Below are 40,780 nucleotides of genomic sequence, written 5' to 3'. Positions count from 1 at the left end.
GACCGGGGTGGCGGAGCTGCCCGGGGGCACGGAGATGGTGATGCCGGGGGACAACGTGAACCTGGAAGTGGAGCTGATCACGCCGGTGGCGATGGAGAAGGGGCTGCGGTTCGCTATCCGCGAGGGCGGCCGCACCGTGGGCGCCGGCACCCTCACCGAGATCGTGAAATAGGGGAGTTATGCGAGAGATCGTGACCCTGCAGTGCACGGTGTGCAAAGACCGGAATTATTCGACGACCAAGAACCGGAAGACGACCACGGACCGGCTGGAGTTCAGCAAGTTCTGTCGCAAGTGCCGTAAGCACACGCCGCACAAGGAAGCGAAATGAAGAGATTGAATCATTGAATCATTTGGTCATTGAATCCTTGGGAAAGCGAATCCTTGACCCAGCTCCCAATGACTCAATGATTCAATCATTCCATGGCTCAATGAACTCAGGGGCGTAAGCTCAACGGTTAAACTGCCGGTCTCCAAAACCGGACTTGGGGGTTCGAATCCCTCCGCCCCTGCCAGGATTTTGGGCGGGCGGAACCCGGCGGGTAGGGAAGCCGGACGCAGGTTTCAGTAGCAGGAAGCAGGACAAAGGGAAGATGGCGAAGTCAGAAGCGGTGCGGCTGATGGAAGAGAACGGGGCCGTCGGGAAGGTGAAGGCATGGCCGGCGCGGATCAAGGGCTTCTACGGCGATGTGCGCACGGAGATGAAGAAGGTCTCGACGCCGTCGCGCAAGGAAGTCCAGGCGACCACCATGGTGGTGATCATCACGGTGTTCCTGTTCGGCGTCTACTTCTTCGTGATCGACAGCGTTTTGGGGCGGGCGATCGACCAATTGTTCCGCTACTTCCATTAGACAAGGGCAAGCGAGGCAGGCCCGGAGCAGCATGAACGAAGAGAACAAGACCGAGCAGGCGGAGAACGCGGCGCCCGCGTCCGCCCCCAACGGGGTGGAAGAGGCGGAAGCGCCACAGGTCCTACCCGAGCGCCCGGTGAACCCGAACATGAAGTGGTACATCGTGCACACCTATAGCGGGTTCGAGCGCAAGGTGAAGGAATCGCTGGAGTCGCGGGTGAAGGCGTTCCAGCTGGAGGAGAAGATCGGGCGAGTGCTGATTCCCACCGAACCGGTGACCGAGGTGCGCGGGGGAAAGAAGTACACGACCGAGCGCATGTTCTATCCCGGCTACGTGCTGGTGGAGATGGACCTGACCGGGTTTCGCAGCGGGGGGGATGGCGACCAGGTCTGGCACATGGTGAAGTCCACGCCCCGGGTTACCGGTTTTCTGGGCACGGCCAGCGAGCCGACGCCGCTCTCCGAGGAGGAAGTGAACCAGATCGTCTACCGGGTGGAGACCGGGCGGGAAAAGCCCAAGCTCAAGGTACGGTTCGAGAAGAACGAGACCGTCAAGATCATCGAAGGACCGTTCGCCAGCTTCACCGGAGTGGTGGACGAGGTGAACGAGGACCGGGAAACGCTGAAGGTGATGGTGACGATCTTCGGGCGGTCCACGCCGGTGGAGTTGGAATTCGGGCAAGTAGAGAAAAGCAGCTAGCAGGCGGTAGCCGGCGGCGGGCAGGCACTTTTTAGGAGCAAGGCAAGGACATGGCGGCGAAAAAAGTCTCAGGAAGCGTGAAGCTGCAGATACCGGCGGGGAAGGCGACGCCGGCGCCTCCAGTGGGGCCGGCGCTGGGCCAGGCGCAGGTCAACATCATGGAGTTCTGTAAGCAGTTCAACGCGCGCACCAGCGCCAAGGAACTGGACGGGCTGATCATCCCGGTGGTGATCACGGTCTACACCGACCGCTCGTTCACCTTCATCACCAAGACGCCTCCCGCGGCGGTGCTGCTGAAGCGGGCGGCGGGCATCGCCAAGGGTTCGGGAACGCCGAACAAGGAGAAGGTGGGCAAGGTAACCGAGAAGCAGGTGGAAGAGATCGCGCGGCAGAAGATGCCGGACCTGAACGCGGCGTCGGTGGAGAGCGCCATCAAGAGCATCAAGGGCACGGCGCGGAGTATGGGAATCGAAGTGGTGGCGTGACTGCCGAAGTGCGGAACTGCGGAATTGCGAAATTGAAGTCGCAAACACTACGGCCCGCCGAAGACGAGGCGGAGCGGTAGGAGACGGGGAACGAGATGAAGAAAGCGGGAAAGAACATCACCAAGGCGCGAGCGGCGGTGGAGAAGCGCGCCTACGTGCTGGAAGACGCGGTGCCGCTGCTGCAAAAGGTGCGCTACGCCAAGTTCGATGAGACGGTGGAAGTGAACATCCGGCTGGGTGTCGATCCCAAGCACGCCGACCAGATGGTGCGGGGCACGGTGGTGCTGCCGCACGGGCTGGGCAAGTCGAAGAAGGTGCTGGTCATCGCCAGCGGCGAGAAGGTGAAGGAGGCCGAGCAGGCAGGGGCCGACTTCGTGGGCGGCGAGGAGATGGTGGAGAAGATCCAGAAGGAGAACTGGATCGACTACGACTCGGTGATCGCCACCCCGGACATGATGAAAGCGGTGGGGCGGCTGGGCAAGATCCTGGGCCCGCGCGGCCTGATGCCCAATCCCAAGACGGGCACGGTGAGCTTCGACGTGGCCAAGGCGGTAGCGGAGATCAAGGCCGGCAAGGTTGAGTTCCGCACCGACAAGACCGCGCTGGTGCACGTGCCGGTGGGCAAGATCAGTTTTGCAGCGGAGAAGCTGGTGGAAAACGCAGCCACCGTGATCTCCAGCGTCATCAAGGCCAAGCCGACGACGGCCAAGGGCAGGTACATCAAGGGTGTCACGCTGTCCTCGACCATGGGACCGGGGATTGCGATTGATACCGCCGCGGCCGAAGCCGCGGCCAAAACATAGCTTCCAGTTTCGAGTTTTCCAGCAAGGACAAGAGAGATGGCGGTTACGAAGGCACGAAAAGTCGAGCAGGTCGAGAAGCTGAGCGCGGAACTGGCCAAGGCCAGCCACATGATCGTGGGCACTTTCTCCAAGCTCAAAGTGTCGCAGGACTTCGAACTGCGCAAGAGCGTGCGCGCAGCCGGGGCCCGTTACCGGGTGGTGAAGAACACGCTGGCCGAGCGGGCGGCACAGGGAACCGCGGTGGAAGCGGTGATGAAAGACCTGGCCGGGGTGACGTCGATCGCCTACACCGAAGGCGATCCGGTGGTGCTGGCCAAGGCGCTGGCCCGCTACGCCAAAGACAACCCGGAATACAGCTTCAAGGCGGCGGTGGTGGAAGGCCGCGCCATCACGGTGGCGGAGATCGAGGCCCTGGCGACCCTGCCCTCGCGGGAGGAGGTCCTCTCCAAGCTCCTGTTCCTCATCAACGCGCCGGCGCAGAGGCTGGTGACGGCGATGAATGCCGTGGGCAGGGATTTGGCGGTGGTGGTGAGCCAGGGAGTGGAAAAGAAGAAGTTTGCTGAGTGAATCACGGAGTCACTGAAAAACCTTTAACCAAGGCGGAGAGAGAAATGGCTGATTTGCAGCAGTTGGAAGAACAGATCGTAGGGCTGTCGCTGCTGGACGCGGCGCAGCTGGTGAAGCGCCTGGAAGAGCGTTTGGGCGTTTCGGCAGCGGCGGCGGCGCCGGTGGTGGTGGCCGGCGGAGGAGCCGCAGCGGCGGGCGCACCGGCAGCCGAGGAGAAGACGGAGTTCACCGTCGTTCTCAAGGATGTGGGCGCGAACAAGATCAACGTCATCAAGGCGGTGCGCGAAGTCACCAGCCTGGGCCTGAAGGAAGCCAAGGACCTGGTGGATGGCGCCCCCAAGGCGGTGAAGGAAGGCGTCTCCAAAGAAGAGGCAGAGAACATCAAGAAGAAGTTTACCGAGGCCGGCGCCACCGTGGAAGTGAAGTAGACGGGCGCGGTCCAGCAGCGGGGCAGACCCGCAGGCTCCCGTCTCTTCGGAGGCGGGATCAGGTAACGAGCTTCGAACTGGCGCGGCAAGTCACAATTCAGGCCATCGCAAGTGCCGCCAACGGCGCTCACGGGGAAGTTTCTCTCCGGGAGCGCTGCCGCGCTTTTCCGATCACCGAGGACCGGGCGTAGCGGCTCCGGGTCCTTGTTAAGCCGCCCCCGGCGCAGCGGGGCAGGCAGGAGCAAAGATGTCGACCAAGAACAAGGTGTTCCGCGGCCGCCTGGATTTCGCCAAGATTCCGGCCGCCCTTCAGATTCCCAACCTGATCGAAGTGCAGAAGCGGAGCTACGACCGCTTCCTGCAGATGGACAGGCTGCCGGCCGAGCGCGATGACACCGGGCTGCAGGCGGTGTTCCAGTCGGTGTTCCCCATCACCGACTTCCGCAACGTGTCGCAGTTGGACTTCGTGGACTACGCCATCGGGAACTGGGAGTGCAAGTGCGGCCACCTGAAGGGCCTGCACCACCTGCGCACGACGTGCAAGAACTGCGGCTCGACGGTGATCACCGACCCGTTCCATCCGGGGGACGTGTTGTGCGGGAAGTGCGGCACCTATAACGCCAATACGCCCGATTTCTGCGGCAAGTGCGGCGACCCGGTGGGGATGCAACTCAAGTACGACGTGGTGGAGTGCGAAGAGCGCGGCATGACCTACAGCGCGCCGCTGAAGGTGACCATTCGCCTGACCATCTTCGAGAAGGATCCGGAGACGGGCGAGCGCTCCATCCGCGACATCAAGGAGCAGGAAGTGTTCTTCGGCGACGTGCCGCTGATGACCGCGAACGGCACCTTCGTGATCAACGGGACCGAGCGAGTGATCGTGAGCCAGTTGCATCGCTCGCCGGGAGTGTTCTTCGAGACCGCCAACAACCGCACCTACTTCCTGGGGAAGATCATCCCCTACCGCGGTTCCTGGGTGGAGTTCGAGTACGACCTGAAGAACATTCTGTACGTGCGCATCGACCGCAAGCGCAAGTTCCTGGGGACCATCTTTTTGCGAGCGCTGGGGCTGCGGACGGACGAAGACATCCTGCGCACCTTCTACACCGTGGACCGCATCGCGTTGCGCGACAAGAAGCTGTTCTGGACGGTGGAGCCGACGGGGGAGAAGCCCACGCACCTGGTGGGCGCGCGGCCGGCGCACCGGGTGACCTCGAAGGGCGGGGATGAGATCGCGCACTCGGGCCGCAAGATCAACGCGGCCGTGCTGAAGGAGCTGCAGAAGGCGAAGATCGGCGAAGTGGAGATCGAGGCCACGGAACTGGACGGCGCCTGGACGGTGGCCGACATCGTGGACACCTCGAGCGGCGAGGTGCTGCTGGAGGCCAACTCCGAAATCACCAGCGACAAGCTGCTGAAGCTGATGGATGCCGGCGTGACCGAGCTGCCGGTGTTCTTCCCGGAGCGCGACGAAGTGGGGGTGATGGTGAGCCACACCCTGCGCAAGGACTCGGTGAAGACGCCGCAGGAAGCGCTGATCGAGATCTACCGCAAGCTGCGCCCGGGCGATCCGCCCACGCTGGACACGGCGACCTCGCTGTTCCACGGCATGTTCTTCGACCCTCGCAAATACGACTTTTCGCGGGTGGGCCGGCTGAAGTTCAACATCAAGCTGTTCGAGAACGCCGAAGCCACGAACCTGGATAACCGGACGCTGGAGCCGGACGACTTCTACGCCACCATCCGCTATCTCTTGAAGCTGCGGCGGAGCCTGGGTGCGGTGGACGACATCGACCACCTGGGCAACCGGCGGGTGCGCGCGGTGGGCGAGCTGCTGGAAAACCAGTTCCGCATCGGCCTGGTGCGGATGGAGCGGGCCATCAAGGAAAAGATGAGCGTGTACCAGGAGATGTCCACGGCCATGCCGCACGACCTGGTGAACGCCAAGCCGGTGATGGCGGCGATTCGCGAGTTCTTCGGGTCGAGCCAGCTTTCGCAGTTCATGGACCAGACCAATCCGCTCTCGGAGATCACGCACAAGCGGCGCCTCTCCGCGCTGGGGCCGGGTGGGCTGTCGCGCGAGCGCGCCGGGTTCGAAGTGCGCGACGTGCACCCGACGCACTACGGACGCATCTGCCCCATCGAGACGCCGGAAGGCCCGAACATCGGGCTGATCTCGTCGCTGAGCTGCTATGCGCGCATCAACGATTACGGGTTCATCGAGTCGCCCTACCGCCGGGTGAGAAGCGGCAAGGTGGTGGACTACGTCGGCATCATCAACGCCGGCGACAGCGACTACAAGGTGGGCGAGCACGTGGAGAAGCGGGAAGCCGACCGCACCAACGCCGAGCTGAAAGAGAAGCGGCGGCGGCAAGCGGAGTTCGAGCCGCATTCCTTCTACCTTTCGGCGTGGGAGGAAGACCGGCACGTGATCGCGCAGGCCAACGTGGAACTGGATGAGCACGGGCGCCTGGTGCAGGAGCTGGTGAACGCGCGCAAGGCGGGCAACTTCGTCCTGGTGCAGCGCGAGGAAGTGGACTACGTCGACGTCAGCCCCAAGCAGCTGGTGTCGGTGGCGGCGTCGCTGGTGCCGTTCCTGGAGCACGACGACGCCAACCGCGCGCTGATGGGCGCCAACATGCAACGGCAGTCGGTGCCGCTGCTGCGCGCGGAAGCGCCGCTGGTGGGCACGGGCATGGAGGGCGTGACGGCACGGGACTCGGGCGCGGTGGTGCTGGCGCGGCGCAGCGGCATCGTGGACTCGGTGGATTCGGAGCGCATCATCGTGCGCGTGGAGGGCGAGCACCATCCGGGACAGCTCTCGCGCGAAGTGGGCTCGGATATCTATCAGCTCACCAAATTCAAGCGCTCCAACCAGAACACCTGCATCAACCAGAAACCGGTGGTGAAGAAGGGCGAGCGGGTAGAGAAGGGCACGGTCATCGCCGACGGCCCGTGCACCGACCGGGGCGAGCTGGCGCTGGGACGGAACGTCCTGGTGGCCTTCATGCCCTGGCGCGGGTACAACTTCGAGGACGCCATCCTGGTGAGCGAAAAACTGGTTCGCGACGACTACTACACTTCGGTGCACATCGAAGAGTTCGAGATCGAGGCGCGCGACACCAAGCTGGGACCGGAAGAGATCACCCGCGACATCCCCAACGTCAGCGAATCGGCGCTGCGCGACCTGGATGAGAGCGGCGTGATCCGCATCGGCGCGACGGTGAAACCGGGCGACATCCTGGTGGGCAAGGTGACGCCCAAGGGCGAGACCCAACTGACGCCGGAAGAGAAGCTGCTGCGCGCCATCTTCGGGGAAAAGGCCGGAGACGTGCGCGACGCGTCGCTCACCTGCCCTCCGGGCATCGAGGGCACGGTGGTGGACGTGAAGATCTTCTCCCGCAAAGGACAGGAGAAAGACGAGCGCGCCAAAGCCATCGAAGGGACGCAGATCGAGAAGCTGGAGAAGAACCTGGCCGACGAGATCCGCATTCTGACCGACGAACGGCTGAAGCGGCTGGAGGCAATCCTGGGCGGCAAGGAGGTGCAGGCCGACCTGCACGACGAGCGCACCAACAAGCGCCTGCTGACCAAGGAAACCATCCTCGACCGCGACACCATCGAGCGCATCGCGACCCGCAACCTGAAGCGCATCAAGTTCGCCGACAAGGACCCGCGGGTGAACGAGCAGATCGATGAGATCGAGGAGATGACTTCGCGGCAGATCGACGTGCTGCGCAAGATCATGCGGGAGCGCGAAGACAAGCTGAAGAAAGGCGATGAGCTGCCGCCGGGCGTCATCAAGCTGGTGAAGGTGTACATCGCCATGAAACGCAAGCTGAGCGTGGGCGACAAGATGGCCGGCCGCCACGGAAACAAGGGCGTGATCGCACGCATCCTGCCGGAAGAGGACATGCCGTACCTGGCCGACGGGACGCCGGTGGAGATCGTGCTGAACCCGCTGGGCGTGCCCAGCCGCATGAACGTGGGCCAGATCCTGGAAACCCACCTGGGCTGGGCGGCACACGAACTGGGGCAGCGCATCCGCAAGCTGATGGAAGAGAACTCGCGAGCGGAAGTGATGCGGCGCGAACTGAAGCAGATCTTTAGGGCCAGCACGTTCGTGGGAGTCATCGCGGAGATGGAAGACGACGAACTGGAATCGCTGGCCGGGACCATGACCCGGGGCGCGTATTTCTCGTCGCCGGTGTTCGACGGCGCGCGCGAAACGGAGATCAAGTCGCTGCTGAAAGAGGCGGGACTACCGGAGTCGGGCAAGGTGGATCTCTACGACGGCATGACCGGCGACAAGTTCGAACAGCCGGTCACGGTGGGCTACATCTACATGCTCAAGCTGTCGCACCTGGTCGACGACAAGATCCACGCGCGCTCCATCGGACCGTACTCGTTGATCACGCAGCAGCCGCTGGGCGGCAAGGCGCAGTTCGGCGGACAGCGCTTCGGCGAAATGGAAGTGTGGGCGCTGGAAGCGTACGGCGCCGCCTACATCCTGCAGGAACTGCTGACCGCGAAGTCCGACGACGTCTACGGCCGCACGAAGATCTACGAGGCCATCGTCAAGGGCGAAGCGGCCATCGAGCCGGGCGTGCCGGAGTCGTTCAACGTGCTGATTCGTGAGTTGCAGTCGCTGTGCCTGGACGTGGAACTGCTGAAGATGCACAACGGCAGGAAGGCACCCACACCCGCCGCAGCGGACTAGGAGTTTCGCCGCGTTACCCGGAGAGCTCCCTCCGGGCGCGCGGAAACCAGGAACCGGGAGCCGCGTCGCGGCGGGCGTGACCGCCGCAGGAAGCAGAGGACCACTTGTTCCGTTCGAACCCGTACGACATCGGACACATGACCGCAGACTTCGACGCCATCCGCATCAGCCTAGCCTCGCCGGAGAAGATCCGCAGCTGGTCGCACGGCGAGGTTACCAAGCCGGAGACGATCAACTACCGCACCTTCAAGCCGGAGCGGGACGGGCTGTTCTGCGCCCGCATCTTCGGCCCGGTGACCGACTGGGAGTGCCTGTGCGGCAAGTACAAGCGCATGAAGCACCGCGGAGTGATCTGCGACAAGTGCGGCGTCGAGGTGACGCTTTCCAAGGTGCGTCGCGAGCGCCTGGGCCACATCGAGCTGGCCTCGCCCTGCTCCCATGTGTGGTTCTTCAAGGGCTTGCCCAGCCGCATCGGGCACCTGCTGGACATCTCCCTGCGCGACCTGGAGTCGGTGCTGTACTTCGAAGCTTACGTCGTGGTGGAAACGGGCGACGCGCCGGTGAAGGAAAAGGAAGTCCTGCGCGAAGAGCAGCGCTACCGCGAACTGGATCAGCAGTACCGCGCCACCGGCTTCAAGGCCATGATGGGCGCCGAAGCCATCAAGGAGCTGTTGAAGCGGGTGGAGGTGGAAGAGCTTTCCACCGAGCTGCGCGACAAGATGAAGCACGAGTCTTCGCTGCAGAAGCGTCTGAAGCACGCCAAGCGGCTGAAGGTGGTGGAGGCCTTCCGCAAGAGCGGCAACCGGCCGCAGTGGATGATCCTGGACGTGCTTCCGGTCATCCCTCCGGAGCTGCGTCCCCTGGTGCCGCTGGACGGCGGGCGGTTCGCGACCAGCGATTTGAACGATCTGTACCGGCGGGTCATCAACCGCAACAACCGGCTGAAGAAGCTGATGGACCTGCATGCTCCCGAAGTCATCGTGCGCAACGAGAAGCGCATGTTGCAGGAGGCGGTGGACGCGCTGTTCGACAACGGCCGCCGCGGCCGCGTGCTGCGTGGCGCCAACAACCGTCCTCTGAAGTCGCTCTCGGACACGCTCAAGGGCAAGCAGGGACGCTTCCGCCAGAACCTGCTGGGCAAGCGCGTGGATTACAGCGGCCGCTCGGTGATCGTGGTGGGACCGGAACTGAAGCTGCACCAGTGCGGCCTGCCCAAGAAGATGGCGCTGGAGCTGTTCAAGCCCTTCATCTATCACCGGCTGGAACAGACCGGCCACTGCACCACCATCAAGCAAGCCAAGGAACTGGTGGAGATGCAGGAGTCGGTGGTCTGGGACATCCTGGAGGAGGTCATCAAGGATCACCCGGTGCTGCTGAACCGAGCCCCGACCCTGCATCGGTTGGGCATCCAGGCGTTCGAGCCGGTGCTGGTGGAGGGCAAAGCGATCAAGATCCACCCGCTGGTGTGCACGGCATTCAACGCGGATTTCGACGGCGACCAGATGGCGGTGCATATCCCGCTGTCGCCGGAGGCGCAGGTGGAGGCGAGCGTGCTGATGCTCTCCTCGCACAACATCCTGTCGCCGGCATCGGGCCAGCCCATCACCGTGCCCACACAGGACATGGTGCTCGGCCTTTACTACCTCACCAAGGCCAAGCCGGGAGCCAAGGGCGAAGGCCGCGCCTTTGCCAACATCGACGAAGTGCTGCTGGCGCTGGAGGCGGGCGAGGTGGAGACGCTCACGCCCATCCGTCTGCGCTACACCGGGCAGGTGCTCGATCTGACCACCGCCTACGACGACCAGGACGTACTGCACACCGAGCCGGTGCAGTACGAGCGGCAGTACATCAAGACCACGGTGGGCCGCGCCATCTTCAACGACCACCTGTCCGAGGGTATGCCCTACATCAACGGGCTGCTGAAGAAGAAGGGGGTCGGGCAGCTGGTGAACTTCTGCTACCTGCGCTTCGGCCTGGAAGCCACGGTGAAGATGCTGGATGAGATCAAGGAACTGGGGTTCCTGTACGCCACCCGGGCGGGACTCTCCATCGGCATCGACGACATGGTGATCCCGGAGCACAAAGCGAAGCTGGTGAGCGAGGCGCAGAAGCAGGTGATCGGCGTGCAGCAGCAGTATCTGGACGGCGCCATCACCAACGGCGAGCGCTACAACAAGGTGATCGAGATCTGGTCGTCGATCACGGAGAAGGTGGCCGACGAAATGTTCTCGGTCATGCAGGACCAGGACCGTTCGGGCCAGATCAACCCGATTTACATCATGGCGGACTCGGGCGCCCGCGGCTCGAAGCAGCAGATCCGGCAGCTCTCCGGCATGCGCGGGCTGATGGCCAAGCCCTCGGGCGAGATCATCGAGACGCCGATCACCGCGAACTTCCGCGAAGGGTTGACGGTGCTGCAGTACTTCATTTCGACCCACGGCGCGCGCAAGGGCCTGGCGGACACGGCGCTCAAGACGGCCGATTCCGGCTACCTGACACGGCGCCTGGTAGACGTGGCCCAAGACGTGATCGTCAGCGAGGTCGACTGCGGCACGCTGGACGGCATCTACGTAGGTTCCATCGTGGAGTCGGGCGAGATCATCGAGCCGCTGCGTGACCGCATCGTGGGCCGCGTGTCGCTGGAGAAGATCAAGGACTACGAAGGCAACGTCATCGTGGACGTCAACCAGGACATCACTGAAGACCTGGCCGGCAGCATCCAGGCGGCGGGCATCGAGAAGGTGAAGATCCGCTCGGTGCTGACCTGCGAGTCCAAGCGCGGGGTGTGCGTCATGTGCTACGGGCGCAACCTGGCGGGCGGCAAGCTGGTAGAGCTGGGCGAGGCCGTGGGCGTGATCGCGGCCCAGTCCATCGGGGAACCGGGCACGCAGCTCACCATGCGTACCTTCCACATCGGGGGCACGGCGTCGCGGGTGTCGGAGCAGTCGCGCCTGGAGGCCAAGAACAACGGCATCTTGCGCTTCCAGAACCTGCAGGCAGTGCGCTCCAAGGACGGCACGCTGGTGGTGATGAACCGCACCGGTTCTATCACCATCGTGGACGAGAAAGGCCGCGAGAAGGAGCGCTACTCGGTGGTGTACGGCGCCAAGGTCAAGGTGGAGGACAGTCAGGAGGTCACACTCGGCCAGGTGCTGGTGGAGTGGGATCCCTACACCTTCTCCATCCTGACTGAAATCGGCGGCGCGGCCCAGTACAAGGACCTGGAGGAGGGCCTGACGCTGCATGAGGAAGTGGACGAAGTCACAGGCCTCTCGCGCCACGTGGTGACCGACACCCAGGATGAGAAGCGCCAGCCGGCCGTGATCATCAAGGGCAAGAGCACCAAGCGCTACCTGATGCCCTCGCGCGCCCACCTGATGGTGGCCGAAGGCGACACCGTGTATCCGGGCGACGTGCTGGCCAAGATCCCGCGCGAAACCACGAAGACCAAGGACATCACCGGCGGACTGCCGCGGGTGGTGGAACTGTTCGAGGCCCGCAAGCCGCGCGAGACCGCGGTGATCAGCGAGATCGACGGCGTGGTGAAGTTCGGCGAGATCAGCAAGGGCACGCGCAAGGTGTACGTGGTCAATGAAAACGGCACCCAGAAGGAATACTCGCTGCCGCGCGGCGTGCACGTGAACGTGCAGGAAGGCGAGCGAGTGCGTGCCGGCGAACCGCTGATGGACGGCCCGCTGAACCCGCATGACATCCTGGCGGTGCTGGGCGAGAAGGAGCTGCAGGCATACCTGGTGAACGAGATCCAGGAGGTGTACCGGTTGCAGGGCGTCACCATCAGCGACAAGCACATCGAGGTGATCGTGCGCCAGATGATGCGCTGGGTGAAGGTGGAGGACGTGGGCGACACGCAGTTCCTGTTGGATCAGCAGGTGGACAAGTTCCGCTTCCGCGAGGAGAACGAGCGGGTGATCGCTTCCGGCGGCCGCCCCTCGACCGGACGTCCGCTGCTGCTGGGCATCACCAAGGCGTCGCTCTCGACCGAATCCTTCATCTCCGCAGCCTCCTTCCAGGAGACGACGCGGGTGCTCACCGAGGCCTCCATCCAGGGCGCGGTGGACCACCTGCGCGGGCTGAAAGAGAACGTGATCGTAGGCCGCCTGATTCCCGCGGGCACCGGCATGGAGTATTATCGCGACGTCCGTCTCTCGCCGGAACTGGAGGAGGCGGCGGCCAAGGTGCAGGAGGAAGTCTCGGCCGCGTACGAAGAGGCGGAGCGTGCCCTCGAGTTGTTGCGCCAGGAGGGCGATGGCGAGGGAGAAGAGCTAGCGGCAGAGTAGTTGCAGTCGCCTTACAGCAGGCGGCATGCGGGGACCTGGGGCCAAACTACGAGCGATACGGCGGCGGCTCGGCCTCACGATGCGTGAGGTCGAGGCGGCCAGCCGCCTGGTGGCGCGGCGGCGGGGGTCGTCCCGTTACATGGTGCTGGCCAGCCGTCTCTCCGACATCGAGAACCGAGGCTCCCAGCCGACGGTCTACCGCTTGTATTCGCTGGCCGTGATTTACGGCCAAAGCCTGCTGCGATTGCTCTCCTGGTATGGAGTGACACCCGCAACGGTGGTCGCCGACCGCCGATGGATGCGTGGCCGGCGGACGTAGGCTCGCCTGGGCTCACGGTTGGAAACTGAGGCCCTCGCTGCGCTCGGGATATCGTCAGCGGGCTCTCGCTCGGCTCGCGTGACTCGCCTCGGTTCACGCCCGCTAAGCGGCTCAACATTGCGCCGGCCCGGCCCGGGCATTAAGCTAACGGCCACTGCCGGCGGGCCCGGGACGCCGGACCCGCCGACTCACATATGCTGAAATTCGTGAACGAGCTGCGGCGGGCCTTCTGGCGCGCCTTCGAGGACAACTGCTTCGCCATCGCCAAGGCTTCGGCCTACTCCTCGATTCTGGCTCTGTTTCCGGCGCTGCTGCTGGTGGCCTCGGTGCTGGCGGCGTCCCGCCAGACGGAGGCCTTTCTGCGCGAGATCGCGTTCGCCGTGGGCCGGGTGCTGCCGCCCGGCGCTGCGGCCACGGCCCGGCATCTGATTGAGACCGCCGCACCACAACCCATGCGCCCGCTGTTCCTCGGGACCGTGTTCACGCTGCTGGCCGCCAGCGGAATCATGATTTCCTGGATGGAGGGCTTTCGCAACGCCTACCGCCTGCCCAAGACTTGGGGATTCTGGAAGGAACGCGCCATCGCTCTGTTGCTGGTACTGCTGGCCCTGGTGCCGCTCAGCCTGGCCACCATGCTGGTGGGCTTCGGGGCCCAGATCGAGACCTGGATGTTGTTCCAGAGCACGAAGCAATTGAGCCAGTACATCTTTCTGTTCTTCACTGCGGTGCGATGGCTGATTGCCATTCTGACCTCGATCGCGGTGATTGCGCTCATCTACCACAACGGGGTGCCGCGCACACAGCCCTGGCACCGGGTGCTGCCGGGAGCGGTGGTAGCGACTTTTCTGTGGCTGTTTACCACGGCACTGTTCGCGTGGTACGTGAAGACCTTCACGGTCTATAGCGTGGTGTACGGCTCGCTGGGCGCAGCCATCGCGCTGCTGGTCTGGATGTACCTGGTGTCCATCGTGATCATGGTGGGCGCCGAGTTCAACGCCATCCGCTACCCGCGCACGGTGGGAGACCGGCGGCATGCGCCCCGGCCGCATCTGCCGAGAGAGAGGGTGGAGAGCGTACAGCAGGCACACTCATGAGGAAAGCCAAGATCGTCTGCACCGTCGGACCGGCGAGCGCGTCCGAGGCCGGGCTACGCGAGCTGGTGCGTGCGGGCATGGACGTGGCCCGGCTGAATTTTTCGCATGGCACGCACGCCGAGCATGCCGCGCGCATCCGCCTGCTGCGCGCCGTGGCGGAAAAGGAAGGACGCACGCTGTGCATCCTGCAGGACCTGCAGGGTCCGAAGATCCGCACCGGACGCCTGAAGAACCGGAAGCCGGTCGTGCTGCGCGAGGGCGCGCGGATCACCATTACGCCGCGGGACGTGGCCGGCACGGCAACGCGCATCCCCACCACCTTTCCCACCCTGGCGCGCGAAGTACGCCCGGGAGCGCGCATCCTTCTGGCCGACGGCCTGATCGAGCTGCGGGTGGCGGCGGTGCACGGCGCGGACGTCGAGTGCGAGGTGGTGAACGGCGGCCTGCTGGCCGAGCACCAGGGCATCAACCTGCCGGGGACGGCGCTGCGCGTGCCGTCGCTCACGGAAAAGGATGTGGACGACCTGGGGTTCGGCCTGCGCCACGGAGTAGACATGGTCGCGGTGTCGTTCGTGCGTTCGGCGCGCGACGTCAACGAAGCCAAGCGGCGCATCGCCGAGCACGGCTCCGACGTACCGGTGATCGCCAAGTTGGAGAAGCCGCAGGCCATCCGCCATCTGGAGGAGATTCTGGAGGCGGCGGACGGAGTTATGGTGGCCCGCGGCGACCTGGGGGTGGAGATGCCCGCCGAGCAGGTGCCGGTGATCCAGAAGCACATCATCAAGCGTGCCGCGGCCTGGCGCAAACCGGTGATCACCGCGACGCAGATGCTGGAGTCCATGATCGAGCATCCGCGGCCCACGCGGGCCGAAGCTTCCGACGTCGCCAACGCCATCTTCGACGGCACCGACGCCGCCATGCTCTCCGGCGAGACCGCCTCCGGCAAGTACCCGCGCGAAGCAGTGCTGACCATGGCGCGCATCATCCACGAGGCCGAGAACCACATGGGCGATTCCGGACCGCGGCGGCGGCGTGAGGACGCGGGACTCTCCATCGCCGAGGCCATCTGCGAGTCCGTGGCCCACGCGGCGCAGAACCTGGACATGCGCGCCATCGCCGTGTTCACCGAAACCGGCAACACCGCGCGCCTGATTTCCAAGTACCGTCCCAAGCCGCGCATCTTCGCGTTCACGGCCAGCCCGGAAGTGCGCAACCGGCTGAACCTGCTGTGGGGCGTGCGGCCCATGCATTCCGAAAAGGCGCCCACGTCGGACGACATGGCGCGCGTCGCCGAGCAAACGCTGCTGGAGAGGGGCGTGGTCAAGCGGGGCGAGGTGGTGGGCGTGGTGGCAGGGACGCAGATGGCGTCGGGGTCCACCAACTTCATGCGCTTGCACGTGGTGGGGAGTTTGCTCGGGGCGCCTTCGACGCCACCGTCAAAGCGAAAACGCCGCACGCAGCGTTGAATAGACCTGACCCGGGCGAGAATTGTCTGAGCCGCGCTAGTGGACCCAGGGTCCGCGGTGCTCGCCGTTGCCTTTGCCGGGGGGCGGAGCATCGGAGTCTTGATCATGCGCGCTCTTGCGTTCATAGTCGCGCATGTAGACCTCGAACTGGCGGGCAGCTTGGCGGCGCCTCCAGCGATGCCAGGCATTGCGCAGCCCGTACCAGGCTTCACTCAAGCCTCCGCTTATGCGGCCGCGCATCAACTGGCGGGCGTACAGGACCCCGAACAACAGCCCACCCAGGTGAGCCAGGTGCGCGATCCCGCTGCGCTCTTGCAGCGCCCCGATCACCGAGATGACCACCAGGAAGCCCACCCAATAGCGCGCTTTCAGCGGGATGGGGATGGGCAAGATGATGATGCGGCGGTCGCCGTAGATGGTGGCAAAAGCGCCCAGGATGCCGTATACGCCGCCGGAGGCGCCGATGGTGGGAGCCTGCATGCTTACCAGCACGCCGGCGAGCGCCATCAGCACCGTGACCGCGGCAGCGCCCGTCAGGCTGAGGAAGTAAAGATCGAGGAAGCGGCGGCGTCCCCAGGCCAGTTCCAGGTCGGTGCCGAACATCCACAGGATGAGCATGTTGTACAGCAGGTGGAAGAAGCCACCGTGCAGGAAGGCGTACGTCACCAGTTGCCAGATCCAGCCCTTCACCACCAGGCCAGGCACCAGGCCGAATGTGTACACGAAGCTCGCAGCCAGCCGCGGCGAGGCGAATCCTGCCAGCAGCGTGAGCAAGAAGATGGCAGCGTTGCCGAATACCAGCCACTTCATCGTGCGAGTGAAGGGCGGAAAACTGAGCGTGACTTCGTATCCGCGAGGCATGGAAAGCAGTGGCCAGTGACCAGTGGTCAGAGTAACAGGTTTGTTGCAGCAGCGTGAACGGTCACCGCTCCGGCACCGGCACGACGGTCAGACTGCGGTGGCCTTTGGCGTCCAAGGCGCGCACCGCGAAGACGACGTTGTCCTTGGACATGTTGAGCGTGGCGCGCGTGACGTTGCCCACCGGTTTCACGTTTTCCCAGTAGGCCGCGGTGGTGGAGCGCCACAGCACTTCGTAGCCGGTGGCCAGGCCGCCGGGAGAAGGCTCCCAGACGATGGTCGAATCGTTCTCCAGTTCCTTGGTCAGCAGGCGGACATTGGCCGGGGGCGCGGGCGCAGAAGCGAGCGATGCCAGGGCAGCGGCGTTCAAGCGCGCGACGTTGGCCACGTACTCGTAGTCCACGAACTTGGGCAGGTCGCCGTACTCGACGCCGTTTTCCGTGCGGATGTTCTGGTGCTGGTGGTTGTAGTCTTCGCGAAACTCGGTGAAGCGCACGGCGGCGTAGCCGAACTCGTTGAAGGAAGTGTGGTCGCCGCCGCGCAGGTAGCGGTCGCGGCGGAAGACCGGCAGGGGACCGAACGGTCCGCGCAGGTACTGGCGCGCGATGTCGTGGACGTAACGCGCGAGCTGGCGCGAGCCGGAGTCGTTCTCGCCGCCGGTGGCGCGGATCAGACGCAGCTCCTGTTCGCCGGCGCGCAGGGGGATGCCCTCGGAGAACACGCGCACGAGGTTGGGATTGCGCAGCCGGTCGCCGGGCGTGCGGTTGCCACCCACGATGTCGTTGTTCAGCACGCCGCCGATGTCCAGGTTCTTCTCGCGTGCGGTGCGCGCGAAATGGCGGCTTCCGAACAGTCCCTGCTCCTCCCCGGCTACGGCCATGAACACGATGGTCGCCGGGAAACGGTACTGGCTGAGGACGCGGGCGCACTCCAGGCTCACGGCGGTGCCGCTGGCGTCGTCGTTGGCGCCGGGAGCGTCGCCCTGAGCGTCGAGTGGATCGGAGTTGCGGGAGTCGTAGTGGCCAGTCACCACATAGATGCGGCCGGCGTTGGCTGCATCCGTGCCGCGTTGCGTCGCGACGACGTTGACGATCTCCGTGGGTTGCGGCACGCGGTCGGCCGGCGGCTGCGTGTAGCTCTGGAACTCCACCGTCAAGCAGCCGCCACAGGCCCGAGAGTAACCCTCGAACTCCTGCTTGATCCATTGCCGGGCGGCGCCGATGCCGCGCCCGGAGCGCACCCCTTCGGGATCGGCCGCGGAGAGCGTGTGGCGCGTCCCGAAGCTGACCAGCTTCTCGATATTGGCGCGGATACGGGCCGCCGAAACCTGGCGCAAAGCCGCGGCGATCTGCGGGTCAGCGGGACTTAGGTTCGGCGAGGCCGTCGTCCGAGCACCTTGGGCGGCGGCTCCAGCGACCAGCGCCAGGGGCAGCATGAAAGCAAGGGCAGGGCTTGGGAAGTGCACGCGTCCTCCTGCGGAATTTTCAGATTGCGAGCGCGCAACTTGACGCTGGCGCGAAGAGTCTCTAAATATAACAGGGGCGCCGCGCCCGGCGTCCAATCCCCTGAGGAGGCACTCATGGTGTCTTGTCCGGAATGCGAAGCGAACCTGGACTTTGAAGAGGACGAGGTCGACGAGGGCGAAATCGTCTCCTGTCCCGACTGTGGCGCCGACTACGAGGTGGTCGGCACCGAACCGCTGCAATTGGTGAAGGTCGAGGAAGAAGAGGAAGAAGACGAGCACGAGGAAGAAGAAAGCGAGGACGGTGACTACTCCTAGCGCGGTTCGCGCCCTGCTTTTCCTGCTGCTGGCCGCCGTGTGCAGTGCGGTGACCTGGGGCACGCCGGCAAAACCCGGCGCGACTGGCGGCGCTTCGAGTTGGGCCGCCGAACCGAAAGAAGACCCCCGCAAGCCCTACGCGCTGATCTTTGGGACTGTCTGGGGGCCGGATTCGCGGCCGGTGCAGGGAGTGAAGGTCAAGGTCCGCCGCGCCCAGGAGAAAAAAGCGCGCTGGGAGATGTATTCGGACCGGCGCGGCGAGTTCGCAGTTCGCCTCCCCGCCGGCAAGCAGGAGTACGTGGTCTGGGCGGACGTGAAAGGCCCCAAGGACCGACCCAAACCGGAGGTCCGGGTGCAGATCGAAAATGATGAGCGCGCCGACATCGGCTTGCATCTAACGGAATAGTGAGGGGTAACGACTTGAGCCGTAAGTCCTTTGTTTTGTTAGTGCTGTTCGCGATGATGGGGTCTGCTCTGGCGGCCTTTGCGGCCGACGAGCAGGATAACACCCGTGCGCTCTCCGGGCAGGTCATAACTCCCAACAATGACCCGCTGCCCAACGCTGTGGTGTACCTGAAGAACCAGAAGACGCTGGGAGTGAAGACCTTCATCGCCGAAGCCGACGGCGGCTACCGCTTCGGCGGCCTCTCGCCCAACGTGGATTACCAGATCTACGCCGAGTACCAAGGCAAGCGCTCGGACACCAAGACGCTGAGCTCGTTCGACAGCCGCAAGAAGGTCGTCATCCACCTGAAGATCGACGCCGAGAAGTAAGCGGGAATTCGGAGCAAGCAACAAGGCCGCCCGATGGGCGGCCTTAGCAATTGCTTGACGCGGCCGCTAGTTCTGCCCGTTGCCCGCGCGCTTCAGCGACATCAGTTCCTCGATGGTCGAGGTGGCGCTGGAAGCGGAGTGCTTGTAGGCTTCGACTTCGGCGCGGCTGCCTTCCTTGCCGGCCGTGCGCAGGCTGAGCCCGATCTTTTTCTCCTGCGGGCTCATCTTAAGGATGCGGAAGTTGTGCTCGGAGCCGGGTTCCAGCTTGGTCTGCGTGCCGTGCTCATCCACGGCTTCCGAAGTGTGGCACAGGCCCTCGACGCCGTCCGCTACTTCCACAAAGAAGCCGAAGGGAGCGGAACGCACCACTTTGCCGTGGACCACATCGCCGGCATGGTGGCTGTTGCAGAACGCTTCCCAGGCGTCGGGCTGGAGCTGCTTGATGCCCAGCGACAGGCGGCGGTTCTTGCTGTCGATGGACAGGATGACGGTCTTCACCCGGTCGCCCTTCTTCAGCACTTCCGAGGGATGCTTGACGCGCTTGGTCCAACTGATGTCGGAAACGTGCACCAGGCCGTCGATGCCGTCTTCGATCTCCACGAAGGCGCCGAACTCGGTGAGGTTGCGCACCCGGCCTTCCACCACGGTGCCGGCCGGGAAGCGCTCCTGCAGCGATTCCCAGGGATTGGCCAGAAGCTGGCGCAGGCCGAGCGAGATGCGGCGTTCGCCGGGATTCACGTCGAGCACCACGACTTCGACCTCATCGCCCACCTTGACGATCTTCGACGGGTGCTTCATGCGCTTGGACCAGGTCATCTCGCTGACGTGCACCAGGCCCTCGATGCCCTGCTCCAGCTCGATGAAGGCGCCGTAATCGGTCACCGAAATGACGCGGCCCTTCACGCGAGCGCTCACCGGATAGCGGTGCGCCGCGTCCAGCCACGGGTCCGGGGTCAGTTGCTTGAAGCCCAGGGAAACCCGCTGCTTTTCCTTGTCGAACTTGAGGACTTTCACCTGGATCTCGTCGCCCACGTGGACCAGGTCGCGGGGATGCGTGAGCCGGCCCCAGGACATGTCGGTGATGTGCAGCAGGCCGTCAATGCCGCCCAGGTCGATGAACGCGCCGTAGTCGGTGAGGTTCTTGACGGTGCCGGTGAGCACCGAACCTTCTTCCAGATGCTCGAGGGTCTTGGAGCGCTTGGCGGCAACCTCTTCCTCAAGAAGCTGCTTGCGCGAAACCACGATGTTGCCGCGCTTCTTGTTCAGCTTGACGATGCGGACGTCGAATTCCTGACCCACCAGCGAATCCAGGTTGCGCACCGGGCGGACGTCGGCCTGCGAGCCAGGGAGGAAGGCGCGCGCGCCGATATCCACGGAAAGGCCGCCCTTCACGCGCTCCACCACCCGCCCATGGATGGCTCGGTTCTCGTGGTAGGCCTTCTCGATGTCGTCCCACACCTTCAGCCGCTGGGCTTTCTCGTGGGAGAGCAGGACGTAGCCTTCTTCGTGCTCTCCGCGCTCCAGCATCACCGGGATCTCGTCCCCCGGCTGCACTTTGACGTTGCCTTCATGGTCCTGGAACTGGGCGATGGGCACCAGGCCCTCGGACTTGAAACCCACGTCCACCACGACGTGGGTGGGCGTGATCTTGAGCACAGTGCCGGTGTGGACCTTGTCGTCCAGCACGCTGCCTTCGGTTTCGGCCGTGTAGGTTTCGAGTGCCTGGGCGAAGTCTACGGTTTCCTTCTCGCCCGCGGGCTCAGGAGGCGCAGCCGCCGCAACCGGCGCCGCAGCAGCGGCCGGCGGCTCGGGCACGGACTGGGTCTCAGCAACGACGGGCGCTTCGGCGGTCGCTTCCGGGTTGTTCGGGTTGTCTTCGGTGTGGGTCGGGTTCGGGTTCGACAAAGTCGTGTCCTGTTCAAGCTCCGTTTCGCGCATGCGGAAAGCGGAGCCTTCGAGAAAAATTCGCGGACTGCTGGCGCAACGCTCTCTGGAATGAGACGCCCGTGTCGTGACGACAGCGGGCTTGGGACTCCAGCGGCCGGGGCCTGCAGCGCGAAAGGCGCGCCACAGGACTCAAAAACTATAGCAACCGCGCTTTTGGGGTGTCAAACCAGCGCCCCGGATTCTTCGATGCGATTACGGCGCCCCACGCTGCCCGCTAAGCTTGGGCCGCCCGTCCCCACTCTGGTACCCTTGCCCGACCATGGATTACCTGTGGACGCCGTGGCGCTACGCCTACGTCACCCAGACGGACAAGACGCCGGGCTGCATCTTCTGCGAGAAGATCAAGGAAAAGGACGACCGCAAGGCGCTCATCGTGCACCGCGGTCCGCGCTGCTACATCCTGCTCAACGCCTATCCCTACACGCCCGGGCACGTGATGGTGGTGCCGTATGAGCATCTCGACGAATTGCAGAAATTGCCTGCGCCCACCGCCCAGGAGATGATGGTGCTCTCGCAGCGCATGGAAGGCGTGCTGCGCGAACTCTACAAACCGGACGGCATCAACCTGGGGATGAACATCGGCAAAGCCGCCGGCGCCGGCGTGGCCGGGCACGTCCACCTGCACATTTTGCCGCGCTGGGTGGCGGACTCGAATTTCATGTCCGCCGTGGCCGAAACCAGGGTGCTGCCGGAGACGCTGGAGACGACCTGGGAAAGGGTGAAGGGAAAACTACAGGATTGAATCATTGAATCAATGAGTCAGTGAATCAATGAAAAGCAAGACCAGCCCCCGCTTCGGATGTCGTGCAATGATTGAATGATTGACTGACCCAATGATTCAATCCACGAGCTCTTCCATCTCTTTTTCCCCAATCACCTTCACTCCGAGTTCCCGAGCCTTGTCGAGTTTCGAGCCGGGATCGGCGCCGGCGACCACATAATCGGTCTTCTTGCTGACCGAGCCGGTGACCTTGCCGCCGGCATCTTCGATCAGGCGCCGGGCTTCGTCGCGGGAGTGGTGAGCGAGTGTACCCGTCAATACAAAGGTTTTGCCTGCGAGTTTCGTCCCGCGTTTCCTTTTCTTCGCCTCAAAGGTCAAGCCCGCCTTGCGCAAACGTTCCACCAGTTCGCGGTTGCGTTTCTCGTCGAAGAAGGCGCGGATGCTTTCCGAAACGCGCGGGCCGACTTCCGTCACCTGCTGCAATTCCTCTTCGTTGGCGTGCATCAGCGCGTCGAGCGAGGCGAAGTGCTCGGCGAGGAGTTGCGCCGTGCGCTCACCCACAAAGCGGATGCCCAAGCCGTAGATCACGCGCTCCAGCGGCAGCTTCCTCGAGGCCTCGATCTCCTCGAGCAGGTTCTGCGCCGACTTTTCGCCCATGCGCTCCAGCGCGACCAGTTGATCCCTGGTGAGGTCGTAGATATCGGCCACGCTCTTCACCAGGCCGCGGTCACAGAGCTGGTCGACGAGCGCCTCGCCCATGCCCTCGATGTTCATGACCGAGCGGGCCGCAAAGTGGCGAATGGTCTCCTTGAGCTTGGCGGGACAGTTGGCGTTGACGCAGCGGTGGTCAACCTCGCCTTCATCTCGCACCACGTGCCCGCCACAGATCGGGCAACGCTCCGGCATGTGGAACTTCTTGTGGCCGCGGGGATGCTGTTTGTCCTCCACCACACGCGTGACCTTGGGGATGACGTCGCCGCCGCGTTCCACTTCGACCCAGTCGCCGATCTTCAGGCCGAGGCGCTCGATCTCATCCATGTTATGCAGAGTGGCGCGCGAAACCGTGGTTCCGCCGATGGGCACGGGTGTGAGCACGGCCACGGGTGTGAGCTTGCCCGTGCGCCCTACTTGCACGTGGATGTCCTCGACCTGCGTTGTTCCCGCCCGCGCCGCGTACTTGTAGGCGATGGCCCAGCGCGGCGCCCTGCCCGTGTAGCCCAGTTCGTCCTGGAGCGCGGTAAAGTCCACTTTGATGACCACGCCGTCGATCTCATGGGGCAGCTTCTCGCGCTTCTCTTCCCACTCGCGGATGAAGCGCAGTACCTCGTCGAGACTCTTGGCCACCACGTAATGCCGGTTGACCTTGAAACCGGCTTCCTCGAGAGCCTCGAGCGCTTTCGAGTGGTGGTCGAAATAGTAGCGACCCTTGGCCAGCAGGAAATAGGCGAAGAAGTCCAGCCGCCGCTGAGCGACGACGTTCGGCTCCAGCGTGCGGATGGTCCCGGCGGCGGCGTTGCGCGGGTTGGCGAACGGTGAGAGACCCTGGCGTTCGCGCTCTTCGTTCATCTTGCGGAAGGCGGCCAGCGGCATGATGACCTCGCCGCGCACTTCGAAGTCCGCTGGCAATGCCGCCTTCTTGCGAACAGATGCAGGGACCGAAAGCGGCACCGAACGGATGGTGCGGACGTTCGAGGTCACATCCTCGCCCACCGAGCCGTCGCCTCGCGTGACGCCGCGCACCAGCTGTCCGTCCGCGTAGGTGAGCGCCAGCGACATGCCGTCCAGCTTCAGTTCGCAGACGTAGGCGACGTCCTTACGGCCGCTGAGTTCGTGCACCCGGCGCTCCCAGTCGGCAAGTTCCTCTTCGCTGTAGGCGTTGTCGAGAGAGAGCATAGGCCGGGAGTGCTCCACTTTGCGGAAGCCCTCGGCCGGCTTGCCGCCCACGCGCTGGGTGGGCGAGTCCGGCGTGACCAGCTCGGGATGCTCCGCTTCGAGCTGCTTCAGTTGGAGCACCAGGCGGTCGAATTCGGCGTCGGAGATTTCCGGGCTATCGAGCACGTAGTAGCGGTGCTCGTGGTAGCGGATCTTCTCGCGCAGCTTCTCGATTTTGTCCGCCACCGGCTTCGTCGCGGCCATCGGCAGGATTATACTCAGGGAGTTTTCCCGGTTTTCCGGCTGTACTCATTCCATTCCAATTCAGAGGAGCGCGTATGAAGAGATGGGGCGTAACGATCGTAGCTTTGACAGCGCTGGCACTGGCGCAGCCCGTAGCAGAGGCCCAGGAGAAAGAGAAGAAGCAGGAGCAAGAACCGGCTACCGCCTGGGCTGCTCCCAAGCCCGCTCCGGAGATGGAGAAGCTGGCCAAGATGATGGTGGGCACGTGGTCCAGCGCAGAAAAGCACGAGCCCAGCCCGTTCAGCCCTGCGGGCGGCACCGGCAAGGGCGTGTTCAAGGTGACTCTGGGTCCGGGCGGGCACTCCCTGGTCGAGCAGTACAACTCCCGCGGCTCCCTGGGAAAATTCAACGGCCACGGCATGACCTACTGGGATCCCAAGGACAAGGTCTACCGCAGCGTCTGGTGCGACAACTTCACGCCCACCTGCGACGTTTCCGTCGGCCACTGGGAGGGCGACAACCTGGTCTTCCTGGGCGAAAGCGAAATGGAGGGCCAGAAGACCAAGCTGAAGATGACCTACAGTGGCTTCAAGGCGGGCTCCTTCGAATTCGGTATCGACATGTCGGTGGGCGACGCGCCCATGGCGCGCGGCATGACCATCAAGTACACGCGCGCCAAGGCTCGGGCGGCAGCTTCCGCCGCTGCATCGGCACCGTAGGGCCCGGTTTCCTCCCGCCCAACGCTCCGTGATAGAAGAGTGCCACGGACATGCGCAGGGCGGCGCTCATCTACAACCCGGCATCGGGCGTACGGCGGGAGCGACGCGCTGCCGACGTGGAAGCCGTGCGCACGGTGCTGCAGGCTGCCGGAATCGAGTCCGAAGCGGTGCCCACACGCCACGCGGGCAGCGCGGCAGAGCAAGCCGCCGAGGCGGTGACTGCGGGTTGTGACGCGATCCTCGCCTGTGGCGGCGATGGAACCGTCCACGAAGCCCTGCAGGGGGTGGTGGCGACGGGGGCGCGCGCGGCTCTGGGCGTCATTCCGCTGGGCACAGGCAATGCGCTGGCCAACGACCTGGGTCTCTCGCGCGATCCCGCGCAAGCCGCGAAGGCCCTGGTGCAGGGCGGAACCGAGCGCATCGCTCTCGGCCGCATGGAGTACACCGAGGCCGACGGCTCCACCGGCTCGCGCTGGTTCACGGTGATGGCGGGTTGCGGTCCCGATGCCTACATGCTCCATTCCATGGACCTGGCCGCCAAGGGCCGCATCGGCATGAGCGCCTACTACTGGCAGGCTGGATGGATGTTCCTCACCCGCAGGTTTCCGCCCTTCGAGGCCAAAGTGACGGAACCCGGCGGCGCGCACCGCACGCTCAAGGTCGGCCAGATGATGGCGGTGCGCATCTCCTATTTCGGCGGTGCGCTGCGGAAGCTGGCGCCGGGCGCAGCCCTCCACCGCGACTGTTTGCGCGTGCTGCTCTACCGCTCGCCGGTCAAAGTGCGTTACTTTTTCTATTTGCTGGGAGTGTTTCTGGGAATCAACTGGCGAGTGCCCGGCGTCGAAGCCCTGGACGCGACCGAAGTCGTGTGCCGCGCATCGCCGGACGAGCGGCGGCGAGTGCACGCGGAAGCCGATGGCGAGCTGCTGGGCGGCCTGCCGGTGCGAGTCTCCATCGTGCCGGACGCGCTTACGCTACTGGTACCACAACGTCCATCCTGAGAGGAGCCGAGCCGCGCTGTGGAACCTGTCACCCACTTCCTGACTAACCTGTGCCTGAGCCGCGCCGGCCTGAACCGCACCACGTCCCTGGCCACGGCGATGATGGTAGCCAGCGCCGAGATGCCGGACCTGGATCTGCTGTATAGCTTGGGGGGCCCGGCTGTGGGTTTCGACGGGCACCGAGGATTCACTCACACGCTGTTGGGCGCTCCGGTGGTCGGCGCACTCTCGCTAGCTGCGGTGTGGTTGTGGTACCGGCTGCGACTGCGGATGAAGCGTCCGCCACCCACGCCGCCGCGCTGGGGCCTGCTGTTCCTATACGGATGCCTGGGTGGCGTGATCCACATCCTGCTCGACTTCACCAACAGCTACGGGGTGCGTCCCTTCGCGCCTTTCTATGACCGTTGGTTCGCCTGGGACACTGTCTACATCATCGAGCCGGTGATGCTGGTGATCCTGGTGGCCGGATTGGTGCTGCCCTCGCTGTTCGCGCTCATCCAGGAAGAAGTGGCGTCACGACGCACGGTGTCGCGCGGGCGAGGCGGCGCCGTGATGGCCCTGATCGCAATCGCCGTCTTCTGGGGTGTACGTGACTACCAGCACCGCAAGGCCGTGGCCGTGCTGGAAGCGCGCATCTACAAGGGCGAGGACCCGGTGCGCGTCTCTGCCTTCCCCTATCCCATGAATCCTTTCCTGTGGCACGCGGTGGCGGAGACCAGGGATTTTTACGCCTCCATGCATGTGAACTCGTTCACCGGCGCACTCGATCCGGAAGACCGCATGGAAATCCGATACAAGAGCGAAGACACCCCGGTCACACTGGCGGCGAAGGATTCGCATATGGGCCGCGTGTACATGCACTGGGCACGGCATCCCATGACGGAGGTGGAGCCGCTGAGCCCCACCGAGGGCGGAGGCTACCTGGTGCGCTTCTACGACCTGCGCTACGTCTACCCCGAGCCCAGCAGCCGGCGGCCGCTGCAGGCTTTGGTGGAGCTGGACCGGGATCTCCGCGCCGTGGCCGAACAGATGAGCGGGCGGCGCAAAGTGTTGCGCTGAGCGGCTTGACTGGCCGTCCCCTGCCGCGAATAATGGCAAGTCCCCGAGGTGAACATGCTGGCTTACCTGTTCGTCGCCCTTGCCATTGCCCTGCGCTTCCTGCCACCCATGCTGAACTTCACGCCGGTGGGGGCGTCGCTGCTCTACTTCGGAGCGCGCCAGCCGCGGCGTCGCATGTGGATTCCGCTGCTCATGTTGGCGGCCTCCGACGTGGTCCTGAACCGGTTCGTGTACGGTTATCCGTTTACCGGAGACTTGCTGATCACGTGGGCGTGGTACGCGGCCATTGCGCTGATGGGAGGGTTGCTGCGCGAGAACCATCGGCCGCTGCGCATCGCCGGCGCGGCGCTGGCCACTTCGGTCTCTTTCTTCCTGGTAAGCAACTTCGCCGTCTGGGCGGTGTGGAGCATGTACCCCAAGACTCTCGACGGACTTCTGGCCTGTTACGCTGCCGCCGTGCCCTTCTTCCGCAACACGGTGGCGTCCGATCTGGTCTTCACGGCGGCGTTCTTCGGATTGCCGGCGCTGGTGGCCTCCATCTCCCGCGCTGTTGGCGAAGGCCGTAGCGCGGCCGCCTAGTCGTCGGTAGCCAGTTCCGCAACCGGGGCGCGCAGCCGGTAGTAGAGGATCACCAGCAGGATCACCACTCCAACCACGCCTATCGTGGCGCCGAGGTGATCGCGGAACAGGTTGCCGAGCGTGTGTACGACCCGCTCGCCGAACAGTACCGTCAGAACGGAGAGGACCGTGTAGCGCGCCATGCGCCCGGCGATGATCGCCAAGAGAAACTCCCCCAATGGCATGCGGAAGACCCCGGCAGCCAGCACGAACAGCTTAAAGGGAGTAGGAGGCGGGAGCATGGAAGGCAGCATCAGCGCCCATGCAGGGTGGCGCTCGAAGGAATTGTGCAGGCTGGCCATGCGCTGAGGGGAAACCCGCTTCGCCAGCACGAGCTGGCCGCCCTTCCACCCGATGCCGTAGAGGATGGTGCTGCCCAGCGCCGAGCCCACGGCGCCCATCACCGGATACAGCCAGAACTGCTGCGGATACTTGTAAACGTACGCCGCCACCAGCGGGTCCATGGGGATGCCCACGAAGGCGGCGTCTACGAAGGCAATCGTGAACACCGCCCACGAGCCCAGCGGCGCCATCAGACCCCACAGGAAAGCGGTGTACTTCGCCAGGATGTGCTTGAGGAAATCCAAACGGACTAGTTCATTTTACGCGAAAGGATGAGCGCGCGCGCCGGTGCCAGGCGGCGCGCGATCAGGCATGGCCCGCCGGGTGGGCGGTGTCCCCCGCGAGCAGTTCCAAGGCGTGCGGCAGCAGGTCCACGATGGCGGCCAGGGAGTCGGTGGCGCCTGCGGGGTTGCCGGGCAGGTTGACCACGAGCGACTGCCCGCGCGTGCCGCACAGGCCGCGGCTCAGTGCGGCCATGGGCGTCTTGCGCGCGCCCTCGAGACGCATGCGTTCGGAGAGGCCATCCACCAGACGCTCGCAGACGGCGCGCGTAGCCTCAGGTGTAACGTCGCGCTCGGCCAGGCCGGTGCCGCCGGTGGTGACCACCAGGCGCACTCGCGCCGCCAGGCGCATGAGGGCGTTCTCGATGGTGGTGCGCTCGTCGGGCGCGATCTCCACCGCGACCACCTCGAACCCTTTGCGCCGTAGCGCCTCGGCCACCGCCGGACCGGAGAGGTCCCGGCGCTCGCCGCGTGCCGCCGAGTCGCTGACCGTGAGCACCGCGGCCGTCATGTCAGGTTTCGAGGATGTTCTCTTCGGCGTCGCGGTTGGCCTCGTCAATCAGGCGCAAGCCTTCCATGAGCAGCCCCTGGGTGGAGCGGGTGCAGGTCTGCTCCGCGCTCTTGCCGGTGAAGTCGATGGTGAAGCTGCCACCCGGCCAGCCCAGGACCTTGTACACGGCGTCGTCGCCCTTCAAGGGTCCGTAGACGGCGTGGTTGATCTGGCCGTCGGTGAAATACATTTCGCAGCGCTCGCCGTCGCTGCTCAGGACCAGCTTGCAGGTCTTGTGGCCCAGCTCCAGCGACTGCAACAGGTCCATGACGTTCATCTGCGCCAGGCTGCCGCGCAGCACGCCTTCGCCGGGAGCATCGCGCGCCATCTTCTCCAGCGCGATGCGGTCAATGGCCTTCTTGATGCGGGCGGTGGCGTCGCGCAGGAAGAAGGGCTTTTCCACCAGCTCTTCGACCGACTGCAAGCCCCGCAGCTTGTCGGTGATATCGACGCGGCTGGCCAGCAGGATGACGGGCATCTTGGCGGTCGCGGCGCGGCTGCGGATCTTGTCCAGGAGCTGCTGGCCGTCGAGCCCGGGCATGCGGAAGTCGCTGATGAGCAGGTCGGGGGGCTCGTCGATGAGCTTGAGCAGGGCGTCGGCGCCGTCCGTGGAGGTCGAGACGTGGGCCAAAGGATCCAAGGCGGCGCGCAGCATCTCCAGCACCATCGGGTTGTCGTCCACCAGCAGTACTTTGACGTTGGCCTGCATGGGGCTGGCTATTTCCTCGGGCGCGCACGCCGGTAGTCACCGCTCTTGCCGCCCGTCTTGCGCTCGAGCACGACCCGGCGGATCTCCATGCCCTTGTCCAGGGCTTTGCACATGTCGTAAACGGTCAGAGCGGCAACGCTGGCGGCCACCAGCGCTTCCATCTCCACGCCGGTAGGCGCCGTAGTGGCCACGCGGGCGGCGATGGAGACGCCATTCTCGCACAGCCGTGTGGTCACATCAACGTGGCTCAACGGCAGCGGATGACACATGGGAATCAGCTCGGCGGTGCGCTTGGCGGCGCTGATTCCCGCAAAGCGCGCCACTTCCAGCGGATTCCCCTTGGGATTCCTGGGCAGCGCCTTGAGCACGCGGCGGGACATAGCGACAAAGGCCGTGGCTTCGGCTTCGCGGCGCGTGGCCGGCTTGGCCGAAACATCTACCATGCGCGCCCGCCCGCGCGTATCGAAATGGGAAAGCTTTTTCGGCATGCAACGAGGACGGCTATCTTACATCGTGGCTCAGCGCAACAGGACTGCGACCATCTCCCCCGCGGCTAACTGCTCGCGGTCCGGAGGCACCACCAGGAAGCAGTTGGCGCGGGCCGCCGAGGCCAGGTCTCCCGAGCCCTGCCAGAGCACTCGCTCGACCTCGGTTTCCTCGAGCTGGCCGGAGAGCCGCGCGGGCAAGAACCGCGTCAGGCCGGTCTTTGTTTTCACCTCCGACTTCAATCGCGCGCGCAGGAAATGCAGCGGCTCGGGCGCGGCGCCGGAAAGCGCTTCCAACAGCGGGCGCGCGAACAATTCGAAGGTCACCATGGTTGAGATGGGGTTCCCCGGCAGGCCCAGAAAAAACGTGGGGCGCGCGTTGGGCTGGCGCGCCGCGCGCCCGAACACCACCGGGCGTCCGGGCTGGATGAGGGCGCCGGCGAAAAAGATCTCCGCGTCGAAATCGCCCAGCACTTGCTCCACCAGGTCGTAGCGGCCCACGGAGACGCCGCCGGTGATGAGCAGCAGGTCGGCCCCAAGCCCCTGCTGGATGAGCCGGCGCAGGGCCTCGCGCTCGTCGGGTGCGATGGGCAACCGCGCCGGGTCGCCGCCCGCCGCCTCCACCTGCGCGGCCAGCGAATAGCTGTTGGAGTTGCGGATCTGGTTGGGCCCGGGTTCGGCGGCCATGTCCACGATCTCGTCGCCGGTCGCCAGCAGTGCCACATGCGGACGGCTGTGCACGCGCACCTCGGTGCGCCCGGCGGCCGCTGCGGCGCCGATCTGGGCGTAGCCCAGGCGGGTGCCGAGGGCTACGATCACGTCCCCGGCGCGGGCTTCACTCCCGGGCGGCACCACGTTCTCACCGGCCGCGGCGGTGCGCGTCACCTCCACCATAGGACCCTTGCGGGCGGTGTACTCCACCATGACCACGGCGTCCGCGCCCGCGGGAACCGCGGCCCCGGTCATGATCTCGATGGCCTCCCCTGCGGCCAGCGAAGTGAAACCCGGGGGCGTCCCGCCGCCGGCACGAATCTCGCCCACGACTCGCAGTCGCGCCGGGAGGGTGGCCAGGTCCGCCGCGCGCACGGCAAAGCCGTCACGGGTGGCTCGGGGAAAGGGCGGCAGGTCGCGGTCGCAGAGCACGTTTTCGGCCAGCACCCGGCCGCGGCTTTCGGGAAGCGGAAGCGGCTCGATCTCTGTCGGTCGGGCCTCGCGGGCGCGTTCCTCGACCACGCGGCGGGCGTCCGGAAAAGGCAATACCGGGGGCGCGGAAGGGGTAACCATGGTTCCGCCCGATATGGTACCAGCGTGCCCTGCGAAGCCGCCTTTCTGGCGCGTTTTCCGCTAAACGATACGGTAGAATCCGGTTCAGGAATGCAGAAGATCGCCATCCTGTACGACGCCAGCCAGGCCGTCCTCTCGACCTTCGAGCTGGACGAAGTGCTGAACCGGATCCTTTCCATCCTGCGGGACTACTTCCAGTTCCAGAACGCCACCATTTTTCTGCTGGACACTGCGAACAATGAACTTTACGTGCGCGCGCACTTCGGGCGCGCCGCCGGCAGCGAAGGCAGCCGCATACCGGTGGGCAAAGGACTGATCGGAACGGCGGCCCAGATCAAGCGCCCCATCTATGCCCCCGACGTCTCCAAGGATCCGCGCTATGTGAGAGCGATGGAATCCACGCGCTCCGAGGTGGCGATTCCGCTGATGGTGCGCGACGACGTGGTGGGCGTCCTGGACTGCCAGAGCGACCAACTGGACTTCTTCAGCCAGGAGACGGTGGACCTGCTCGCGCTCTTCTCCACCCAGGCCTCTATCGCGCTGGAGAACGCGCGGCTGTATTCGCTGGAGCGCCGGCGTTCCACGCAGCTGGAAGCCATCAACACTATCGCCCGCGAAACCACCGGCATGCTGGACCTGAGCCAGTTGCTGGACAAGGTCTGTTCCATGATCCTGTCTTCCTTCCCGGTAGACGAGGTGGCGGTGCTTCTGCGCGAGGAAGAAGGCGACCTGGTGATCCAGGCGCAGCAGGGCCGGTTAACACCGCGCATGCGCATTGGTGGTCGGCTGCCGTCGGGCGCCGGCCTCTGCGGGCGGGCGCTGGCCAGCGGTCGCCCGGTGGTGGAAAACGACGTGAGCAAGGTCGAAGGCTACGTGACCGGATACGACGAGACCCGCTCCGAGCTGTGCCTGCCGCTGATCTCCTTCGGGCAGACTCTGGGCGTGCTGGCGCTGGAGAACGCGACCGAGAACGCCTTCCAGCCCGCCGACGTGCAGGCGCTGGAGTCCATGGCCGACATCTGCGCCGGCGCCATCCAGAACGCGCGCTTTTTCGACCGCGTGAAGCAGATGGCGTACCTCGACGGCCTGACCTCCATCTACAACCGGCGCTACTTCGAGATGCGCGTGGTGGAGGAGATGGAGCGCGCCAGCCGCTACACCGGGCAGATGGCCGTGATCATGGTGGATATCGACCACTTCAAGAAACTGAACGACGAGTTCGGCCACCTGCTGGGCGACGAAGTGCTGCGCCAGATGTCCGCCATCTTCACCCAGCAACTGCGCAAGGCCGACGTGGTGTGCCGCTACGGCGGCGAGGAGTTCGCCATCCTGGTGCCGGAGACCACCGGCGAGAACGCCATGGGCGTGGCCGAGAAGCTGCGCCGCGTGGTCGAGTCCTGGCCCTTCCCCGGCGTGCCGCGACCAGTGACCATCAGCGCCGGCGTGGCCGACTATCCCGAGAACGGCACTACGCGCGACGAACTGGTGCGCGCCGCCGACGAAGCCCTCTACGCCGCCAAGCAGGCCGGCCGCAACCGCGTGATGGCCGCCGTGGGCGTGCGCAAAGGGTAGGCAGCTTCCCCTTCGTAGTTGCTCCTGCGAAGTGCTTGAGTATCCCGCTCGCGGCCGAGGCCTAGCTCAGCGCAGCCGGTTGGCCACGGCCTGCACGCGTTCGTCGGTGCGGAAGCTGTGGATGTAGAGCGGGCCGGGGCGGCCGCGGATGTAGTCGGTGGCCTGGCTGACCTGGCTGCTGGCGTCGCCCGATGACGGAATGGAGAGGTGGGTGAACTGGAAGCCATAGACGGCGGTCCACTGCTGCTCGCGCTGGATCCAGCGTTGATTGTCGGGTTTGCTGCCGTCCATTAGAGAGACGACTTCGCGGATGCCCGCCAACTTCAGGGTCCCGATCTCGTCGTCGGTCGGGTAGGGTCCGAGCACGTACTTCTTGTTGAACTTAAAAAGGGGTCCGCGCTCGAAGGACTCTCGCGCGATAGGCACGGGAGTGAACTGGCCGCTGCCCAGGGCGGCATCCAGGGGCCAGACCCAGCGGCCGGTGCGGTAACCCAGGATGTAGACGCGCTCGGTGGCATTGCGCGCGTACTGGGCCAGGTCGCGGATGGCCAGCGGGTCGGGCGCATGCGTATCGATCGGCTTGGAGGTGATTTTCAGGTTGTAGTCGGCGGCCACCTTGTCGATCTGCTCGATCCAGGGCTGGTTGTCGGGGTCCGCGGGATCGAGCGTAGAGATCACTTCGCGTACGCCGTGGCGCAAGACCGCGGTGAACCATTCCTGGTCGACGGGAAGCGGTCCGAGCACGATGCGTTTCTGCTCATAAGTGAACAGCGTGCCACGCTCCAGTCTGTCCGGCAGCAGTTCGTCGACGGATTCTTGCGCCAGCCCCAGGCCATGCGTGGCCATCTGACGGACCAGGTTGGCGCGATGCTGGCCCAGGTAGCAGTGCACGTAGTAGCGTTTGCTGCCGTCGCCCAGCAGCCGTTGAACCGCTTCGAGCGCCTCCCGGTTCTCCGAGATCCAGGGCAGCATGGGGAAGGAGTACACCGGGATACCGGCCTCCGCGGCGGCCTGCGTTTCGCGGTCCAGGAGCACCTTCTCAAATGGCAGTGCGGGGTGCAGCAGCGTGATGACGCCGTCGTACTGCTGGAACTTGAGGCTCTTCAGGTCCTCCAGGTCCGGGTAAGGTCCGAAGGTGAGGTTGCGGGAGAGCTGCTCGACGCGGGAGCGACGGGCGGCGATGATGCCCATGCCGGTGTCGAGGAACAGGGCGAAGGTGGCACCGGCAGCGACCATCATGAAGAGGAGCAGGCCGAGGGCCGGCCGCCGACGATAGGTCCGGCTGAGCGTAAGGCGGTAGTAGAGCGCGGTGACCGCCAGCGCGATCAAACCCCAGGCCCAGACCAGCAATCCCACCAGCCGGTCGATGCCGGCCTGGCCCCAGCCGCGGGTCTCCAAAGCATGATCCAGGGGCACCAGAGCGAACAGCAGAAAAGCGGCCCCGCCTGCAAACCCGAAGCAGGCGAGAAACAGGAAGGCCATCAGCCATTTGCGCCAGCGGCCGATGGTGGGGCCGCTTGGTCGGGCGCGGGAGGTGGACTCAGTGCCAGGCTGTGCCATGCTTCTCAAGCCGGCGCGAGGGAGGGTCGCCGGTCAAATCAGGCCCTCATGATACTAGAAGTGGCGGCCTGGAGACGCCAATTGAAGCCATGCGCCCCCCGGAGGCAGCAGGAAACCAGTTGCCAAAGTCCCTGGAGACGCGAAACAATGCCGTTCCCCCTTCCCCAGGGAAAGAGCCGACAACATGAGTACGACCCCGAAGACAGCGCCGGACGAACGCAAGTCCGCGACCGTCGCGCTGTTCTCCCTGGACGAGCCCACGGCGGGTGTGTTGCGCGACTGCTTCCGTCAGTTTGGCATCCGCACGGAAGCCGTGGTGGGCGACGCGGTCGAGCGTCTTCATAAGCAGAAGTTCGAGGCTTGCGTGCTGCGGCTGAACGAGGAGGCGGAGGCCATTCTGCAGGCGGCACGGGGCTCGCCTTCGAACCGGCGGATCGTGGTGTACGGCATCAGCCGCGGCCCGGAAGAAGCCATCCGCTACTCCAAGTACGGCGTCAATGCCATGCTGCAGGAGCCGGTGGACCGGCAATCCGCGCTCAAGGTGGTGCGCGCCACGCATCTGCTGGTGATCAACGAGCTGCGCATCTACGTGCGCGTGCCCGTATTCACCGAGCTGGCCATCGAGCGCGCCGGGCGCAAGTTCACCGCCTCCACCCTGGAAGTGAGCGCCGGAGGGATGTCGCTGCGCTGCCCGGAGAAGATGGCGCTGGGGGAAAACGTGGAGGTGGGCTTCACACTGCCGGGCGAAAAGCCGCTGAAGCTGGGAGCCACGGTGGTGTGGCGGCGCGATCCGGACGTCATTGGCCTGCGCTTCGAACCCGGCGATGAACGCCGGATAGCTGTCCGCCAGTGGATCGATACCTATCTGGGTATCGGCTGAAGCGACCTCGCATTTCGGTCACCAGGACTTAAAGCCCGTTTCGCGGTGCGCTGCTGAAGCGGGGCTAAAGCCCGCTCTTCCACGCAAAATGCCGCCGGTGGCGTTACACTCGGAGCGGAATGGCCACCGTCGTCCTGGACCGTGTCCGCAAGGCTTACGACCACTTTGTGGCAGTGGACAGCCTCTCGTTTGCCATCTCGCCGGGGACCATTTTCGGACTTTTGGGCCCGAACGGCGCCGGCAAGACCACCACGCTGCGCATGATCCTGGGCATCCTGGTGCCGGATGCGGGCGAGGTTCGGCTGTTCGGCGAACCCTTCCAGCGCCAGCACCTGCGGCGCATCGGATACCTGCCGGAGGAGCGCGGCCTTTACAAGCGCATGAAGGTGCTCGACCAGCTGCGGTTCCTGGGCGAAATCAAGGGAATGGCGGGCAGCGAAGCGGAACGCCGGGCGCGGCAATGGTGCGAACGGCTGGACATTGCCGACTGGCTGCCACGCAAGGTCGAAGAACTCTCCAAAGGCATGCAGCAGAAGGTGCAGTTCGTGGCGGCGTTGCTCCACGACCCGGAGTTCGTCATCCTGGATGAGCCCTTCGCGGGCATGGATCCCGTGAACACCGCCATGTTGAAGGATGTGCTGGTGGAGCTGAAAAACGCCGGTCGCACCGTGCTGTTTTCCACCCACCGCATGGAGCAGATCGAGCGTCTCTGCGACACCATCTGTCTGTTGCACCGCGGACATGCCGTGCTGCAGGGCGACCTCAAGCGCATCAAGGCAGGCTACGGGCGGAACATGGTGCACGTGAGCTACGAGGGCGCGGCCGCCTTCCTGACCGGCAACGGCATAGTGGAATCCTTCAACGACTACGGCAATTACGCCGAAGTGCGGCTGAAAGCGGGCGCCGACGCACACGAATTCCTGAAGCTGGTAGCGGCCACCTGCCGCGTGAGCCGTTTCGAGCTGGTGGAACCCTCGCTGGAGCAGATCTTCCTGGAGGTTGTGGCCAAGGCCGATGCGTAACGTATGGCTCATCCTGAAGCGGGAGTACCGGGCATGGGTGTTCACCCGCGCCTTCTGGTTCACTACCCTGCTCATGCCCCTGCTGATTTCGGTGCTGCTGGTGATTCCCGCGCGCCTGGCCAGCTACCGCCTGGAGGTGCGGCGCAGCATCGTGGTCGTGGCGTCGCGGGCAGAGTTCGGCGAGATGCTGCGGCAGCAGCTCACCGAAGTCGATGAGAGCAACCCCACGGCGGTGAAGTTCCAGGTGCGCGTCAGCACCCATGCGACGGACGCGGAGCGGGAATCGCTGCGCGCCCAGGTTGCCGCAGGCGCCATCGATGGCTACCTGTGGGCGACCGACGACGCTTTGGCCGAACGCAAAGTGCTCTACAGCTCGCGCGGCGTAGGCGACTTCATGGAGTGGGGCGGCCTGCGTGTCGCCCTGCAGGTGGCCATGATGCGCGAAGAGCTCCGCCGGCATGGCGCTGCCAACGTCAATATGCAGGAACTGCTGCGGCCATTCGATCTGCAGACGGTGCGGGTGGAGCAGGGAACGGAGCGGCGCTGGAGCGGCCGCAGCATGGTGGTCATGACCGTGCTGCTGGTGACCTCGCTCTATGGCGTGGTGCTGATGTACGGCGTCATTCTGATGCGCTCCGTGCTGGAGGAGAAAGCGTCTCGCATCGTCGAAGTGCTTCTTTCTTCCGTTTCTTCCCGCCAGTTGATGGCCGGCAAGATCCTGGGCGTGGGGTTGGTAGGCATGACGCAGATGGGTATCTGGGCGCTGATGGGGGTCGCCGTGCTGATTCCCGCCATGGCCAAGTGGAAGGACATCGGCCTGCAACTTCCTCTCAGCACTCTGCTCTTCTTTCCCGTCTTCTTCGTGCTGGGATACCTGCTGTACGCCGGGCTATGGGCGGTGCTGGCGGCCATCACCAATTCCGAGCAGGAAGCCTACCAGTTGCAGACCCTGGTGATGCTGCCGCTGCTGGTCTCGATCATTCTGGTGTTCTTCGTCATCCGGCGGCCGGACGCGACGGCTTCCATCTGGCTCTCCATGGTGCCTTTCTTCGCGCCGCTGCTGATGTACGTGCGCATCCTGGTGGAGATGCCTCCGGCATGGCAGATCATCCTGTGCCTTGGGTTGCTGACCGGCACCACCTGGGGGCTGCTGGGGTTGTGCGCGCGTATCTACCGCATCGGCATCCTGATGTACGGCAAGCGGCCAACGTTGGCGGAAGTGTGGCGATGGACGAAGTACGCGTGACCGCCGGCGCGGCGCCGCAGGAGAAGCCGCGAACAGAAGTCCGCTTCACGGTGTGGCAGAGGTTCGTGATTTGGCTGGCCACGTGGGCGGGTACGCTCGCCATTCGCGTGATTGCTCCGACGCTGCGCTGGGCGGTTTCCATTGAGGAAGGCGGTCCGGCAGAGGGCAACGTCCGTCCGGCCATCTACGTGTTCTGGCATCGCTGCGTGTTCGTGGCCACCTGGCATTTCCGGGAGCGTGACATCGCCGTGATGACCAGCCAGAGCTTCGACGGCGAGTACATCGCGCGCATCATCGAGAAGTTCGGATACGGCGCGGTGCGCGGATCAAGCTCGCGCGGCGCGGTGCGGGCGCTCCTGGGCATGCACCGCGAGATCGACGAGGGGCGCACCGTGGCCTTCACCATCGACGGTCCGCGCGGCCCGCGCTACGTCGCCAAGCCCGGCCCGGTGCTGCTGGCGCGCAACACGGGCGTACCCGTCATGTGTTTCCACATCGCGCTCGAGGATCCGTGGGTGCTGCCTTCGTGGGACCAGTTCATGATTCCCAAGCCGTTCTCGCGCGCCCTGGTGCGCATTGGGCGGCTCATCCACGTGCCGGAGGACGCTGATTCGCCCGCGCTCGATCGTTATCATGCCGAGATGCAGGCCACGCTCGACCGCATTCGCGCGTTCGCGGAGCAGAACGTCGCGCGCCTGCGTTGACAGCTTTCTCCGCCCGGACTACAGTCTAGGGCGTTGACGGACGCCGTCTGCGTCCGCCTGCTCTTTCTCAATCCGGATTCGCGCGTCCCCGCCGCTGGGCGGGGACTGGGAAGCGGGTGAGAATCCCGCGCTGCCGCGCAACTGTAAGCGAGTGCTGTCGCAGCCGTGCCACTGTGGAGATTCAATCCATGGGAAGGCCGGCTGCAGGAACGGGTGCCGATCCCGGCATCCGGACTCGCAAAGCCAGGAGACCGGCGCGAAGCCGCCACCATCAACCCCTTTCGCGTGCAAAGGAGGATGCGATGCCGCTTCGTGGTTTCCTGCTGGTTCCGATCCTGCTGGGCGCATGGGTGTGCGCTTCAGCCGAGCAACTCACGGTTCGTGTATTCGATCCGCACGGCGCCGCGGTCGGCGGCGCGCGCGTGGCACTGTACAAACAAGAGAGCTCTACTGCCGTAGCCGTACAGGCCACCAGCGCGCAGGGTGCGGCTGTGTTCGCGCAACTCACGGCCGGCGCCTATCGCGTGGAAGTTCTGGCGGCAGCCTTTGCCGCATACGAAGGCGCGGTCGAAATTCCGCGCGATGCCGAGCACAAAGCGCAACTGACGGTGGCCGGGCGCGCGGAGACCGTCGTGGTTACGGCATCGGGAACGCCTTTGCCCGCCGCCGAATCCGGAGCGCCGGTTGCGATACTTGACCGCGCAACGCTCGAAGTGATGCAGCCCACGGCCGAGGGCGAAGCCTTGCGCTTTCTGCCGGGCGCCGTCATCAATACCGCTGGACGGCGCGGCGGCATCGCGTCGCTGTTCGTGCGCGGCGGCGACTCCCGCTACAACAAGGTCCTGGTGGACGGCGTTCCGGTCGCCGAGCCCGGAGGAACGTTCGACTTCGGCGTTGTCCCGCTGCAGGAAGCCGAACGGGTGGAGTTCGTGCGCGGTGCAGTCGGCACCCTCTACGGCTCCGACGCCATGACCAGCGTGGTGGAAGTGTTCTCCGCCGCCGGCCGCACGCGTACCCCGGAGCTGCGCTTCGGCGCTGATGGCGGACATTTCTCCACGGCCCATGGGTATGCGTCGCTGGCGGGCGCGCGCGGCCGTCTGGACTTCAACCTGTTCGCGGACGAATTCCATACGCAGGGCCAGGGAGTGAACGACGAGTACGGCAATTCCTCGCAAGGCGGAAACATCGGCGTGACCCTTTCGCCGCGGGTCTTCTTCCGGCTGCGGGCGCGGCACTCCAACAACCGCTCCGGGGTGCAGGGCGCGTGGGAGTTCAACGGAGCGCCGCTGGCGTCGCCGGACATCGACCAGTTCGCACGGCAAAGGAACTTTCTGGCCTCGGCCGAGCTGGCCATCGCCGCACCGGCGCGCTGGCAGCATCGGCTGCGCGGCTACGAGTACAACCACAAGCGGCTGAACCAGGATGATGTCGCCGACCGCGGCTGCGACGTCGCAGCCTTCGACTTCACCGATTGCTTCTTTTCCTCCTTCACCAACATCAACCGCGCCGGCTTCAGCTACCAGGGCGAGTACGCCCCGCGGGCCTGGCTGCGCACTACCTTCGGCTACGAGTTCGAGGACGAGAACGGCGCGCTGGATTCGGAGTTCCTCACGCTCGACTTCGGAACGTTCACGCCGGCGCTCGGCACCAGTCACACGCGAGGCCTGCGCCGGAACCACGCGCTCTACGCCGAGCAGGTGTTCACGCGCGGGCGCATCGCCGCCGTCTACGGCTTCCGCTATGCGCATAACGAGAGCTTTGGCAACCGGGTGGTGCCGCGCGTCGCGGTCAGCGTGCTGGCGCTTCATGGAGGCCAGGCGCTCTCCGGGACTCGGCTGCGCTTCGCCTACGGGGAAGGCATCAAAGCGCCGCGCTTCGAGGAATCATTCGGCTTCACCGGATCCTTTCCTACGTTGCCCAATCCTGACCTGAAGGCGGAGGAGAACCGGTCGCTGGAGGGCGGCTTCGAGCAGGGTTTTGCGGGGGGCCGCTTCACGCTGGCCGCCACCTACTTTCACAATCTGTTTCGCAACCAGATCAACTTCGTCATTGATCCGGTGACTTTCCAGAGCCAGTACGTGAATGTGAACCGCGCGTTCGCGCACGGCGCGGAAGTCGAAGCGCACGGACGGCTGCGGCGCGACCTGACGCTGGACGCCGCCTATGTCTACACTTCCACCCAGGTGCTGGAAGCTCCGTTCGGGCCGGATCCGGCAGGTTCGCCGCTGCTGCGCCGACCGCGACATTTGGGCTCGCTGCGGCTTACCTACCTGGCGCGACGCTGGGGCGGCAACCTGGGCGGCAGCTTCGTGGGGCGGCGTCCGGATTCGGACTTCTTCGTTGCGCCCACGCCTATCACCCACGCCGCCGGATACGCGCGCGTGGACCTGGGCGGGTGGTACGCGGTACATCCGCGCGTGACGCTCTACGCCAACCTCGAGAACCTGCTCGATCGCCAGTACAACGAAGTCGTAGGCTATCCTGCCCTCGGAGTGAACGTGCGCGCCGGCATGCGGTTCCGGATCGGCGGCGAATAGAAGCAAGACTTTGGCCATCGGATGAACACGGAGGGACACGGAATTGCGAGCAGTGAACTGCGAACTTAGAACCGATCCGTGTTCATCCCGTGTGAATCCGTGGCTACGTCTTCAGCATGTCCACTGTGTCGACGACGCCGACAATGGTCATGTCGATGGGCGCGTTGACGCGGCCGGCGGCGCTCATGGCGGAATAGCCTTCCTGCACCACCAGGACGCGGTCGCCTACCCCGGCATCCACGGCATCGAGTGCCAGGACGGGTTCACCGTGCTCGGTGTCGTCCGGG

General features: G+C 65.0%; 36 protein-coding genes, 1 tRNA gene and 1 riboswitch. Of the genes, 26 read left to right on the top strand and 11 right to left on the bottom strand.

Annotation, left to right across the window (positions count from 1 at the left end; all coding sequences use genetic code 11):
* The first annotated feature begins 437 nt into the window (after positions 1–437).
* From VLE48_14830 to pyk, 12 genes are all read left to right on the top strand, one after another.
* Positions 438–513: transfer RNA gene (locus tag VLE48_14830), tRNA-Trp, on the top strand.
* A 78-nt stretch (positions 514–591) separates the two neighbouring features.
* Complete coding sequence (gene secE / locus VLE48_14825) at positions 592–849, top strand: preprotein translocase subunit SecE (protein HSA94285.1); 258 nt, start codon at positions 592–594, stop codon at positions 847–849.
* Between the two features lie 31 nt (positions 850–880).
* On the top strand, positions 881–1,549 hold the full coding sequence (gene nusG / locus VLE48_14820; protein HSA94284.1) for a transcription termination/antitermination protein NusG: 669 nt from the start codon (positions 881–883) through the stop codon (positions 1,547–1,549).
* A gap of 50 nt (positions 1,550–1,599) precedes the next feature.
* On the top strand, positions 1,600–2,034 hold the full coding sequence (gene rplK, locus VLE48_14815; protein HSA94283.1) for a 50S ribosomal protein L11: 435 nt from the start codon (positions 1,600–1,602) through the stop codon (positions 2,032–2,034).
* Between the two features lie 95 nt (positions 2,035–2,129).
* Positions 2,130–2,837, top strand: coding sequence for a 50S ribosomal protein L1 (gene rplA, locus VLE48_14810; protein ID HSA94282.1), 708 nt, complete (start codon positions 2,130–2,132; stop codon positions 2,835–2,837).
* Between the two features lie 36 nt (positions 2,838–2,873).
* Positions 2,874–3,404, top strand: a complete 531-nt coding sequence (gene rplJ, locus VLE48_14805; GenBank protein HSA94281.1) for a 50S ribosomal protein L10 — start codon at positions 2,874–2,876, stop codon at positions 3,402–3,404.
* A 44-nt stretch (positions 3,405–3,448) separates the two neighbouring features.
* Entirely contained in the window at positions 3,449–3,832 is a 384-nt protein-coding gene (rplL, locus tag VLE48_14800) for a 50S ribosomal protein L7/L12 (protein ID HSA94280.1), read from the top strand.
* 247 nt (positions 3,833–4,079) lie between these two features.
* Positions 4,080–8,552, top strand: a complete 4,473-nt coding sequence (gene rpoB / locus VLE48_14795) for a DNA-directed RNA polymerase subunit beta (GenBank protein HSA94279.1) — start codon at positions 4,080–4,082, stop codon at positions 8,550–8,552.
* A gap of 104 nt (positions 8,553–8,656) precedes the next feature.
* A complete protein-coding gene (gene rpoC / locus VLE48_14790; protein ID HSA94278.1) occupies positions 8,657–12,850 on the top strand; it encodes a DNA-directed RNA polymerase subunit beta' in 4,194 nt (1,397 codons plus the stop codon).
* 79 nt (positions 12,851–12,929) lie between these two features.
* Positions 12,930–13,169 carry a hypothetical protein gene (locus tag VLE48_14785; protein ID HSA94277.1) on the top strand — a complete coding sequence of 80 codons (240 nt, stop codon included), beginning with the start codon at positions 12,930–12,932 and terminating at the stop codon, positions 13,167–13,169.
* Positions 13,170–13,363: 194 nt separating this feature from the next.
* A complete protein-coding gene (locus VLE48_14780; GenBank protein ID HSA94276.1) occupies positions 13,364–14,263 on the top strand; it encodes a YihY/virulence factor BrkB family protein in 900 nt (299 codons plus the stop codon).
* The gene (gene pyk, locus VLE48_14775; protein ID HSA94275.1) at positions 14,260–15,729 is read left to right on the top strand and encodes a pyruvate kinase; all 1,470 of its coding nucleotides are present in this window, start codon (positions 14,260–14,262) and stop codon (positions 15,727–15,729) included. The genes VLE48_14780 and pyk overlap by 4 nt, the downstream gene beginning before the upstream one ends.
* A 36-nt stretch (positions 15,730–15,765) precedes the next feature.
* On the opposite strand, the gene VLE48_14770 is transcribed toward pyk, so the two are convergent.
* Both VLE48_14770 and VLE48_14765 read right to left on the bottom strand, forming a co-directional pair.
* The gene (locus VLE48_14770; GenBank protein HSA94274.1) at positions 15,766–16,590 is read right to left on the bottom strand and encodes a rhomboid family intramembrane serine protease; all 825 of its coding nucleotides are present in this window, start codon (positions 16,588–16,590) and stop codon (positions 15,766–15,768) included.
* A 61-nt stretch (positions 16,591–16,651) separates the two neighbouring features.
* Positions 16,652–18,052: a M28 family metallopeptidase gene (locus VLE48_14765; protein ID HSA94273.1), complete on the bottom strand. Its 1,401-nt coding sequence runs from the start codon at positions 18,050–18,052 to the stop codon at positions 16,652–16,654.
* Between the two features lie 114 nt (positions 18,053–18,166).
* Here VLE48_14765 and VLE48_14760 point away from each other — a divergent pair, with 114 nt between their 5' ends.
* The 3 genes from VLE48_14760 to VLE48_14750 are packed head-to-tail and all read left to right on the top strand — an operon-like array spanning position 18,167 to position 19,141.
* Positions 18,167–18,367, top strand: a complete 201-nt coding sequence (locus VLE48_14760; GenBank protein ID HSA94272.1) for a hypothetical protein — start codon at positions 18,167–18,169, stop codon at positions 18,365–18,367.
* On the top strand, positions 18,354–18,773 hold the full coding sequence (locus VLE48_14755; protein HSA94271.1) for a carboxypeptidase-like regulatory domain-containing protein: 420 nt from the start codon (positions 18,354–18,356) through the stop codon (positions 18,771–18,773). The genes VLE48_14760 and VLE48_14755 overlap by 14 nt, the downstream gene beginning before the upstream one ends.
* 14 nt (positions 18,774–18,787) lie before the next feature.
* Complete coding sequence (locus VLE48_14750; protein HSA94270.1) at positions 18,788–19,141, top strand: carboxypeptidase-like regulatory domain-containing protein; 354 nt, start codon at positions 18,788–18,790, stop codon at positions 19,139–19,141.
* A 66-nt stretch (positions 19,142–19,207) separates the two neighbouring features.
* Here VLE48_14750 and VLE48_14745 read toward each other — a convergent pair whose 3' ends face one another.
* Positions 19,208–21,079, bottom strand: a complete 1,872-nt coding sequence (locus tag VLE48_14745) for a 30S ribosomal protein S1 (protein HSA94269.1) — start codon at positions 21,077–21,079, stop codon at positions 19,208–19,210.
* Between the two features lie 268 nt (positions 21,080–21,347).
* Between VLE48_14745 and VLE48_14740 the strand changes: the two genes are divergently transcribed.
* Complete coding sequence (locus VLE48_14740) at positions 21,348–21,830, top strand: HIT domain-containing protein (GenBank protein HSA94268.1); 483 nt, start codon at positions 21,348–21,350, stop codon at positions 21,828–21,830.
* A gap of 96 nt (positions 21,831–21,926) precedes the next feature.
* On the opposite strand, the gene ligA is transcribed toward VLE48_14740, so the two are convergent.
* Positions 21,927–23,945 carry an NAD-dependent DNA ligase LigA gene (gene ligA / locus VLE48_14735; GenBank protein HSA94267.1) on the bottom strand — a complete coding sequence of 673 codons (2,019 nt, stop codon included), beginning with the start codon at positions 23,943–23,945 and terminating at the stop codon, positions 21,927–21,929.
* A gap of 74 nt (positions 23,946–24,019) precedes the next feature.
* Here ligA and VLE48_14730 point away from each other — a divergent pair, with 74 nt between their 5' ends.
* The 4 genes from VLE48_14730 to VLE48_14715 are packed head-to-tail and all read left to right on the top strand — an operon-like array spanning position 24,020 to position 27,282.
* On the top strand, positions 24,020–24,643 hold the full coding sequence (locus VLE48_14730) for a DUF1579 family protein (protein HSA94266.1): 624 nt from the start codon (positions 24,020–24,022) through the stop codon (positions 24,641–24,643).
* A gap of 50 nt (positions 24,644–24,693) precedes the next feature.
* Positions 24,694–25,644: a diacylglycerol kinase family protein gene (locus tag VLE48_14725; GenBank protein HSA94265.1), complete on the top strand. Its 951-nt coding sequence runs from the start codon at positions 24,694–24,696 to the stop codon at positions 25,642–25,644.
* A gap of 18 nt (positions 25,645–25,662) precedes the next feature.
* The gene (locus VLE48_14720) at positions 25,663–26,703 is read left to right on the top strand and encodes a metal-dependent hydrolase (protein HSA94264.1); all 1,041 of its coding nucleotides are present in this window, start codon (positions 25,663–25,665) and stop codon (positions 26,701–26,703) included.
* A 54-nt stretch (positions 26,704–26,757) separates the two neighbouring features.
* On the top strand, positions 26,758–27,282 hold the full coding sequence (locus VLE48_14715) for a DUF6580 family putative transport protein (GenBank protein ID HSA94263.1): 525 nt from the start codon (positions 26,758–26,760) through the stop codon (positions 27,280–27,282).
* On the opposite strand, the gene VLE48_14710 is transcribed toward VLE48_14715, so the two are convergent.
* From VLE48_14710 to glp, 5 genes are all read right to left on the bottom strand, one after another.
* On the bottom strand, positions 27,279–27,908 hold the full coding sequence (locus VLE48_14710) for a VTT domain-containing protein (protein ID HSA94262.1): 630 nt from the start codon (positions 27,906–27,908) through the stop codon (positions 27,279–27,281). The genes VLE48_14715 and VLE48_14710 overlap by 4 nt on opposite strands.
* A 61-nt stretch (positions 27,909–27,969) precedes the next feature.
* The gene (locus tag VLE48_14705; GenBank protein HSA94261.1) at positions 27,970–28,455 is read right to left on the bottom strand and encodes a MogA/MoaB family molybdenum cofactor biosynthesis protein; all 486 of its coding nucleotides are present in this window, start codon (positions 28,453–28,455) and stop codon (positions 27,970–27,972) included.
* A 1-nt stretch (position 28,456) separates the two neighbouring features.
* Positions 28,457–29,203, bottom strand: coding sequence for a response regulator (locus VLE48_14700; protein HSA94260.1), 747 nt, complete (start codon positions 29,201–29,203; stop codon positions 28,457–28,459).
* 8 nt (positions 29,204–29,211) lie between these two features.
* On the bottom strand, positions 29,212–29,691 hold the full coding sequence (gene moaC / locus VLE48_14695) for a cyclic pyranopterin monophosphate synthase MoaC (protein HSA94259.1): 480 nt from the start codon (positions 29,689–29,691) through the stop codon (positions 29,212–29,214).
* 30 nt (positions 29,692–29,721) lie between these two features.
* Positions 29,722–30,972: a gephyrin-like molybdotransferase Glp gene (glp, locus tag VLE48_14690; protein HSA94258.1), complete on the bottom strand. Its 1,251-nt coding sequence runs from the start codon at positions 30,970–30,972 to the stop codon at positions 29,722–29,724.
* A gap of 90 nt (positions 30,973–31,062) precedes the next feature.
* Between glp and VLE48_14685 the strand changes: the two genes are divergently transcribed.
* Entirely contained in the window at positions 31,063–32,544 is a 1,482-nt protein-coding gene (locus VLE48_14685) for a sensor domain-containing diguanylate cyclase (GenBank protein HSA94257.1), read from the top strand.
* A gap of 66 nt (positions 32,545–32,610) precedes the next feature.
* Here the strand turns inward: VLE48_14685 and VLE48_14680 are convergent, their stop codons facing one another.
* On the bottom strand, positions 32,611–34,104 hold the full coding sequence (locus tag VLE48_14680; protein ID HSA94256.1) for a hypothetical protein: 1,494 nt from the start codon (positions 34,102–34,104) through the stop codon (positions 32,611–32,613).
* Positions 34,105–34,288: 184 nt separating this feature from the next.
* Between VLE48_14680 and VLE48_14675 the strand changes: the two genes are divergently transcribed.
* The 5 genes from VLE48_14675 to VLE48_14655 all read left to right on the top strand — a co-directional run bounded on the left by VLE48_14675 (position 34,289) and on the right by VLE48_14655 (position 40,493).
* The gene (locus tag VLE48_14675; protein ID HSA94255.1) at positions 34,289–34,984 is read left to right on the top strand and encodes a PilZ domain-containing protein; all 696 of its coding nucleotides are present in this window, start codon (positions 34,289–34,291) and stop codon (positions 34,982–34,984) included.
* Between the two features lie 119 nt (positions 34,985–35,103).
* On the top strand, positions 35,104–36,006 hold the full coding sequence (locus VLE48_14670) for an ATP-binding cassette domain-containing protein (GenBank protein HSA94254.1): 903 nt from the start codon (positions 35,104–35,106) through the stop codon (positions 36,004–36,006).
* Positions 35,999–37,252 (top strand): ABC transporter permease, encoded by a 1,254-nt coding sequence (locus VLE48_14665; protein HSA94253.1) that lies wholly within the window; start codon positions 35,999–36,001, stop codon positions 37,250–37,252. The genes VLE48_14670 and VLE48_14665 overlap by 8 nt, the downstream gene beginning before the upstream one ends.
* A complete protein-coding gene (locus tag VLE48_14660) occupies positions 37,234–37,956 on the top strand; it encodes a lysophospholipid acyltransferase family protein (GenBank protein HSA94252.1) in 723 nt (240 codons plus the stop codon). The genes VLE48_14665 and VLE48_14660 overlap by 19 nt, the downstream gene beginning before the upstream one ends.
* A 63-nt stretch (positions 37,957–38,019) precedes the next feature.
* A riboswitch (cobalamin riboswitch) is annotated at positions 38,020–38,231 on the top strand.
* Between the two features lie 27 nt (positions 38,232–38,258).
* Positions 38,259–40,493 carry a TonB-dependent receptor gene (locus tag VLE48_14655; GenBank protein ID HSA94251.1) on the top strand — a complete coding sequence of 745 codons (2,235 nt, stop codon included), beginning with the start codon at positions 38,259–38,261 and terminating at the stop codon, positions 40,491–40,493.
* Between the two features lie 103 nt (positions 40,494–40,596).
* On the opposite strand, the gene VLE48_14650 is transcribed toward VLE48_14655, so the two are convergent.
* A partial coding sequence (locus tag VLE48_14650; protein ID HSA94250.1) for a EutN/CcmL family microcompartment protein occupies positions 40,597–40,780 on the bottom strand: 184 nt, incomplete at its 5' end.

Source organism: Terriglobales bacterium, assembly GCA_035454605.1.
Classification (GTDB): domain Bacteria; phylum Acidobacteriota; class Terriglobia; order Terriglobales; family Acidobacteriaceae; genus DATMAB01.
The sequence above is the reverse complement of the archived record's forward strand: the minus strand, read 5'-3'. Positions and strand labels throughout refer to the sequence as shown.

What these genes read in the sequence shown, in the direction of transcription:
- secE (HSA94285.1), top strand. Translation starts at nt 592, where the DNA reads ATGGCGAAGTCAGAAGCGGTGCGGCTGATGGAAGAGAACGGGGCCGTC.
- nusG (HSA94284.1), top strand. Translation starts at nt 881, where the DNA reads ATGAACGAAGAGAACAAGACCGAGCAGGCGGAGAACGCGGCGCCCGCG.
- rplK (HSA94283.1), top strand. Translation starts at nt 1,600, where the DNA reads ATGGCGGCGAAAAAAGTCTCAGGAAGCGTGAAGCTGCAGATACCGGCG.
- rplA (HSA94282.1), top strand. Translation starts at nt 2,130, where the DNA reads ATGAAGAAAGCGGGAAAGAACATCACCAAGGCGCGAGCGGCGGTGGAG.
- rplJ (HSA94281.1), top strand. Translation starts at nt 2,874, where the DNA reads ATGGCGGTTACGAAGGCACGAAAAGTCGAGCAGGTCGAGAAGCTGAGC.
- rplL (HSA94280.1), top strand. Translation starts at nt 3,449, where the DNA reads ATGGCTGATTTGCAGCAGTTGGAAGAACAGATCGTAGGGCTGTCGCTG.
- rpoB (HSA94279.1), top strand. Translation starts at nt 4,080, where the DNA reads ATGTCGACCAAGAACAAGGTGTTCCGCGGCCGCCTGGATTTCGCCAAG.
- VLE48_14785 (HSA94277.1), top strand. Translation starts at nt 12,930, where the DNA reads ATGCGTGAGGTCGAGGCGGCCAGCCGCCTGGTGGCGCGGCGGCGGGGG.
- VLE48_14780 (HSA94276.1), top strand. Translation starts at nt 13,364, where the DNA reads ATGCTGAAATTCGTGAACGAGCTGCGGCGGGCCTTCTGGCGCGCCTTC.
- pyk (HSA94275.1), top strand. Translation starts at nt 14,260, where the DNA reads ATGAGGAAAGCCAAGATCGTCTGCACCGTCGGACCGGCGAGCGCGTCC.
- VLE48_14770 (HSA94274.1), bottom strand. Translation starts at nt 16,590, where the DNA reads ATGCCTCGCGGATACGAAGTCACGCTCAGTTTTCCGCCCTTCACTCGC.
- VLE48_14760 (HSA94272.1), top strand. Translation starts at nt 18,167, where the DNA reads ATGGTGTCTTGTCCGGAATGCGAAGCGAACCTGGACTTTGAAGAGGAC.
- VLE48_14745 (HSA94269.1), bottom strand. Translation starts at nt 21,079, where the DNA reads ATGCGCGAAACGGAGCTTGAACAGGACACGACTTTGTCGAACCCGAAC.
- VLE48_14740 (HSA94268.1), top strand. Translation starts at nt 21,348, where the DNA reads ATGGATTACCTGTGGACGCCGTGGCGCTACGCCTACGTCACCCAGACG.
- ligA (HSA94267.1), bottom strand. Translation starts at nt 23,945, where the DNA reads ATGGCCGCGACGAAGCCGGTGGCGGACAAAATCGAGAAGCTGCGCGAG.
- VLE48_14730 (HSA94266.1), top strand. Translation starts at nt 24,020, where the DNA reads ATGAAGAGATGGGGCGTAACGATCGTAGCTTTGACAGCGCTGGCACTG.
- VLE48_14725 (HSA94265.1), top strand. Translation starts at nt 24,694, where the DNA reads ATGCGCAGGGCGGCGCTCATCTACAACCCGGCATCGGGCGTACGGCGG.
- VLE48_14715 (HSA94263.1), top strand. Translation starts at nt 26,758, where the DNA reads ATGCTGGCTTACCTGTTCGTCGCCCTTGCCATTGCCCTGCGCTTCCTG.
- VLE48_14705 (HSA94261.1), bottom strand. Translation starts at nt 28,455, where the DNA reads ATGACGGCCGCGGTGCTCACGGTCAGCGACTCGGCGGCACGCGGCGAG.
- VLE48_14700 (HSA94260.1), bottom strand. Translation starts at nt 29,203, where the DNA reads ATGCAGGCCAACGTCAAAGTACTGCTGGTGGACGACAACCCGATGGTG.
- moaC (HSA94259.1), bottom strand. Translation starts at nt 29,691, where the DNA reads ATGCCGAAAAAGCTTTCCCATTTCGATACGCGCGGGCGGGCGCGCATG.
- glp (HSA94258.1), bottom strand. Translation starts at nt 30,972, where the DNA reads ATGGTTACCCCTTCCGCGCCCCCGGTATTGCCTTTTCCGGACGCCCGC.
- VLE48_14685 (HSA94257.1), top strand. Translation starts at nt 31,063, where the DNA reads ATGCAGAAGATCGCCATCCTGTACGACGCCAGCCAGGCCGTCCTCTCG.
- VLE48_14680 (HSA94256.1), bottom strand. Translation starts at nt 34,104, where the DNA reads ATGGCACAGCCTGGCACTGAGTCCACCTCCCGCGCCCGACCAAGCGGC.
- VLE48_14675 (HSA94255.1), top strand. Translation starts at nt 34,289, where the DNA reads ATGAGTACGACCCCGAAGACAGCGCCGGACGAACGCAAGTCCGCGACC.
- VLE48_14670 (HSA94254.1), top strand. Translation starts at nt 35,104, where the DNA reads ATGGCCACCGTCGTCCTGGACCGTGTCCGCAAGGCTTACGACCACTTT.
- VLE48_14665 (HSA94253.1), top strand. Translation starts at nt 35,999, where the DNA reads ATGCGTAACGTATGGCTCATCCTGAAGCGGGAGTACCGGGCATGGGTG.
- VLE48_14660 (HSA94252.1), top strand. Translation starts at nt 37,234, where the DNA reads ATGGACGAAGTACGCGTGACCGCCGGCGCGGCGCCGCAGGAGAAGCCG.
- VLE48_14655 (HSA94251.1), top strand. Translation starts at nt 38,259, where the DNA reads ATGCCGCTTCGTGGTTTCCTGCTGGTTCCGATCCTGCTGGGCGCATGG.